Genomic DNA, 57,671 nt, shown 5'->3' on the forward strand with positions numbered 1-57,671 from the left:
GGAAGCGGAGCCGTTCCAGCAGCGGGGTGCGGGCGTCCAGGGCTTCGTTGAGCACCCGCCAGTTGAAATCCAGCCAGGAAAGCTCCCGGTTGTACACCATCTCCGAGGTGCATAGCTCGTCCAGGGAGAGGGTGGCGATGTCGATTTCCGGTGTGTAGGCCCGGACGGCTGGCTGGATGATGGCCGGTGGGCTCTCCATGGGCAGGGCGATGGTCTCTGGTGTTCCTGTTTCTCCCCTGGCTCCATCGGCGTGGGCCGCGGTCGATGAAGTCATAGTCGGGTCCCTTTCGGTGCGTTCAGTCCTCTTATGTCGATTGGTTCTTGTGTCGAGTCTTCCACGTGGTGCGCCGTGGGCAGGTCATGCATTGCTGCGTACATCTCCGCGTCCATCTCCACGTAACGAAGATGCATGGAACCCTGGCTCCCCAGTGGACCTGCCGGGTGGGGTAGGTGGCGGAGGTGCCCGGCGTTCTGGTCCTCGATTATGCGGTCTTATTGTAAAGAGAATCGCAACCTTTGTCGAATCCCTTTTGGTAGGCCCTTTGGGGCACCCTCCCGGGATGGATTCTTGCGAGGCCGGGCAAGTGACAGTACACTGGTATAAAAAAGCACACTGACCCTCCTGGTGCCAAACACCCGCCCAGGGAGGTCGACACCAGGGTGGTCGACAAAGGAGACCTTCATGTCCGAACTATTTGGCCTCGTGGTGACTTTTGGGCCCCTGATCTTGATCCTGCTCCTGGCCAACGCCGCTGAAGCGAGGCGACAGCGGGGCGAGGAATCCGAGGGGTTAAGCATCCTCACCTATCTGCTGCTGATCTTCTTCCTGGGCTTCGGCGTTCTGGCCGGCCTGCTCATCCAGGTCACCAGTCTCTTGATCGCCAGCCAGCCCGGGCTGCTCCAGGAGTTGGGCCTGGCCGGCTCGGGAGGGACTCCTCCCATCCAGTTTGATTCCCTGGGCCTGCTGGGTCTGGGGATCTGGCTGCCCTGTCTGGTGGGCATCGTGTTGCTGCTGGCGCCCGTCCGCCGCCTGCTGGCCCGCATCCTCCCGCTGGATGCGGAAAGTCCAGTCCATGCGGTGGCCCTTTCCTACACCATGCTGGTGGTCATCAACCTGATGTTCACCCTGGGCGTGGGCCTGGGCAACCTGGCGGACCTGGTGGCCTCCCAGCAGGTCTCTGGCGTGCAGACCAACACCATCCTGACCCTCTGGGTCCAGCAGGGGTTGATGGCTGCCATGGCCCTGGTGGGCGTGGGCTGGCTGACCCGGCTGGGCTTCCAGGAGGCATTGAGGCGGCTGGGGGTGGTCCTGCCCAGCCGCCGCCAGGTGGCCATCGGCGTGGGCATTGGGCTGCTCATGGTGCCGGTGGTCATGGCCCTGGAGTACCTTTCCAGCCTGGTCGGCATGGGCGCAGATCCCGACGTGGAAGCCCTGACGGAGCAGCTCCTGGGCCCCCTGTTTCGTTCGCCTCTGGGCATCCTCACCCTGGGCCTGTCGGCGGCCCTGGGTGAAGAAACCATCTTCCGGGGGGCGCTCTTGCCCCGCTTTGGCCTGGTGCTCACCTCCATCATCTTTGCCCTCCTCCACAGCAACTACGGGATCACCGTCTCCACCCTGATCGTCTTTCTGCTGGGCCTGGTGTTGGGATGGGTGCGCCTGCGCCACAACACCACGACAGCCATGGTCGTCCACGCCGTCTACAACATGACCCTGGGCCTGTTGGCCTATCTGAGCAGCTCCCTGCTGAATTTTTGACGACCCGCCAGGGCGCCACAGCGGTCTTGCCAGGAGCTGCTCCTGAAAGGATGCTCCCCAATGATCTCCTGGCGACGTAACCTCTATGTTCTGTTCGCCGTGCAGCTGTTATCCACGGCCGGCTTCAGCCTGGTTTTCCCTTTCCTCCCCCTCTACGTGAAGGAACTGGGGGTGGCCACCCGGGGCTCGGTGGAGTTCTGGTCCGGCCTGGTCTTCTCTTCCCAGGCGGCCACCATGATGCTCTCTTCGCCCATCTGGGGGACCATCGCCGACCGCTACGGGCGCAAGCTGATGCTGATCCGGGCCACCCTGGGCGGTGCGGTGTTGATCGCCCTGATGGGCTTCTGCCAGAATGTGGAGCAGCTGGTCATCCTGCGCACCATCCAGGGCTGCGTCACCGGCGTCATTTCGGCGGCCAACGCACTGGTGGCCGCCACCACCCCCCGAGATCGGACGGGCGGCGCGCTGGGGCTGCTGATGCTGGCCCGCTATGGGGGAATCGCGCTGGGGCCGGTCATCGGCGGCATCATCGGGGACATGTTCGGTTTCCGGGAAAGTTTCTGGATCACCGGCGCCCTGCTGGGGATTGCAGGCCTGGCGGTAATCTTCTGGGTGCACGAGGACTTCCAGCCCGTGGCCCGTTCTGAGCGACCGGGCATCCTGGAGAGCTACCGCCGGCTGATCACCGCACCGGGCATGGGGGGGCTCTACACCCTGGGCTTTTTGCGCAGCCTGGGCCAGATGATCACCTATCCGGTCCTCTCCCTTTTCATCATCGAGCTCATGGGGCAGCAGGCAGGCGCGGCGTCCATCACCGGCTTGATGATCGGTAGCGCCGCCTTTACCAGCGCCATCAGCTCGGTCTATCTGGGGCGGCTGGGGGACCGGATCGGCCACAACCGTATCCTGCTCGCCTCGGCCGTGGCGGCCGTCCTGCTCACCCTGCCCCAGCCCTTCGTGACCGCTGCCTGGCAGCTGGCGATCCTCCAGGGGCTGAGCGGCTTTGCCGTGGGTGGGCTGTTGCCCACCACCGCGGCGCTGATGAACCTGTGGGCGCCCACGGGCAACCAGGGCGCGACCTATGCCCTGGATAACAGCGTGGCGGCGGCCGGCCGCTCCCTGGCGCCCATGGTGGGGGCCGCCGCGGCCATCTGGTTTGGCATCCGAGGGGCTTTTGGCATGGCCGCCCTGGCCTACCTGCTCATCCTGGCCCTGGCCTTCCACGTGGTGCGGTCTGCCTCCGCCGAGGGGCGGGTCACCCGGGGGCAGGCCCTGAAGACGGCAGGCGACTGAGCGGGGCGCAATTTTTGCCGGGGGAAACGTGCTTCAGCAGAGGCAACGGGAGAGGAGCGGGATGGCCAGCGCCACCCGGGGCTCGCTGCCATCTTCTTCCCGGATTTGCACCAGTTTCAGGTCCTTCAGCTCCTGCCACAGGGCTTCCCTTTGCCTCTCGGCCAGCCCTGGAAACTGGCGCTGGATGGCCTGCTGAAACGCCTGTTGCGCGATGCCCTCTTCCTGCCCTTCTGCCAACACCTGGAGCATGGTTTGTTGCTCCTTTTTGAGCCGCTGCAGGTAGGCGCCATAGGCCTCACAAAAAATATCCAGGCCCGTCCGGTACTCGGGCAACTTGGTGGCAGATTCCAACAGATCGGGGGTGATGAAGGGGCTGCGCTCCGGGGCGTCCTGGGCGCGGTTTGGATCCCGATGGGCCTGATTGTACTGACTCACCACCACATGCCCGTACAACTGGAGCAGATAGGGGTGCCCGCCGGTGCGCCTGTGGATGGTTTCCAGTGTTTCTTCGGCGTAGATGAGGGGAAACTGGGGTTTGGGCTGCTGCAACAGGCGCCGGCTGTCCCTCTCCTCCAGGTAGCCCACTTCGACGGCAACGGTCTCCTGTCGGCTGAAGGGCGAGGTCCAGGTAGCCAGGAAGTGGTCCCGGGGGAAGGTGGTGATCGCGGCCACGCCAAAGGCCGGCTGGTGGCGGCGAATGTACTCCAGGGCTTCCAGAAAAGGACGCAACCGGAAGCGATGGCTGAGGCTGAAACCCAGCACGTCGAAATCGTCCAGCACCAACACGAGGTATCCCCGTACCAGCGAGTTGCAAGCTTCGTTCACCATCTGCTGCAGGTTTTCCCAGGGTGCCCGGGCGATCCGACGCGGATCCGGAGGGGGCGACTCGGCCACCAGGGCCATTTGTTCACAGACGGCCATGATCAGCCGTTGCTCTGTGGGATTGGGCAGCAGGGTTTTCAGCTTCAGGGAGACCAGTTGGATGGGCAGTTCCAGGGCAATGGGCGCGTGGTCCAGTAGGGAGGTTTTCCCCACCAGGGGTGGGCCCCAGAGGAGCAGCGGGTAGAGCTGGCCATCGCCCCAGGCCTGGCGAATGCGGTCCAGTTCCCGCCTCCGGCCCACAAGCGATTCTCGCCCGGGCAGGGGACCCCGGAGGTGGTGGGGGTTGGGGAACGGCCGGGGCGGGGAAGAGTGGGGCGGTCGCTCGAACCAGCGGGCCAGCTCCCTGCGCAGTTCGTCCAGCGCAATCTGGAAGGCCCGGCGCTCCAGGAAGCGGTCGTCTGTAGCGGCGGCAGCCAGCGCTGCCTGGATTTTCTCCTCCTCATTCACCACCCGCTGACGGATTTCTGCCCGGACCGTCTCCCCACAGCGAGGATAGAGCCAGGCCAGGCGCAACACTTGCTCAAACTGCCGCACCAGCCCCCAGGCCTCTTTTCGGCGCGGCCGGGCCGGCGTAGCCGGCAGGGCAATGGGCTCCTGGCTTCGGATGTCGTTGCCGTCCAGGATCTGGTCCAGCGCCCGGCAGAGGTCCGCCATTTCCCGGGCGAAGTCGGAGTCGGGAGCATCCTGGAATGCCCGGTGGGCTTCATGGGGATAGCCCGCCATCAGATACCAGAAGCCGCCGATGACCTTCTCGTATGCCTCTGCCATGGGCAGCCGCTGCCACCGGGGCATCTCTGGATGGCGCCGCCGGCGTAACTGGATGCGTCGAAGGCGTTGTCGTTCCGCCTGGGAAGGGGATCCCTGGCCTGCTCCCGCGCTGTTGGCCGGCCGCAGGAGCCCGGCCATCGCCTGCCCCAGGCTCCACCGGGGCCAAAACGGCCAGTGCAGAAAGTCCCGCAGGTCCCAGGCGCGTCTCTGGGCCAACGCCAGGGCGTTGCCCATCAGCTGGTTGGCTTCCTGCCTGCGGAGTGCATGGCGGACGGCCTGCACCACGGCAGCATGCTGGCTCGTGTACCGCCACAGTTGCTCCGCATTGTGGATCGCCGGCTTCCAGTCGGTGTTCAGCCACCTGCGCAGACATCTTTCCACCAGGGGCAGGGGCGTGATATGGGGAATCTGCTGGGTCTGGATGGCCTGGCCGGCGTCTTCTGGTTCCGCTGCGTCCGGACGACAGGGAAGCCGTCCGTAGGCCAGGATGTACTGGAGCGGGCGCAGGCTGAAGACCAGGAGGCTGACCGGGGCGATGGCAAAGGCAAAGGCCATCCATGTCTGATCCACGGGGCGGCGCGGCGGCAGGAACTGGTAAAAGTCCGGCAGGAAGGTGAGCAGGGGGAGGGCCGTGGAAGCCAGGGCCAGCCCCACGTCCAGGGGCCTCAGGAGTTGTCCCAGCCGGGTCCAGGCGGGCGACAGGGATCTGTGCCCATATCTGTATAACGGGACGCGCAGGATGCTGTAGCAGAAGCCAAAGATGCTGCCCATCACCAGCCCGTGGAGCCCCAACAGGCTCCAGCCAGCCTGGGCCAGCACTTCCGGTGTGGTGAGGTTGAACGCCAGGGTGAAGGTGGCAAACATGGTGACGGCTGGGAGTATTACCGTGCAGAGCCGGTCGAACCTGTCCGCCGCCACCGTGGGTACGGCCAGCCCCACAGACAAGATGAGGGAGACCACGAACACGATCAACCCGATGACCACGGCGATGGGGGGCAGGCCAAAGAGCACGTGATACAGGGCCAACATACCCAGGACAAGGGCCAGTAGCCAGGCGATGGCCAACCCAAACCAGAGCCAGAGGAAGTTCGCCTGGTGTGGATTCTTCCGGTACCACGCGATCCATGCCCCCCAGTTCAGCAGGTCGTGGTTCGGGGGGTTTTCTCCCTGCGCGCCGCGGAGATAGTCGTGGATGTACGGTTCGATACATTGGGGGAAAGATACCACCCATCGATGCAGAGTGACGTAGTCACGCCAGCGGTCGGCCGAAAGCGGCTGCGTGAACCGGGGCGTCAGATCGATGGGGGGAACCACGCCAAATCGACTCATGGACTTACAAGCTCCGTGGGGCACCAAAGCAGAGTTTCCATTCAGCCCATCTTCGCGTACAATGGACGTACAGGTTTCAGGCCGTGATCAGGATGGATTGGGGAACGATGACAACAGAAAATCAGATCGGTCAAGTGGCAAAAGTCGGTCAAGTGGCAAAAGCAGGTAACCGGCGTCTTCTCTGGATCCTCGGCGGGATGGCCGCCCTGGTGCTGGGAGGCTGTACCCTGGCCTTCCTGGCCGCAGTGGCCCTCTTTACCCTCCGGGACAGCGGCGGCGTGACCGCGGCACCACCCCCCCAGGCAATCCCGGTGGTAGTGACACCCCGCCCCTTGCCCACCCCCGTACCGCCGCCGGTGGTCCAGCCGCCGCTCCAGGGTATGGACTATGAGACCGCGGCCCTGGTCAGCATCTACGAGCAGGTCAACCCCTCGGTGGTCAACGTGACGGTCTTGGGCCACAGCGGCCTCACCTTCCCCGATGGTTCCACGCCAGAGGGGCTGGGGCCGGAGGATTTCCTGCCCATCAGCAGCGGCTCTGGTTTTGTGTGGGATACCCAGGGCCATATTGTGACCAACAACCATGTGGTGGAAGGCGCCGAGGAGGTCCAGGTGACCTTTAGCGACGGCACCGTGGCCATTGCTGAGGTGATCGGCACCGACGTGGACAGCGACCTGGCGGTGCTGCGCATTGATCCGGAAGGGTACAACCTGGTGCCGGTACGACTGGGCCGCCTGGAGGACGTCCGGGTCGGCATGCGGGTGGCGGCCATCGGCAATCCCTTCGGCCTGGCCGGTACCCTGACCAGCGGCATCGTCAGCGCCCTGGGCCGTTCCATCCCGGCCCGAGATCGCTTCAGCATTCCGGATTCCATCCAGACCGACGCCGCCATCAACCCGGGCAACTCGGGCGGGCCGCTGCTCAACGAGCGGGGCGAGGTGATCGGCGTCAACGCCCAGATTCGCTCCGAGGTCCGTTCCAACAGCGGCGTGGGCTTTGCCATTCCCGTGACCATCGTGGAACGGGTGGTGCCTGCCCTGATCGAGCAGGGCTACTACGAGCACAGCTACATCGGGGTGAGCGGCGGTACGCTGAGCCCCATCTGTGCGGACGATCTGGGCGTGCCCAAGGAGTTACGGGGCGCAGTCATTGCCGAGGTGTTGCCCAACACGCCCGCCAGCCGGGCCGGACTGCGGGGCGGCTCTGAGCCCTCCGGCACCCACTATCCCAGCATCTGTCCGGACATGCGGGGTGGCGACGTGATCGTGGCCATCAACGATTACCCGGTGACCAAGTTCGACGATCTGCTGGTCTATCTCCAGCGCTACACCTCGCCGGGGGACACGGTCACCCTGACGGTCTGGCGGGATGGGGAGCAAGTCCTGATCGACGTGGTCCTGGCGGCCCGGCCTACGAGCATCGAACGCTGAGCCGGGCCACCCGCGCTTATTCTTCTATCTCAATGGTGTGCTCGGCGCTACCCTGGCGCCACACGCCCTGCGCGTCACCCACCGCCCATGTTGAGCGGATGTGGATGACCCGACGTCGGCGGGGTTCTGCCGGCTGGGGGGGCATGGGCCGCGCCCGGGCAGGTACCTGGGTTGAGGAGGCCTCTGCCCCTTGCGGCGACAGAGGCGCCGAGACGCGCTGGTTCAACTTGCGCAGGAGCAACCGCCAGCCGGCCCGTAAGGCCAGGCTAGTGACGCCGGCCAACACCGGCAGGGCTGCCCGCCCGACCACCGCAGGCAGGCTGTTGCCCCGGGCCGGCAGCGCTGCCTCGTGGTCATATCCACAGCGGACACAGAAACGGGCGTCCAGGGAACTGTCCTGGCCACATTGGGGACAGATACGTCGTACGTTGCTCATGGGCTCCTGTCACTTTCCAGACGTGACGCTACCGGGGACAACCACAGATTTTCACCCACCCATCGTTTGAAAACCGTTCTTGAAAACCGTTCTTGAAAATCGTCCAGGGCCAGGGTGGCTGACGGGGCCAGTGTACCACCGGGGTCCAGTTCGGTCAACCCTGCAGCGCACGGGCCATGCGGGCCAGGGCTTCCTCCAGGGTGGCGCGGGGACAGCCGTAGTTCAGGCGCACAAACCCTTCTCCCGCGGGGCCGAATGCCGCGCCATCGTTCAACGCCACCTTCGCCTCTTCCAGGAAAAACTGCTGGGGCTTAGCAGGCAGATGAGCTTCCCGGCAGTCGATCCAGAGCAGATAGGTGGCCTCGGGCACGGTGGTCTTGAGCTGGGGCATGTGGCGCGCCAGGTAGTCCACGGCAAAGTCCCGGTTGGCGGTCAGGTACGCCAGCAGCGCCGAGAGCCATGCGTCACCCTCCCGGTAGGCCGCCAGGGCTGCCACAAAGCCCATCACGTTGATGTGGGGCACGATGCCGGCCTTGGCCCGCTCCAGCCGGCGGCGCAGGTCGGCGTTGGGGACAATGGCCATGCTGCAGCCCAGGCCGGGAATGTTGTAGGTCTTGCTGGGGGCCACCAGGGTGATGGTGCGGGCTGCGATCTCCGGGTCCAGGCTCGCGATGGGCACGTGTCGGGTCTCGCCCATGAGCAGGTCGCAGTGGATTTCGTCGGAGCAGATGACCAGATCATGTCGGGCGCAGAGCTCGGCCATGGTGCTCAGCTCGGCCGGCGTGAAGGCTCGCCCCACCGGGTTGTGGGGATTGCACAGGATGAAGAGGCGGGTGCGTTCATCCAGGGCCGCCTGGAATGCGTCCGGGTCAAACTCGTAGCGGGGATGGAGGCGATCCTGGTGGCGCACCTGGGAGACGGCCAGGTCTGCGGTCTGTAGCCGGCGATCCTGGTTGCCTGGCGCGGTGAGGAAGGGCGGGTAGACCGGCGTGCTGACCACCACCGCGTCCCCTGGCTCGCCGATGGCCCGGGTCACCACGTTGAGGCCGCAGACCAGGCCCGGCAGAAAGAGGATGTCGTCGGGGCTGATCTGCCAGCGGTGGAGCCTGGCCATCCGTTCGCAGATGAGTTCCTTGAGGGCCAGCGGCTCCATGCCGTAGCCGAAGATGCCGTGGTCCACCCGCTGGTGGAGGGCCTCCAGCACGGCTGGCGGTGAGGGGAAGTCCATGTCGGCTACCCAGAGGGGCAGCACATCGTCGCCGTAGACGCCCCATTTGGCGCTGTCGCTCCCGCGGCGCTCCACGTACTGGTCGAAGTTGTAGGAATCGGCGTGCAAGGTATCGAAATTACCAGAAGAAGACATGATGGATCCGTAACGGTTGTGTGATGGCGTTATGATAGATGGCCGGGGAGGAGAGGCAGCTACCGCTGGCCCACCTCCCCGGCTGTTTTCTGTCGGGCTTGTGAGCCCAGAGCCTGTTGATCCCGGGCCAGATCGTCGTAGTGCAGGATGAACCGGCGGCGGGGGTCGTTGCGGTAGGTGGCCCGGGCCATGGTGGTGGTGGCGATGGGCGACGTGATGAAGAAGAGGACGATCAAGATCAACATCCGCAGCAATTCGCCCTGGCCATAGTAGAGGCCGGCGCTGAGGAGCAGGCAGCTTACCCCCAGGGTGGCCGCCTTGCCGGCTGCGTGCATGCGGGCGTAGACGTCCGGCAGCCGCAGGATGCCGATGGCGCTGATCAGGTTAAAGAGCACCCCCACTGCGGCCAGGGCCAGGATGAGCCCTTCCCAAAGCGTCATGATCGTTACCCTCGCTTCTCTGAAATGTGCCGCTCGGTCCGTTCTGGCTCCCACTCGGTGACGTTGGCCTGCTCCAGGTAGCGGGCCAGCATGACCGTACCCAGGAAGCCCAGGGCCGCGGTCACAATGGCCACGTCCAGCAGGACGGCCGCCTCGCCCCGCAGGGCAATCAGGGCCAGGATCCCCACCGCGTGGATGGCGATGATGTCGAAAGCCACCGTGCGGTTGGGCAGGTTCGGGCCTAAGTACAGGCGGATGAAACAGAGGACCAGGGAGATGCTCAGGATGGCGGTGAGGATGGTCAGCCCGGTTTCAAAGATGTTCATATTGCTTCCTCTCCCCTCGAAATTTGCCAGATCAGGCGCTCAAACCCCTGTTTGATGGAACGCCGGAACTTTTCTGGATCTTCTACCACCAGGTTGTGGACGTACAGGACCTTGCGCCCCGTGGTGTCCTGACCCAGCTCCACGCTCAGGGTGCCGGGCGTGAGGGTGATCACCGAGGCCAGCACGGTGATCTCCAGGTCGGTGGTGATATCCAGTGGAATGGCCACAATGCCCGGATCCAGCCGGGGGCGGGGTTGCAGCACCAGCCAGGCCAGCTCGATGTTGCTGACCAGGATTTCCCAGATGACGTGGGCCAGAAAGATGGTGACTCGCACGTTGTGGTGCAGGTAGTCCCGCCGATAGATCATCAAGATCAGGTGACCCACCACAAAGCCAATCCCATACTCCCAAAAGTTGCCGAAGATGGGAAAAAAGGCCGGCCAGAGCAGGGCGATGAGCACGTTGATGGTCAGCAGCAGGGCCATCCCCCGGGGGGTCGGGCCTTCGGCTTCCGTTGGGCGTTGCGGACGGTTATTCGCCATGATCCTTCATCCCCAAAAATTCGATCTGATCCGTGGGCGCCACTGCCTGGATGTAGCCTTCCCGGTCCAGAACCTGGCGGGCGGCGATATCCGACCAGCGGAAGACCGGCCCGCTGAAGAGGCCGATGGCCAGGCTCAGGGCCACCAACAGGGCGATGGGGAACAGGGTCAGCCAGCGCCGTTGGGGTTGGGCCAGGGGCGCGATGGGGTAGATGGGCTGTACCGCCTGGCCGAAAAAGGCCTTCTGCCACAGGCGAACCATGCTCATCAGGGTCAACAGCCCTACGCCCAGGCTGACGGCCGCGATCAACCAGTGGCCGGTGTCCAGGGCCGCCTGGAGCAGGCTCAATTTGCTGACAAAGCCGCTGGAAGGTGGAACGCCGGCCAGGGACATGGCAGCAAAGAAGAAGAGAAAAGCCAGCATGGGCCGACGGGTGAGCAGACCCGACAACTGATCCCGCAGCAGGCTGCCGCTGCCCACTTCGATCTCGGCTGCCCCTCCGGCCATGAGCAGCGCCGTCTTCACGATCATGTGGTGGACCAGGTACAGGATGCCCGCGGCCAGACCGAAGCTGGGGCCAAGCTGGCCCACGCTCATGGCCAGGCCCAGGCCCATGACCATGTAGCCCACCTGGCTGATGATGTGGAAGCTCAGCACCCGGCGTATGGTATTGACTGCCATGGCCCCGAACACGCCCGTCAACATGGTGAAGCCGGCGATGGCCAGGATCAGGGCCTGCCAGCGGCTGAGATACTCTGGAAAAAGGAGGGGATAGATACGGAACAGGGTATAGATGCCCACCTTGGTCAACAGGCCGCCGAAAAAGGCCGTCACCGAAGGGTGAGGCGTGTGGTAGCTGCCCGGCAGCCAGAAGAAGAGGGGAAAGAGCCCCGCCTTGCTGCTGAAGGCAATCAGCAGCAGCCCGGCCACCAGCGTCTGGACCGACTGGGGCGCCTGGGGCAGCCGCTGGGCCAGATGGGCCATGTTGAGGGTGCCCACCGTGCCGTAGATGACCCCCACCGCAGCCAGGAAAAGGGTCGAGGCCAGCAGGTTGAGCACCACATAGCGGATGCCGCCGTTGATCTGGTTGCGCTGGCCGCCCAGGGTGAGCAGGGCAAAGCTGGCCATGAGCAGGACTTCAAAAAAGACGTAGAGGTTGAAAATATCCCCGGCCAGAAACGCGCCGTTCACCCCCATGAGCAGGAAAAGCAGCAACGGGAAATAGTTCATCCGGGCCCGTTGGTCCAGGGTGCCCATGGCGTAAAAGACCGTGGCAAAGGCCAGGATGCCCGTCAGGGTGAGCATGATGGCGCTCAGCCCGTCGGCGAAGACGGTAATGCCGAAGGGCGCCGGCCACAGGCCCATCTGCAGGACCAGGCGATGGCCCTGCAAGGTGTAGACCAGGAGCACCAGCGCAATGGCCAGGTTGGCCGTGACGGCCACCGCGGCAATCCGCCGCTGCCAGCGGCCGGCGTTGCGATATCCCCAGCGGGTAAAGGGCAGCCCCAGCGCGGCAGCCAGCAACGGCAGCACGATGGGGGCGGCCAGCCAGTTCGGATTGAGGGTCATCTCCCATCCACCTCTTTACGCTGTTGGGCTTCACGTTCCGGGGCTGGGGGCTCTCCCTCAGCCGATTCTTCCGAGCCCGTCCGGCGGCGATATTCTTCCACCAGGGAGTATTCCAGCCACTCGTAGTCGTCGGCCTCGGTTTCCAGGTCGCTCAGGTAGTGGCCGTCACTGGCGAAGGGGTCGCCCATGGTGCTGGCCGCCAGCCGCTCTTCCCCCTCAACGCCACCCTCTTCAGCAGTTTCGGCATCGGCCAGGCTGTTGCGCCGATTCACCAGGACCACCACGAAGGCGGTGACGCCGAAGCTGATGACGATGGCCGTCAGGATCAGGGCCTGGGGAAGGGGATCCACGAAACGGCTGATGTCTCCGGTGAAGGACTCCTTGTCGGCCACAATGGGCGGGATGCCCCGGGCCATTCCGCTGGTGCCGAAGAGCAGCAGGTTGACCGCATAGCTCAACAGGCTCAGTCCCAGGATGAGCTTGATGGGATCCCGCCGCAGCAGGAGATAGGTGCCGGTGGCAAAGAGCAGGCCAACCAGCAGGGCTACCAAGAGGCCGATCACGCTTCTTCTCCCCCTTCGCTGGCCTCGCTCTTGCTCAAACCGAGGAGGAATGAGGTCACCACCGCCACCACCACCAGGAAGACGCCCAGGTCGAAGAGCTGGGGCGTGCCGAAATCCAGCTCCAACTGGCCCAGATGAATGGACGCCCACACGCCTTTGAAAAAGCCGCCCTGGCGGAAGCCAATGAGCGCGGCGGCGCCGGCTACCAACAGCCCGATGCCGGCCATGGGGTGCAGGTAGGGGCCGATGAGGCGCCGGACATATTCATCCCCCCGGCTGAGGATCTGAAGCTGAAAGGCCGCGGCCGCGGCCAGCCCGGCGATGAAGCCGCCCCCAGGCTCGTTGTGTCCCCGCAGGAAGAGGAAAACGGCCAGGATCAGCAAAATGGGCGTCAAAATACGATCCAGCAGGCGCAGGTAAAGTTCTGGCATGCCACTTACCCTTCCTCAGAATCATGGTTCAGGGCGATCCGGTCGGCCGGCCGGGGGCGCAGGCGAGCCGAGCGCAGGAGAGCGTAGCCGCCCACCGCGGCAATGGCCAGCACCGTGATCTCGCCCATGGTGTCAAAACCGCGGAAGTCCACCAGGATCACGTTGACCACGTTGGCTCCGTGGCCGCCTGGCACCGCATTCAGCGAAAAATAGTCGCTGATGGTGGGGAGAAAGCGAGGCCCCACACTGAACAGAGTCAGTCCAAAGCCCAACAAGCCCACCAGCACCGAGACCACCAGGTTGCGGATCCGCACCACCCGGCTGAGGGGGGGCAGGGATTGGGGCGGGATCTTGTAGAAGACCAGGACCAGAAGCACCACGGTCAGGATGTCCACCAGGAGCTGGGTCAGGGCCAGGTCTGGCGCGTCGAAGATGACGAAGAAGAGGGTCACGGTGATGCCCACCACGCCGATGCTGACGATGGCGTTGAGGCGGGTCTGGGCGCGCACGGTGGTGATGGCCGCCACAATGGCCAGCGCCACCAGTACCACCTCCTCGAAGTAGACGCCGGCGCTCCAGTCGATGGGCAGGTCCTCGGGCCAGCGGACCTGGGTGAGCGCCCCAACCAGGGCCACCACCGCGGCCAGCAACACCACGCTGGCCTGGGAGGCCAGGGTGCCACCCTGAACTGTGCGGGTGCTCCAGGCCGCCAGGTCATAGAGACCGTAGATCAGCCGGTCAAAGAGGTAGGTGCCGTTGAGCCAGGACGGGGTGGTGGCCAGGAGTCGGCGCAGGGCCGAGCGGATGGCGAAGAAGCCCACGCCCACGGCAATGGCCGCCAGACTGACCAGCAGGGTGGGGGTGACGCCATGCCACAAGGCCAGGTGCACTTCCACCGGGTGGCCGGCAATGGCGCTGGCCGTGGGGGTGAGCAGGGGTTTCTCCACCGCCGTCAGGACAAAGGGAATGGCGGTGCCCACCAGGGTCAGGGCCAGGGGGGCGAAGACAAAGCCAAACCCCGGTGCGTGATGGACGTGGGCCGCTTCTTCGGGCGCTTCCCGTCGGAAGAAGGCCTCCCAGAGCAGGGTGAGGCTGTAGCCCACAAAGAGGGCCCCACCCAGCGCCGCCACCCCCAGCCCGATCCAGCCCACCCAGGGGACGTCGTGTTCCGCATGGTGGAAGAAGGTTTCCAGCAGGGTTTCCTTAGCCAGGAAGCCAAAGAAGGGCGGAAGGCCCGCCATGGAGAGGCCGGCCAGCACCGCCGTGGCTGCCACCCAGGGCAGCTCCCGGCCCAGGCGGGCAAAACGGCGCAGATCCCGGGTGCCGGTGGCGTGGTCCACAATGCCGGCCACCAGGAAGAGGGGGCCCTTGTACAGGGCATGGGCCAGGATGCCCACCACCGCGGCCACGTAGGCCGCTTCGCTGTGGAAGGCCAGGAGCATCACCAGGAAGCCCAGCTGGCTCACCGTGGCGTTGGCCAACACGGCCTTCAGGTCATAGTAACGGAAGGCGCTGACCGCGCCCAGGAGCATGGTGGCCGCGCCCACCGTCAGCAGGCTCCAGAACCAGAGGTCGGTCCCGCTGAGCGCGGGGTGGAGGCGGGCCAGCAGGAAGATGCCGGCCTTGACCATGGTGGCCGAGTGCAGGTAGGCGCTGGCCGGGGTCGGGGCGGCCATGGCGCCCGGCAGCCAGAAGTGGAAGGGGAATTGGGCCGATTTGGTAAAGGCCCCCAGCAGGATCAGGAACAGAGCCACCCCGTAGTAGGGGCTGGCGTCCAGGTTGGGCGTGAACAGGATGTCGCTGATGGTGTAGGTGCCCACGCTCTGCCCCAGGAGGACCATGCCGGCCAACATGGCCAACCCGCCAAAGCCGGTGACGATGAGGGCCCGCCGACCGCCATCCCGGGCTTCCTTCTTCTCGTGCTCAAACGAGATGAGCAGGTAGCTGGTGATGCTGGTCCCTTCCCAAAAGACGAAAAGGGTCAGCAGATTGTCCGACCAGACGATGCCCAGCATGCTCACCATGAACAGGAAGAGCAGGCTGTAAAAATAGCCCTGCCGGGGATGATCTTCCAGATAGTATCCCGTGTACAGAGCCACCGCCGCGCCGATCCCGGCCACAATCAGGCCGAAGAAGAGGGCCAGCCCATCCAGGCGCAGGATGATCTCCAGCCCCAGCGCCGCGGACCAGGGGTAGCGCTCGTGCAGGAAGATGCCCTGGCTAACCGGCTGGAGTTGGGTCAGGAGCATGGCCGTCACCAGGGCCGGCGGGATCGCAGCCACCCATCCCACATGGCGGAAGCGATGGGGGCGCAGAAGCCAGAGGAGGGGGCTGGATACAGCCAGGAGGAGAAGGCTCAAGAGCAACAGCGGCTGAGGTTGCATCGTCGGTCACTCGGTGATATGGTGTAAGGGCCAGGTCCATTCCGATGGGACTGGACAGCCACAAGATAAAATTTTCACAAACACGCGGGATAGCATACACTAGCTCGCAAAAATCCGCAACCAACAGGGCCCCATCCGCCGACCCCATCCGGCAGATGGGGCCAAACCATGGAGCGTCACGCCAGCCATGCGTCACTATCAGGCCATTCCCTACGTCCTCCTCTTGGGCTTTCTCTTCGGCTCCTCGTTGGTGGTCTCTCGTTTTAGCGTCGGGCAATATGCCCCGCTCACCTACATCAGCCTGCGGCTCCTCCTGGCCGCGCTGGGCCACCTGGCCATCTATGGCCTGATGCGCCCCAGGCGGTGGCCCACGGAGCCCCGTCTCTGGCTCCTGGCTGGGGGGCTGGGTGTGTTGGGCTCTGCCATCCCCATGACCGCCATCGTCAGTTCTCTCCAGTACCAGTCCAGCGGGGTAACCTCCTTGCTCTTGACCCTGAATCCGGTGGCCACGGTGTTGATGGCCCAGCTCTTCCTGCAGGATGAACCGCTAACGGTGCGCAAGCTGGCCGGCGCGGTGATCGCCTTTGGCGGCGCAGGCGTGCTCTTGCTGCGGGGGGAAAGTGGCCTGGCCCAGTTCGCCCAGGCTGACTGGCGGGGGTATGCCTGGGTGGGCGTGGGGGTGCTGGCCAGCGCCTCGGGCTCGGTGTATGCCCGGCGCTTCCTGCGCCATGCCAACGCCTGGGACGTGGCCAGCATCCGCATGATGGCCGCTGCGCTGGTCATGTTGCCCATCACCGGCTGGACTGTGGGCTACGATCTGAGCCGGGTGAACTGGCAGGGATACGCGGCCCTGGGCTATGCGGCCCTGGTGGGCACCTTTTTGGCCATGTGGCTGAGCTTTACCATCGTCAAGCGCTTCGGCGCTACGCCCGCTTCCCAGACCTCCTACGTCATGCCCGTGGTGAGTACCCTGTTGGGTGCGGCCCTGCTGGGTGAACAGATCACCCACGGCATGATCCTGGGCATGGGAGTCATCTTCGCCGGCCTCTCTCTCCTGAACTCTCGGGGGCCCACCGGGCGCGGCCGAAGGGCGCCGTCCGAGGCCCGGCGCCTGAGCTCCTGCTGAGCCGACGTGGGGAAAGCTCTATGTATCCTATCCCTAACAGCCACCCTGGGCTCCTGCTTCAGCTACTACAGTCCGGCGTAAATACCACGGCAGAAATCCCGGGTGCCCTCTGGGCACACTCCCTCTGGTGGATCCTGTCGGCGAATTTCGGCCGGGATTGACTACCGCAGATCCCGGCCGAAGGGCATCAGGGAGAGGGGAATCAGCTTGATGTGCTGCTTGGCGAACGGGATGCCGATGATGGTGATGGCCAGGATGGCAGCATGAAACAGGTGCGAGAGCGCGAGCTCCCATCCAAACAGCACCAGCCAGATGAGGTTGAAGATGATGCGCAGGGTGCTGTTGGCATGGGGACTCTCCACCACCTCCTTGCCGAAGGGCGCCAGGCTGGCCAGCCCCAGTTTGATGGACTGGAGGCCAAAAGGGATGCCCACAATGGTCAGGCAGAGGACGATCCCGCCGATGATGTATCCCAGGGCGGTGACAAATCCGCCAAAAATGAGCCAGATGATGTTGCCTAACAAAGACATGCTCGTTCCCTCCTGAACATAGATGTTATCGGGGCGGAAGCCGTCCCGAACTTTTCCAACTCGAAACCAATACGTGGCATCCTTGCTGCAGGTTTCAACTTCTACAGCAGGAGACCCGCCCAAAGCCTATCCAAATATTTTAAGGTTGGGGGGCGGAATTTTGGTTGTGTCCGTGGGGCGGGCTGTGCTATACTGGGGGGCGTAGACGTTCAGTCCCCGTTTTTATCCGTTGGCGTTCACAAGAGGACAATTTCATATCCCTGCAGAGTCGAGCGCGAAATCGCGCCCGAAGGGTGGGTATTTGTCCGAAATTGTTTGGCATCGTTTCGCCATCATTTTTCTACATCCTGGATACCGATTGGGCCATCCGTTCAGGGCATTCATGGCAGAGGGAGGGGTCTCGTGCACAAGGTGAGCGAACGTGACTACGAAATCAGCTTTCCGCGCGAGGACACATCGCGGCGGCGTCGCCTGCCCCGTCAACGCACCCAGTACAGCCCCGTTTTCTTCGTAGCCCTGCTGGCCACCATCGTCAGCGCAGCGGCTTTCCTCATCATCGTGGCCACGTTGATCACGGGCGGCATGTAACCGCCAGCGACGTGGCCTCCAGGGTCCCGGAACAGGGCATAGACCCAGACACATCCGGCGCCGACTGGGCACCATGGCAGATTGGCTGAAAATTCGGAGGGGCTGACCTGTGAGATTTTCGAGACCTGGCCGTTCAGGCCAGGTTTTTTTGTGCTTCAATCGCTGTGGTATAACCCTGGATGTCCGGCCCGTCCACCCAGTTTGCAGGGAAGTCGCCCTGCGCGCGATAATGGCGCCATGGAGATCATGGAACGTACCCTGCCGGACCATTCGGTTCGCCCACCCAGCCAGGCCCTGACCCGAACCGGCGGCTTCCTGGCCGGCTTTACCCATACCCTGCAGCCCTACATCGGCTGTCGCTTTGGATGTACCTACTGCTACGTCCAGGGCCTGGGTGTACACCGGTTCCATCAGCCGCCCCTGCCCTGGGGCCACTACGCCCATCCCCGGGCAGGCATTGCGGAACGGCTGGGACAGGAGTTGGCCCGTCACCAGGCCCGGGGTAGGCTGGAGCGCCTGGCCATTTTCATGTCCAGCGCCACGGACCCCTACCAGGGCCTGGAGCGACGTTGGCGCCTGAGCCGTGCCTGTCTGGATCAATTCCTGGCTTTCCCGCCCGGTCGCTTGCTGGTCCAGACCCGTTCCCCGCTGGTGGAAGAGGACTTCCCCCGGTTGCGGGCGTTGGGGGAGCGGGCCTGGCTCAGCTTCACCCTGGAGACCGACCAGGACGAGGTCCGGCGGGTGGTGACACCGTGGTGCCCTTCCATCGAGCGGCGCCTGGAGACCCTGGCCGCTGCCCGGGAGGCTGGCCTGAATGTCCAGATCGCGGTGAGCCCCTGCCTGCCCTTCTCGTCGGTCGCCTCTTTCGGTCGCCTGCTGCTGGAGCTGGCCGATCGGGTGGTGGTAGACAGCTTCGTCTGCGGGGATGGCCAGGGCGGCCGCCGAACCCGGGCTACCGGCATTCCAGAACTGTACGAAGCGCAGGGCTGGGGGGACTGGCAGGATGAGGGCCCGGCCCAGGAGCTCTACCGCTGGCTGGCCGCCCGCATGGGGGATCGGGCTGGCTGGTCCCAGGCAGGCTTCCGGGCATTGGCCCACCCGGAACAGGGCCGCGCGGACTGATGGCCCACCGCCCGGGGAGGGAGGAAGCCATGGCGTGGACGCTGCACCATGCCCACCGGTGGGATGTGTCCGTGCCGGAGGCGATCCGCATCCAGGAACAGCTGGCTCCCCTGGTTCGGGAGGAGCCCCTGCCGGCGGCGCCCACGTTGGTGGCCGGCGTGGACATGAGCGTGCGGCAACAGCGGGTCCAGGCGGCGGTGGTGGTCCTGCGCCTGCCCGACCTGACGGTGGTGGACCAGGCCATCTGGCGGGGTCCGGTGGACTTTCCCTATGTGCCGGGGCTGCTCAGCTTCCGGGAAGTGCCGGCCGTCATCGCCGCGCTGGAGCGGTTGCAGGCGCGTCCGGACGTCATCCTGGCCGATGCCCAGGGGCGAGCCCACCCCCGGCGGCTGGGTCTGGCCTCCCACCTGGGCGTCCTCCTGGATCTGCCCACCGTGGGCGTGGCCAAATCCCGGCTGGTGGGCACCCATGAGCCGCCGGGGCCGGAGAAGGGCGCCACGGCTCCGCTCTTCCACGGCGAGGAGCTGGTGGGGATGGTGGTCCGCACCCGGGCGAGTGTGCGGCCGGTTTTCGTCAGCGTGGGGCACCGGATCACCCTGGACCAGGCCGTGGCCCTGACCCTGGCCTGCACCACCCGCTATCGCCTTCCCGAGCCCACCCGGCTGGCCCACTTGGCCAGCCGGCGCGCGGCCGGACCGAACCAGGAAGCGTAACAGCAGGGAGAAATCCCCCAGCAACCTGATAACCCACACAACATAAGGAGGAGTCCATGCACTTATTGGGTGGCGTGGAGGCCGGTGGCACCAAATTTGTCTGTGCGGTGGGGACCGGCCCAGACGATATACGCGCGGAGATACGTTTCAACACCACCACCCCCGAGGAGAACCTGGCCCAGGTCATTCGTTTTTTCCAGGAGCACCACGCCCAGACGCCGCTGGCCGCCGTCGGCGTTGCCGCCTTTGGCCCCCTGGACCCAGATCCCAGCTCGCCCACCTTTGGCTACATCACTACCACGCCCAAGCCCGGCTGGGCCCATACCGACGTGGTGGGTCCCCTGCGGGAGGCCCTGGGGGTGCCGGTGGGCTTTGATTCGGATGTGAACGGCGCGGCGCTGGGGGAACATCGCTGGGGCGCGGCCCAGGGGCTGGACACATTCGTCTACATCACCGTGGGCACGGGCCTGGGCGGCGGCGGCATGGTCAACGGCAAGCTGATGCACGGGCTCATGCACCCGGAAATGGGCCACATGCAGATCCCCCACGACTGGGACGCGGATCCCTACCCCGGCTTCTGCACCTACCACGGCGACTGTTGGGAAGGGCTGGCCTGTGGCCCGGCCATCCAGGACCGCTGGCAGTTCCCGGCTGAAGAGCTGCCCCCCGGCCATCCTTCCTGGCACCTGGAGGCCCACTACCTGGCCCTGGGGCTGGTCAACATCATCTGCCTGCTCTCACCCCAGCGCATCATCATGGGGGGCGGGGTCATGCAACAACGCCACCTTTTCCCCAAGATCCACGAGAAAGTGCGTACCTTGTTGAACAACTACATCCAAAAACCGGCCATCACCGAGCACATTGAGGAATACATTGTGCCCCCAGCCCTGGGCGGGCGGGCCGGCGTGTTGGGGGCCCTGGCCCTGGCCGAGGCCGCCCGGGCCGGCGCGCCGTCGGGCCATCAGCAGAGCGCGGAGAAGTCCTGACATGTCCACCGCGGAGATTCAATTCGATCCCGGTCAACATCCCCACCGTCGCCGCAATCCCCTGACGGGGGACTGGGTGCTGGTTTCCCCCCACCGCACCCGCCGGCCCTGGCAGGGGCAGGTGGAAAAGCTACCGGACGAGGAGCGACCGGCCTACGACCCCACTTGCTATCTGTGTCCCGGCAACATGCGGGCCGGCCAGCGGCGTAACCCGGCCTATACCGGGACCTTTGTCTTCGACAACGATTTTGCCGCCCTGCTGCCCGACGGCCCCCGGGGCGAAGTCCAGGACGGAGAGCTCTTCCAGGCCCAGGCGGAAACCGGCATCTGCCGGGTGATCTGCTTCAGCCCGCGCCATGATCTCACCCTGCCCGAAATGGCTGTGGCCGATATCCGGCGGGTGGTGGATGTCTGGGCGGAACAGGTGGTGGAGTTGGGCAGCCGGGAGGACATCCGCTACGTCCAGGTCTTCGAGAACAAGGGGGCCATGATGGGGTGTTCCAACCCCCATCCCCACGGCCAGATCTGGGCCAACTACCGGATTCCCCAGGAGCCTGCCCGGGAGGATGAGGGGCAGCAGCGCTATTTCAGGGCCCATGGCCGGCCCCTCCTGCTGGACTATCTGGAAGCAGAGCTGGAGCGGCGGGAGCGGCTGGTGGTGGAAAACGAGCACTGGGTAGCCCTGGTGCCCTACTGGGCGGTCTGGCCGTTTGAGATCCTCCTGCTGCCCCGTCGGCATGTCACCGCGCTGCCCCAACTGGCGGACGCAGAACGGGACAGCCTGGCCGATATTCTCAAACGGCTGTTAACCCGCTACGACAACCTCTTCGAAACCAGTTTCCCCTATTCCATGGGCTGGCATGGCGAACCCACCGACGGCCTCTCCCGCCCCTACTGGCAGCTCCACGCCCACTTCTACCCGCCCCTGCTCCGTTCGGCCACGGTGCGCAAGTTCATGGTGGGCTACGAGATGCTGGGCAACCCCCAGCGGGACATCACCGCCGAACAGGCGGCGGATCGGCTGCGCCAGCTGGACGAGGTCCACTACCGCCAGCGCAGCGGATCCTGATCGTTGTAGAGACGCACGGCCCCGTAGAGACGCACGGCCGTGCGTCTCTACGGTATTTATATTTATTCCACTTGCTGGAACTCCCCATCCACCACCTGGTAGATCCAGATCTGGGGATCGACCAGGTCGCCGTTTTCCTGATATTGCAGGGTATCCACCAGGGTTTCAAAGCGCCCCCGCCGCAGGGCTTCCGTGACCGCGTCCCGCTCCAGGGAATCGGCCTGTTGCACCGCCTGGCTGAGGACCTGCATGGCCACGTACCCGTTCACCGAATAGGTGTCTGGGTTGCGGTACTCCACCGCCTGGTAGGCTTCGATCCAGCGCTGGTCGGCCACGTTGGCGGGGCTGGGTGCGAAGGCGCTGACGTACATCCCCTCGGCTGTGCCGTTGGCCTCGTCGATGGTGGCAGCCAGGAAAGCGCCATCGCTGGCCAGCATGGGCACGGTGATGCCCGCCTCCACCAGGGCAGCCCGCAGGTAGGGGGCCTCGATCTCATAGCCGGCGTAGAAGATGGCATCCGGGTTCGCGCTCTGGATGCGGGGAATCTCCTCGTCGTAGCGGCTTTGTCCCTCGGCCACCTGGAGGGTCAGGACCACTTGGGCGCCCAGCTCCTGCAGGCGGGCCACCAGGGCATTGGCCAGCCCCTGGCCATACTCGGTGTCGTTGTGGAGCACAGCCACCCGACGGGCGCCCAGGGTTTCCACCAGGAACCGGGCATCTACCGCGGCCTGGACGCTGTCGTTGGCGTTGACCCGGAAAAAGTTGGTGTAGCCCCGGGCCGTCAGGCTCTCTTCCGAGGCGGTGGGGGTGATGACCACCAGGGGCATGTCCCGGTAGTACTCCATGGCGGCCAGGGTCTGGCCGCTGTTCAGATGGCCGATGACGCCCAGCACCCGCTCGCCCTGGTCGAGGGCCTCCTGAATCTGGGCCACCTGGGCCACGGCGACCTCGCTGTCGGATTCGTCGTCCAGGGGGCGTACCACCACCCGGTAGCCCAGCAGACCTCCGCTGCGGTTGAGCTCTGCGGCGGCCAGGCGCACGCCGCCCAGCACTGTCTGCCCGCCGTTGGCCTGGAAGCCGCTCAGGGGGACGGCCACGTAGACGATGACATCGCCCCGGCCGGGCTCGGCACTGCTGCCTCCACAGGCAGCCAACAGGAGCGTCAGGGCGGTCAACAGGAGCAGGAGCAGACGTCGGTTCATCGTCGCCATTCGATGGGTTCGCCTCTCAAGGGTTGTAATGTCCACGCTCTTTGCACGTCCGTTCCGTCACCAAGGGACTGTGGCTCATCTACCACAAATGTGCGCTACCCACCCCGGTTTCGCAGGCAACTAAACAGGTTCGCACACATTTGGGAGATGAGCCGGGACTATTCACCCCAGTCCCTTGGTGTTGTAGTTGTAGACCTCGTTGATGCTGCTCACCAGGTCGTTCAGGCGGGCCACCTGTTCCCGGATGTCGGCCTGGAGCCGTTCGGCCCGGCCGCTGCCCACGCTCTGGGCGTCAATGAGCTGCACCTGGCTGTAGACGGTGGCCAGCGCGGTCAGGCTCTGCTCCAGCTGGAGGGCGGCCTGTTTCATGCGCGCGTCCAGGGCCCGCAGGGCCTGCCAGTGTTTGCCCTTGCTCTCCAGCACCGCGTCCAGCTCCGCCTGGACCGCGGGGTTGCCCTCCAGCCGGCGTTGGGCGGTGAGCCGCTCGATCTCCTTGGGCAGGGCCTCCCGCTCCCGGGCCAGCAGGTCGTCCCGCCGATACGCGTCCAGGCGCAGGGCCAGCTGGTAGATGTTGCTGATCCAGTCGGTCATCTGGCTCGCAGTGTCCTCCAGCCGGTCCCGGATGACGCCGGGGCGATATTGGCGGATCTGGGTTTCGATGCGCCGCTGGTACTCCAGCGCAGATTCCACCGCGCGGCGCAGCTCCCGGTCCTGGATGGCCCTGGGGTTGAACTGCTCCTGGAAGAGCTGCAGGAGCACCCGGGCGTTGGTTTCTGCGTCCGTCAGGCTGGAGTAGACGATGGCCGCCAGGCCGATGAGCCCCAGCAGGGGCCAGCCGAAGCGGGGCCACCAGGGAAACGGCCGGGGCAGCAGAAAGGTGAGGACGATGCTCAGGGCCAGCACCAGGGCACTTTCCCAGCGAAAGATGGCGTACTGGATCAGGGCGCTTTGGGCCTTCTGTTGCAGTTGGGCGCGTAAGGTGGTCATGGCGTTCAGAAGTAGGTGGAGATGATCCGGTACAGCTCCTGGATGTCGGTCTCGTCTGCCCGGCGGAACTGTCCCTGGCCGATGCGGGCCAACTCCTGGAGCAGCCGTTCATCTGCGTCCTGGCCGAAGGCGATGGTGAAGATCACCGGTGGGCGGCTGCCGGAACGCCGCAGCAGCTCCTCGATGTCCGCCAGGCGGCGGTAGCTTTCGTTCTCCTGGCCGTCGGTCATGACCACGACCGCGTTGATGGCGCTCTCATCGCCCTGGGCCTGGAGGTCGGCCACCGCGTCGTAGACGGCGTCGATGAGGGCAGTGCCGCCGAAGGCCTCCATCTGCTCGATGACCTGGAGCAGGTCCCGGCGGTTACGCTCATCCATCACCCGCAGGGGGATGAAGTTCTTGGTGCTGGTGCCGAACTCGATGAGGCCCACCCGGTCCCGGTCCCCCTGGATCTGCTGGACGAAGGCGGCCAGGGCCTCCCGGGTGCGGGCGATCTTGGTGCCCTCCATGCTGCCGCTGGTGTCCACCACCAGGTAGACGTTGGTGGGACGCTTCGTATAGTACCAGACGTTGCGCACCACGTTGACCACCGAGGGCGGGGGCATCTGCAGGGTGGTCTGGGGTTGTCGCCAGTCCACCGCGTCGGTGTTGGCGAAGGGGCTACCCGGCCCGTCCAGGGGGATGCTCAGGTCGGCCGGGCGATAGCCCGCGGCCAGCAGGGCCAGCTGGCTTTCCTGGCTGCGCAGGAACTGGGCGAAGGCCTGGAAGGTGAGGCGCTGGTTCTCGGTGACAGAAAGCTCGTGGGGCTTGTTGCCCAGCTCCAGCAGGGCCAGGGGGTGGTCGGTCCACAGGGTGCCCTCGGCCGGGTAGATGGCCACCAGCCGCTCGCCCTGTTGCCGGCGGTTCCAGTCGATGACCACCTGTTCCTGGCCCACAAAGGCGTCCAGGAAGGAGCGGCCCTCCTGGGCCAGGCGCTGGACGATGACCTCCTCGCCCTCGCCGTAGAAGCGCACGGTGGCTTCCACCGCCTGGACATACGCCAGGGTCTCCTCCGCGGTGGCGGCCTCTTCCGTCAGGCCCCGGGTCAGGCCGGCGCCGGCGTAGAATTCGGCCAGGGTGGCCAGGAGGCCGCTGGCGTTGTTGGTGCTGGGGTGATTCCACTTAAAGTTGGGGTCTTCGGTGGCCTTGCGCTGGATGTCCTGCCAGCCGATGGGCCGTTCCGGCCAGCCCAGCTCCCGGGCCACGCTTTCCCACGCGGCGATGACCACCGGGCTGACGGCATAGCGCATCTGCTCGCTGATCCGCCGCTGGCCGATGGGGATGGTCGTATCTTCGTTCTGGTCGCCGTAGCGTCGGGCCCACTCCGCTTCCAGTTGCTCCAGCCACAGGCTGCTGTCCGGCGACATGGCCTGAAAGGGGGGGAAGTCCAGGGCTTGCTGGACCATCTTTTCCGGCACTTCGGTCACCAGGCGCACGGCCATCTTCTTGCCATCGGGGGTGCGGTAATCCAGGCTGTTGAAGCGGCCGGCCAGCTCCTGGAGGACGGGCGCCATCACCGGCGAGACGGCCACGGTCAGCTCGGCACTGTCCACGGCCCAGGCGGGCACTTGTTGGACGATGTCGTCGCCCCGGTCGGTGAAGGCGCGCACCACCCAGAGGATGCCGCTGATGGTGGCGGAGGTGCAGAGTACCAGGCTCAGGGCAATGGCCCCGATGGCCAGGCCCAGGTTGCGGCGTCGGATGGGCGCACCCCGGCGGCGTGGGGTATGGCGGTTTCCCAGGTTCATGGCAAGTCCCTTCACCGTGCCACGTTGAGCTCAAACCAGCGTAACAGCGCCAGCAGCACATCCCGATCCGGGTTGCGCATGGCTGCGGTTCGTTCCACCACAGGCAGCACGCCCCGATCCTGCCACTTTACGAAGAGGCTCTCCTCGGTGGCGTCCACCGGGACGTTGGGGTTGGCCGGGCGCAGGCCGTAGGCCAGGGCGGCCTTTTGCTGCTCCTCGGAGAGGAGGAAGCGCTGGAACGCCAGGGCTGCGTTCTTCTGCAGTGCGCTGGTCTCCGGCCCGACCCAGACGGTGAACGGGAAGTCAAACCAGGTCACGTAGGTGGGGTAGTAGATTTGTAGCGGGTCGTCCCAGCGGGTGAGGATACCCTGCATGTTCTGCAGGAGGTCGCTTTCCAGCAGCTGGCCGCCGTCGCCTACGCTGTAGCCGAAGAGGGCGAAGTCTTCCGCGGTGTAGGCGCTGGCGCTGCTGAAGTCGGTGACCGCGCCCATGAGCTCGGCCAGCCAGGCCTGGAAATCCGGGTTGGTGACGTCGGCCACGGAGATGTCGGTGCGGCCGTAGTATTCGCCGGCCATGGCGATCATGGCCGCCAGGCCACCCACATTTTTGCTGGGGTCCGGCACCACCAGTTTGAAGTAGCCCCATTCTGGTTTGCCGCCCAGCTCGGGCCAGCCTCCTTTGGCAATGGCCGCGTCGTGGATGGTCTGCCAGTTGATCTCGCCAAAGTGGTCGAGGAGCACCTGGGCCCGGGTTTCGTAGACGCCCCAGGCGAAGAGGCTGATGGCGATGGGACGGGCCCGGTATTCGCCGTCGGTCAGGAAGACATCCCGGCCCAGGCGCTCTTTGTAGGAGGCGTTGGCCAGCTCCACCAGATAGCGGCTATCTGGAATCCAGGCGGTGGGGAAGTCGGCCAGGGCCTGGCGTTCGGCTTCGGTCAGATCTTCCGGCCGTTGATCGGGGCCCAGTGCGCCGTACTCGTTGCGGTCCCAGCGCCCCAGCGCGGTGAGGCCGTCCACCGCCACGATCTCCACCCGGATGGTGGCACCTTCCAGGGTATGGTTGCCGTCGTTGAAGGCCGCGGCTGCACTGCGGACCCACGGCTCCACCGGTAGTGCGGTCAGGATGCGGATGGTCACCTGTTCCGGGCGATCCACGGTGAAGCCGGCGGTGGCCGTGTTCCCCGGGCTGCGCAGGGCCAGGGAGGCGCCGACGATGAGCAGGGCAATGGCGAGGATGGCGACAAAGATCCAGCGTGTACGGTTCATTCTGTGTCTCGCAGGTCCATGGGTTTGGACATCAGCCAGCCTGGCATGACAGGAGGGGCCAACCGGTCCGGCTGGCCCCAGGGTGAAACGAGATCAAGCCTGAAGGGCTCCTGTCACTCGGACGTTATTCCAGGCCCAGACGCTTTTTGCGCTCCGCGAGCTGGGCGTTGAGGGCGCTTCGCTCCAGCACCTGATCCATCTGTTCGTCCAGGCTGGCGGCCCGCATTTCGCTGGCGGTGCTGGCCTTGTCCAGGCGGGCGTAGATGCTTTCGGCAATGTGGCGGATGTCGCTGTCGCCGGAGCCCATCAGGTCGTCCAGGCTCTTCATGGCCTTGACGGTGGTTTCCTTGCTCTTGGCCAATTCCAGGAGGGCCTGGAGCTCTTCCCGCTCCTGCTTCATGGTGGCCAGGCGGGCTTCCAGCTTCACCTTGGCGTCCAGCAGCTTTTGGAATTCGGACTCCTGGCGCTTGAGCTGCTCCTTGTAGGTCTCCACCAGCCGCTGGGTGCTGTTGAAGCGGCTCTGCGCGGCCAGGGCGGCGCTCTCGTTACCCTCCCGCAGGAAGGCGTCGATGGCCCGGTCCAGCTCCTGGAGGCGATGCTCGTGGTCGTCCAGCCGGCGCTTGATGGACTTGACCTCGCCGCCCACGGTGGCGGCGGCGTCTTCCAGGTCGGCCAGGTGATCTTCCACCTGGCGGATGTACTGGTCGATGACGGCCAGGCTGTTGCTCTTGAGGGCCTGGTCGACCATGTAGTGCAGGTTTGCCGAGATCAAGGTCGAAACTTTTTCCAACAGGGATGCCATGGGATGTCCTCCTGATAGATAGTCGATCAATAATCAATATATGAGCTACTTGGACTTGTACACCTCACGCCGATGCCTGACAAAGTGAACCACGATCTTGTTTTGCGTCCGATCATAGGTGTACAGCACTCGATAATCACCAACACGCAGTTTAAACACACCTTGCCATTGTCCCGTCAATGGTTCCGGTTTGATCGCATCAATGTTCTCGGCCAGCCATTTCAATTTTCTCAGTACTTGTTGTGCCACAGGCGGATCCAGGCGGGACAAATCGCTTTCGGCATTGGATGTGAAATTTACCTGATACATCACCAGGTGAGGCCCAGTCTTTTCGCCACTTCTTGTGCAGGAATTGTCTCCTCGCCTGCCTCTACTTCGGCAAGAGAACGTTGAAGCTCTGCTGCGAAGTCTTCACGCAGCTCCAATCCCTCGTCGGGATCACCCATCACTTCCAGAAGGGTTTGCAGGACCACCTCTCGAACGAGCTGTTTGAGCTCTTGTACGGTCAATTCGGCCACTTTTGGTTCTGTCATGGTGGTGTACCTCTCGCTTATTGACCCCGAACCATTCGATTGCACCCGCATTATAGCCTGTTGCAGCGCTCCCGGCAATGACCTGGCGCTGACAGCATGCTCCCGGCTGGCTGACCGAGGCGCCAACCGGGAGCGGGATGGAAGGTCGGGACCGGGTGATTTACGGGGTTTTTGTGGAGGCTCCGTTGCGAATCTGGCTGATTACGGCCAGCACCAGGGGCGCGTAGGGGGCCAGGCCGCTCTCTTCAAAGCCTGCCACCTGGCGGAGCTCATCCAGGTTGGTGGGGGCCTGGTGGGCCAGGGCCTTCAGCAGGCTCGTCCCCGCCAGCCGGGATGGCGGACAACCTTCCTGCACCGAAAGCTTCTGGCGGAGTTCCTGGAGCTTGAGGTAGAGTTGCCGCTGTACTCGAGGCGGCAGCGGCCCCGGGGCGGCTAGCCTGGCCTCTTCGGCCCGCTGGGCGCGCAAAAGCTCATCATCTTTCTCCCCCTTGGGATAGAGGCGGACCAGGTCCAGGATGGTGGGGCCGAAGTGTTGGAGGCGCTGCTCTCCCATGCCGGGCAGCGCGGCCAGTTCCTCTTCGGTCTGGGGGCGGGTTTCCGCAATGCGCAACATCAGCTCGTTGCTCATGATCATGTAGGGGGGCTGGCCCAGCTCCTCGGCACAGCGGCGTCGCCAGAGCCAGAGGGCCTTCTGCAGGGCGGTGTAGCGGTCTCCTTCCCGTTCTGCCTCCTCGGGCTGTGGGGGGGGCTGCGGGGGGGCGTCCCCGGCTGCTGCCGGTGCGGCCGGGAGCTCTGCCAGCTCGGGGTGCTCGGCCAGCCAGCTCTCCGCCTCGGCCCGGCCTCGCCGGGTGGGCGCCAGGACGGGATAGCCGTGGCGTTCATACTGGCGCAGGCGGTGATCGGCCAGCAGATCGTCGATGTAGCCCATGATGGTGGCTTCGCCCAGGGCCTTGAGCCGCCCGTGGTGGCGGGCCTGATCCGGCGGCACCGGCGCGCGCAGGCTGCCGGCCAGGATGCGGGCCAACCCGCTGCGGCCCACGGGCTTGGGCAGGCTGAGGAGGCAGTCGATGATCATGGGCTCAATGTCGGCATCGTCGGGCAGGGCCGGGGCAGCTTCCGTGGGTACCAGGATGTCGGGGCGAACCCCGGTGCAGTTGTCGCACACGGTGCAGCGGTTGCGGGGAGGGCTGCCAAAGTGGGCGCTGATGTAGCCGTGGCGGCAGCCGTCGGTGGTGGCGTAGCCCACCACATCGTCGATACGCCGCTGGGCAATGGCGGCCGATTGGGCCAGCATCCGCTCCAGGCGGTCCCGCATGTCAGCCGGCCGTCGGGCCACCTCAATGTACATGGCCCGCTGGGAAGCCTTCACCCGGAGCCAGCCCTGACGTTGCCAGGCCAGCAGGCGGCCCTCTACCAGGTGGAGGGGCCAGCCCATGAAGGCGCCGATGTCCCGGGCCTTGAAGGAGGCCACTTCGCCCGGGCGGAGGGCCAGGCCCGCCATCAGGTAGCGGAAGTCCTCGTCATCCGGCGGCGTGGGCTGACGGCGGGGCATGGCAATGGTGAACTCCTGGGGCACGTCAAATCCCCGGGTCATCAGATCGCAGCGCTCCAGCATACTGATGGCCACCCGCAGGCTGGTCTCGTCGCTGTTGAGGACCTGCTGGAGGCGGCGCATGTCCACGATCCCGGCCTCGCCCGGCTCTTGATCCACTTCCTGGCCGGCCATGGAGAGATTCACCGCCAGTTGGGTGGACACCGCCTGGTAGACCTTCTCCAGGAAATCCACCGTGAACTCATCGGCTTTGGCCCACCGGCGCAGGTTGGCCCAGTCGTTGTTGCTGTAGAAGAGGATGCCCTGGCTGGGGCGCCCGTCCCGGCCGGCCCGGCCCACCTCCTGATAGTAGGCCGCCAGGCTTTGGGGCGGGTGGAAGTGGACGATGAAGCGGATGTCCGGCTTGTCGATGCCCATGCCGAAGGCCACCGTGGCCACCACCACCCGGGTGCGGTCGGACATGAAGCGGTCCTGGACGGCGCTGCGGTCGGCCAGGCCGGCGTGGTAGGCCTCCGCGGCCACGCCGGCCTGCCGGAGCTGGAAGGCCAGGGCCTCGCTCTTGTGGCGGCTGTTGACGTAGACGATGCCGCTGCCCTCGGTTTCGGCCACAAACTGGAGCAGGGCAGCGACCTTCTCCTCCTCGTGGTGGAAGTGGAGGGCGGAAAGGAAGAGGTTCTCCCGGAAGATGTCCAGGGCCATCACCCGGGGGCGCCTGCTCCGTTCCGGCTCGCCGTCGCCTTCCCCTTCCCCGGCCGTCTCCTCTATCTGCATGTAGTCGATGATCTCATCCCGCACCCGGGGGGGCGCGGTGGCGGTCATGGCCAGGGCGGGTGGGTTGCCCAGCTCCCGCCGGGCTTCCTGGATGAAGAGATAGTCCGGGCGGAAGTCATGACCCCACAGGCTGACGCAGTGGGCTTCATCCACCACGAAGAGATCCAGCCCCACGTCTCGCAGGGCGTGCAGGAAGGTGATCTGCCGGAGCCGTTCGGGCGCGGCGTAGATCAGCTTGTAGTCGCCCCGGGCGATCCCCTGCATGCGGGCCTCGTACTCTTCGTCGCTCAGGCTGCTGTTGATAAACGTGGCCCGGCGTCGGGCGCCGGCCGGCAGGCTCTCCACCTGATCTTTCATCAGGGCGATGAGGGGGCTGATGACCAGGGTGGCCCGGGGCTGAATCAGGGCGGGCAATTGGTAGCAGAGGGATTTGCCTGCGCCCGTGGGCATCACCGCCAGGATGGATTCTCCCCGCAGGACGGCGGCGATAACTTCAGCCTGACCTGTACGCAGCTCACTGAAACCAAAATGGCGAATGGCCTCCAGCTGGATGCGGCGTCGCTCTGCGCGGCTGACCTGGATGGATTCTGGCCCGCTCAGGTGACGGTAGAGGCGAGCCGGATCCTGGACCAGATCCGGATCCACGTTCACCAGGGGCCCCAACCGCTCCTGTAGCTCCTGAAAACGGCGCTGGCGCTGGCGCTCCAGCTCCAGCTGGACGGCCTGGGCACTCTGTTGATGGCCCAGGTCGGCCAGAAGCCCCGCCAACTCCTGCAGGGAGGCCGGCCCCAGGCCTGGGGGGACCCCGGAACCCAGCCGCTGGACGTAGGCTTCGGCCAGCTCCCGTTCGCCGGCCTGATGGGCCAGGCGGGCCAGGGTCAGGGTCGCCTGCAGGTTGGCCCGGCTGGACGGCTCCCGGATCTCCAGAAAATGCTCCAACAGGGCGCGCGCCCGGGGGAATTGTCCCAGGTGGGTGTAGATTTCGGCCGCGGCGCAGACGGCCAGGGTGTGGCGGGGGTAGGCGTCCTGCAGGTCGTCGGCCACGGCCTGGGCATGGGCGCCATGGCCCAGCCCCAGGAGGGCCTTTGCTTCCAACACCTGGGAGGCCAGGGTGGTACTTCGATGTTGTCGGCGCTCAATGGTGTCCAGGGCCTGGGCATAGTCACCCAGCCGAAGATAGGCCTGGGCCTGGTGATCCAGGAGAAGCAGGAGGGGGCCATGGAGCTCTCGCAGTCGCTCCACCAGGGCCAGGTGCTCCTCCGGGCTCCCCCAGAGCCGGAGGTAGTCCAGGAGCTGATCCCGGAGATCCGGCGGGAGGTTGGCGATATGGTCCTGGGTAAGCTGCAACGCGCCGAGCAGGGACAATGCTGAGGTCTGTTGATGGCCCATGATACTTCCGTAGGTGCATGCGCATCAAGGATCTGTGGGTCTCGACCCGCACCGGTGGGGAAAACCTTGCGCCTGCAACATAACATCGAGGGGCGCTGTTGTCAACATAAATTTCACCCCAGGGGCAATTTTACTTACCTCTTCACCCCCAGCGGGGGAAGGGGATGGGGACTGAACCATGACCAGGTGACGGGGTGGCCAACAGGGGCGGGCAGAGGCGCCTACCCCTGTTGGCATAGCGTTCGTCGCTTCGACACCTTCCCCGGGTCCCCGGCTCAGTGGCTGACCTGGCCGCTGACACAGGCGATGTGGGTACCCTGGAAGAGGTTCGCCGTCATCTCCGCGCAGTGGGTCCAGTTGCCCGGCATGTGGCCGGCCTGGGCCCCAAAGCGGATGGTGTGGCTGCCTCCCGGTGCCCCAGGCTGGCTGACGATGGCCACCTCGAAATCGCCGTGGGGATAGGACGGCCGGGGTGGGGTGCCGGTTCCGTTGAAGTAGACGGTCACGCCGGCGTTGCCAAAGGCATTCTCCGCCCCCACCGTCAGGTTGCCCCGGTTCCCCCGGGTGATGCTCGGCCCGTAGACGAAGCTGATGTCTTCCTCTGGGTGGGCGTCCTGCGCGGTGCCGATCCAGAGCTGGAAGGTGTTGCGTTCGTCCGCGGACTGGTAGTTGGGCACGTTTTCCCACTCGATGACGATCCAGTTGTCCGCGCCATCGGTGAGGACATTGATCAGGATGCGGCCGCCCTGTTCCGGGTTCAGGTCGGTCCAGAAGGGGGCCAGGACGTTGTTGGGCACGGCGGGATCGGGAAAGTCGCTGTTGATGTGCTGGACGTCGTCCGCGGTGCCGCCGCCCACCACCACGTAGCCGTTGGAGACGATGCCGACGCGGCTATAGGTTTCCCCGCCGTAGAAGAAGCCGGGCACATTGAAATTGGCGATACTCTCGTCGGTGGCATTCACCACCACGCTGCCCCGAAAGCCAGCCAGGGGGACGTAGCCCGCCGGCGAGGCCGTGGGGCTGATGACGGCGCCGATCTGGGGCGGCGTGGCCGGGGGCAGGATGCCGCCAAAGCTGATGCCGTTGCCGTCCACGTTGGCCCCTTCCACCGTCTCCGGCAGGAGGGTGAGCTGGCGGGGCAGCCGGTCGACCACGGCCACGTGCGCCTCCGCAAAGCTCCGGTTGGTCAGGGTGAGGGTGCAGTCCGTCCGCTCCAGGCGGCTCAGGACGTTGGGGGTGCAGGCGGCCGTAAGGGTGACGACCGGCTGTCCCCGGACCAGGGTGATGGGGAAGTCGTGGTGCTCCCGCCCGCGCTTGAAGTTGATGTTGGCGTGGCGCACCTCACCCAGGGGCACGGTGGACGCGTCCACCGTGATGGGGAGGAGCAGCTCGCTGTGGGGCTCGATCTGGATAACCTTGGGGATATCCACCTGGACATCGGGCGGCGCGTCCACCGTGAGCACCCAGACCCGTTTCTTGTCTGTCAGGTTGGCAATGCGTCGCTGGACGGTGATGCGCCCCGGCATGTCCGGCAGGAAGAGGCTGGGGTAGTTGGCATTCCACAGCTGATTCGCCAGGGTCCGAAACTCATCGGCCGGGGCGTCGATGGTCAGGGTGGCGTCCCCGGCCCGGCCCAGGTTGAGACGCCCGGCCCCCCGGTCGAAGGGCGTGGCAGGGGTGCCGTCGGGCAGGACCACATTGGCCGTACGCGCGGTGGTCATCAGGGCGGACTTGATCTGGCCGGGCGTCCACTCGGGGTGGATGGCCTTGAGCAGCGCGGCGGCGCCTGCCACGTGGGGGCTGGCCATGGAGGTCCCCTGCAGGACCTGGAAGAGCTGGCCGGGCAGGCCGCCCAGCAGGGTGGCCGGCAAGGGCGTGTGGCCGGCCAGGATCTGGACGCCCGGCGCCACCAGGTCCGGCTTGTTGATGCCCAGGATTTGCTGGGAGCCGCCCCGGCTGCTGAAGGGGGCCACCACATCCCCCTGGGCCGCCGCGCGCGTGCCCGGCGTGAAGGTGGCATGGACGCTGCTGTGGCTTTGCAGGAACTGGATCAGCTGCTCGCCCGCGTCCGCCTCCAGGTGCACGGTGGGGATGAAGTGGTTGTCCGGGTTGACTCCCTGGGGCGTGAGGTTGCGCAGGATCATGCCGGCGGCGCCCGCGTTGGCGGCGTGGTAGCTCTTGAGAACCCGGGCGCTGCTGCCCCGGTTACAGACCACGATGGCGCCGGCCGGGACCGGACCCATGGCGGCGCTGCAGCGGCCGCCCACCTCGCCCGGGGTGGCCGGATCGTCGGCCAGCACCACGGGGGCCGGCGCGAGGATGCCGGGCGTCACGCTGGCACCGGTGAGCTGGAGGGTGTCGCCGTTGTCGGCCACCAGCAGCAGGGTGCTGACGAAGGCCCGGTCGGTGCTGCTGGCCCCCACCGTGGTGACCCACGGTCCCCGGTGTTCCACCGTATCCGCCTGGGGGCCGTCGTTGCCGGCCGAGGCGGCCACGAAGATGCCCTGTTCGTAGGCGTTGAGCAGGGCCAGCTCCACCGGATCCCGGTACGGCGAGGCTCCGCCGCCGATGGACAGGTTGATCACGTCCACCTTATCCCGGATGGCCTGCTCGATGGCGGCGATGATATCGCTCTGATAGCAGCCCTGGTCCGCGCAGACCCGATAGGCGACGATGTGGGCCCGAGGGGCCACGCCGGAGACGGTGCCGAAGGGCAGGCCGAAGATGCTGGCGCTGACGCCGGCGTTGCCAGCCGCAATGGAGGCCGTGTGGGTGCCGTGGCCGTTGTCGTCCCGGGCAGAGTCGAACTCGTCGGGCAGGAGGCCGATGACCGTTTTGTAGGTCTCCAGGTAGGTGTAGGCGCCGATCAGCTTGTTGTTGCAGGCGAAGGGCGCGTCGTCCGGGTTGGCGCCCATATTGCCGAAATCGCAGGTATTGCGCGGGGGCGCGTCGCCGAAGCCGTTGGCGCCGGGCCGCACCGGGGGAGGCGGGTAGGGCTTGCCGGACGGGTCCGGATCGGCGAAGGATGGATGTTCAGGCCAGATGCCCAGATCCAGGACGCCGATGGTGACGTGTTCGCCGGCGTTGCCCTGCCCGCCCAGCATCTGCCAGGCCACCGGTGCGCCGATGAAGCGGGGGCTTGCGTCGGTGTCGGGCTCCACCAGCCTGTCCAGGTACAAGGCCTGGACGCCCTGGATCTCCTCCAGGATGGGCAGGCGTTCCTCCGGCACCACCAGGGAGGCGCCCCGGAAAGCCCGTTCGTAGCGGTGGATGACGGCCCCTCCCACCTGGGCTGCCAGTTGCTCGGCGTCGATGGATTCATCCAGCACCACAATGACGCTGGCCTGCTGCAACCCGCCTCCGCCGGACGCCACGGCCGCCGCGATGGGCTCCGGCTTGGGGCGAGTCTGGACATCCTCCGGCTGGAGGGGGGCGGACTCATCGGGCTCCAGCCGGGACGGGTCCACCGGGTGGGTGGGGGTGGGCTGGGGCGTCGGCTCGGGGGTGGTGGTGGGCGTCGGCGTCGGTTCAGGCGTTTCGGGGGTGGGCGAGGGTTCCTGGGTGGGGGTGGGTTCAGGCGTCTCTGGGGGGGGCTCTGCCAATTCCCCCTGGATAACCAGGGGCAAAAACAGGGCGCTGTTTGGATCTGCCTGGGCATAGAGGCCTGGTTGGCCGGCCATCAGGAGCAGGGCCAGCACCAGGAGCAAATGTGGGATGATGCGCATCCTCTTCTCCCTTCGGGTGTTAATAATTACGGATCGATCGGCGGTGCTCTGGATTCACCCCACACGGCCCATCCGGCTCCAAAACTGGATGGGGGACGGTGCTGCTGGTACAATAGTCCCTGACTTTGGCCGCCAGGCGTGGTGTGGTTGGTGCTGACGGACGGCCCGCTGCCGGCGTATGAAGGGCGCGGCAGTGCCAGGGCTGGGGGAATTTCACGAAATTATAGCGGTTTTGGGGTGGCCGTTCAAGCGGTTGATGGGCTAAAATTTAAACGATTTGGCTACGATTCTTGCACACGAACGAGTGCTTCGAAATCGAATGTGTCTGTTGGTCAGGTCAGGCCGGGCAGGCTGGGGGGCGTCTCCGGGAGGCCAGCGGGCGTGGGGCCAGCTTCTGCCCTGTTTTGACGCCTGCTGTTCTGTCCCATATAATCTCTTGCCATCCCTGTCTGTTTGCAAGATCTTCCGTCCGGCGCGCCCTGGGCAGCTATGGTGGCCGGTTAAGAAGGGGAAGCGTCCTGCGGGGAGGGTCAGGGAGGGGGATGGACATCTTCGGCAACGACAGCAACGGCGCCTGTCACGCTGTTCGCCTCCGGTAAATGCCAGGGGGCGAAGCGACATACCTTAAAATATCCTTTCTTTTCTTTCGACTGGAGCCTTGACGCTCAACTGGATCAGGAGAATCGATTTCATATGACTCGAGTTTTTGTGACCGGCCTGGGTGCCATATCACCCATCGGCAACGACGTGGAGACCTACTGGCAGAATCTGCTTGCCGGCAAATCGGGGGCAGGGCGGGTCATGCAGTTCGATCCGGGGGATATGCCCTACAACATCGCCTGCGAGGTGAAGGACTTTGATCCGGCCGACTACATGGACCGCAAGCTGATCCGCCGCACTTCCCGCTCGACCCAGTTTGCCATCGCGGCCAGCAAGCAGGCCCTGGCCGACGCCGGCCTGGTGATCGACGAAACCAACCGGGACAACGTGGGCGTCATGATGGCCACGGGCGGCGGCGGTTTCACCGAGATCGAGGCAGCCACCATCACCATGATGGAGAAAGGCTGGCGCTCGGTGGGTCCGTTCGTGGTCCCCAACGCCATGTCCAACGCGGTAAGCTGCCTGGTTTCTATTGAAACCGGCGCCCGGGGACCGGTGATGACCAGCACCGCGGCCTGCGCCAGCGGCCACTACTCCATCATCGAGGGCTATCACTTTCTGCAGCGGGGTGAGGCCGATGTGATCATCGCCGGGGGGACGGAGTCCGCCATCTCGCTGCTGACCATGTCGGCCTTTGGCCGCATGGGGCCCCTTTCCAGCCGGACCGATGACCCGGAACATGCCTGCCGGCCCTTTTCCATCGACCGGGATGGCTTCGTCAGCGGTGAAGGAGCCTGTGTGTTGATTTTAGAGACGGAGGAACACGCCCGGCGGCGGGGGGCCCGTATCTATGCCGAGGTGCTGGGGGGGCGACTCACCGGCGACGCCTACCACATCACCGCGCCCGATCCCGAGGGGGATGGCGCGGCCCGGGCCCTGGTGGGCGCGGTCAAGAATGCCCGTCTCCGGCCCGAGGACATCGACGTGGTCTACGCCCATGGCACCGGCACCGTGCTCAACGACATCGGCGAGGCCAAGGCCCTGAAGCGGGCCTTCGGCGAGCATGTCTACGACATGAAGATCACCAGCATCAAGAGCATGATCGGCCATGGCCTGGGCGCGGCCGGTGCCCAATCCGCCGTGGCCGCGGTGCTCACCCTGCGCCATGGCATCGTGCCCCCCACCATCAACTACACGCCGGATCCGGAGATCGACATCCCCATCGTGGGCAATGTGGCCCAGGAGGTGGATGCCCGCTACGCCATCGTGAACGCGTTCGGCTTCGGCGGCCAGAATGTGGTGGCGGTCTTCGGCCGGGTGGACGAATAGGCCCGGCGGCAGGGGACAGGCATTCCGGGGGGGTCATTCTTCCCGCAGTTGCCGCCCCGTGTAGGCCAGGAAAACATCGCCCAGGCTGGGGCGGGCTACGCTGACCTCCCGGATCTGGAGGCCGCTCTCCAACGCCTGGGCCACCAGGGTAGCCAGCCGCCGGCTGCCCTGGTCCACCCCCAACTGAAGTTGCCAGAGATCGTCGCCCTGGGCATGGTGATCGGCCCGGGTGACGAAGGGCAGGCCCTGGACCTGGGCCAGGAAGGCGGCGGGATCTCCCGCGGCCAGGATGTGGATCATGTCCGCCCCCATCTGGCCGATCAACTCGTCGGGGGTGCCCTCGGCAACCAGCCGCCCCTGGTCGATGATGCCCACCCGGTCGGCCAGGGCCTCCGCCTCCTCCATGTAGTGGGTGGTCAGCACCAGGGTCAGCCCCTGCTCGGCCCGCAGGCGGCGGACATAGTCCCAGATGTGGGCCCGGTTCTGGGGATCCAACCCCTGGGTGGGTTCATCCAGGAAGAGCACCTCGGGTGCCGTCATGAGGCCCCGGGCCAGCTCCAGGCGGCGCTTCATCCCGCCGGAATAGGTGCCGCTTCGGCGGTCGAGTACGTGGCTCAACTCCACCAGTTCGGCCAGCTCGACGATACGCCGGTGGCGTTCGGCCGTGGCCAGCCCGTAGAGCCGCCCGTGGAAGTCCAGGATCTGCCGGCCGGTCAGCTCCTGATCCAGCACCACCTCTTGAAAGGTGACGCCGATGCGGCGTCGAACCTGGGCCGGGTGGGTCACCACGTCGAAGCCGGCCACCTGGGCCCGGCCCTGGCTGGGCAGGAGCAGGGTCGTCAAGATGGAGAGGGTGGTCGTCTTGCCGGCGCCGTTGGGCCCCAGCAACGCATAAATTTCCCCGCGCGCCACCCGTAGATCGATGCCCCGCACCGCGTGGACTTCCTGGCCGTCGGCCATGGAGTAGCGCTTCTCCAATCCCTGGGTTTCAATGGCATATCCCGTTTGCATGGTCGTCATCCTGCCTGATGCCGCCTTTCACCGGGGTGAACTTCCTGGCGGCGTAGCACTTTGCTCCCCTCACGCTCCTGCCCCCCGGCGGGGAAGGGACTCGGGGCCGAACTGTCACCAAGGGGGTATCTTACGGCAAGACGGGCGTCCGGGCCAATTGGGCGGTGGATCAATCCGGATTCCAGGCCGGTGGGGTGGAACCCGGCGGAGGGCAGGTAGCCGAAAGCGGCACATTCCGGTATCATGGAGCCATGAACGCCGTGCCCGTAGAACCGGAGAATCGGGAACTGATCCAACGCTGCCTGGCCGGGGATGGCCAGGCCTGGCAGGCCCTGGTGGAGCGGTACGCCCGTCTGGTCCACTCCATCCCCGTGCGCTATGGTCTGACGCCCCAGGAGGTGGACGACGTGGGGCAGGAGGTCTTCCTGGCCCTGGCTCAAAGCCTGCACCAGCTGGACGATCCGGAACGGCTGCCCGCCTGGCTCATCACCACCACCCGCCGCGTCTGCTGGCGGCTCTTGCAGCGGCGGCGCCGGGAACAGCCGGGGGCCGCGGCCGACATCATGGAGGTGCCCCTGGAGGCCAGCCTGGACAGCCCTTCGTCCGCCCGGGTACCCTCCATGAGCGAACTGCTGGCCGGCTGGAGTCGCCAGGAGCTGCTCAGCCAGGGCCTGGAACGACTGCCGCCCCGCTGCCGGGAGCTCCTCACCCTGATCTTCCTGGACCCGGAGGAGCCCTCCTACGAGGAGATCGCGGCGCGCTTGGGCATGGCGGTGGGCAGCATTGGACCCACCCGCGGCCGTTGCCTGCGCCAGTTGCGGGCTGTGCTGGAGAGCCTGGGCTTCGATGGATCCTTCTGACGATCTCATGTATTTTGGAGCGGCCGGCTCGCCTCTTTTGGAGTGAATCCCGGCAGAAGTTCGCCGCCGGTTTGGGGGTACGCCTGTCACGCGCTCTTGCGTGACATGGCATGTAGTCATGCACCCTTGTTTTTTGTGTTACAGCCGGAGACCCATGGCCGATACCCACCTGGACCTGGAACGACTGCTCGTCCATATTTTCGATCATGACCCCTGGACGCCCCAGGAGGCGGAACACCTGGCCGCTTGCCCTTCCTGTCGGGCGCAGGTGGACGCCCTTCGGCGTCTGCACGAGGAGCTGGAGGTGGCCCGACGTAGCCAGCCCTCGCCCACGGCCCTCCGCCGTTATCAGCAACTGTTCCAGCAGGTGCAGACCGGCGGGCAGAGTGCCCCCTCGTGGTGGCAGTGGCTCCGCGCCCGGCTGGCCTGGGATAGCCGCCAGCAACCCGCCCTGGCCGGGGTACGAGGGGCGGCCGGGGGCAGCTACCGGCTGCTCTACACCACCCCCCGGGTCGAGGTGGAGCTTTTGGTCACCCCGACTGGCGCCCGTCGCCAGCTCGACGGCGACATCCTGGCCGAGCCCGGCCCGGATCCCATCACCCCGGCCCTGATTGAACTGGTGGATGCCTCGGATCTGCCGGCGCTGGCGGTGGAAAGCGACCAGGAGGGCCGTTTTCGCCTGGTGGAGGTGCCCACCGGCCGCTATCGCCTGACCATCACGCCCCCGGCTGGCGCCCCGATCCAGATCGATGAACTGGACATCACATGAACGCCACACCTTCTCCGGGTTCCCGCAACCTGGACACCGACCTGTTGCAGCGGCTGGCCGACCTGCCGGTGGCCCAGGCCCTGGAAGAGTTGGGCCTTCACTTCCTGCGCGGCTCCGAGGCCATCCAGCAGCTGGCCCAGGCCGCCCTGGAGCAGGCAGAAGCCCAGCCTGACCGGGCCGCGCGCTGGCTGGAGATCGCCACCGCCCTGGCGCGAGAGCATCCAGTGGATCCCGGCGTGCTGGCCCAGATCGACTACGCCCAGGCCCGTCTCCACGTGCTGGCCGGCCAGCTGGCCGAGGCCGAAGCACGCCTCCAAGAGGCCCAGAGCCGGTGGCAGGCGGTGGGGGACCGCCACTGGCTGACCCGCAGCTACCTGGGGCTGACCCAAATCCTGGCCATGCAGGGCCGCTATGCCGAGGCCGAGGCTGCCGTGCGCCAGGCCATCGCCGAGCTCATGGCGGGGCTGGACGGCAATCAGGACCCTGTGCCCCTGGCCCGCCTCACCACGGCCCACCGCAACCTGGCTACCCTGCTCCTCTACCAGGAGCGCCACGCGGCAGCCCTGGCCGAGTATGAGCTGGCCCAGACCTGGCTGGAACGCTTCCGCCGGGCTGCCGGCGCCGCCGGTCAACCCTTCGCCGCCAACGAGGCCGCCCACATTGCCCTCAACCAGGCCACGGCCCTCACCTTCCTGGACCGCCCCACCGAAGCCGAGGCCGCCCTCCAGGCTGCCATCCACCATTTTGACCAGGCCCGGGATGCCCTGAACCGGGGCCGGGCACGGACCAACCTGGGCCGGCTCTACCTGCGCACCGGCCGCTACGGGGACGCGCTGGCCACCTTCAACCTGGCAGCCCAGGATCTGATCGGCGACCTGCCCATCCACGCCGTCCCCGAGGTGGAGGCCCTGCGCCGTGCCGACGAGCTCCTGTTGGAACATGCCACCGCCTACCTGGCCCTCAACCTGCTGCCAGAAGCGGCCGACGCCCTGGAGCGCTGCCTGGCCCTCTTCCAGCAGGCGGGCCAGCCCTACGAGCTGGGCCAGACCTTCTACACCCTGGCCCTGGTTCAGCTGCGGGAGGGCCGGCTGGCCGAGGCCCAGGCATCCCTGGCGCGCGCCCTGGCCCAGTTCGCAGCCCTGGATAACCCCTTCTGGCTCAACCGGACCCAACTGGCCCAGGCCACGGTGGCCTTTGTCCAGGGCGACCTGGCCCAGGCCGCCGCCCACCTGGCGAGCCTCTCCATTCCCCAGGACCTTGCCCCCCGGGACCCGTCAACGCCCCTGGCCTGGGACGTGGCCGGCCTGGCCGAGGCCCACCTGCTCCAGGCCAGGCTCCTCCTGGCCCAGGGCAAGCTGGAGGCCGCCGGCCAGGTGGCTGCCCGGATCCCGGCCCTCCTGGGTGGCCGCGCCGCCGGCACCCCCACCATCCGCCCGCCCATGCCCCACCTGCACTTGCGGGTGGAGCACCTGTTGGGCCAGGTGGCCCGGGCGGCCGGCGATCTGGAGCAGGCTCGCCGCCATCTGACGGCCGCGGTCACCCTGTTGGAGATGGAACGGGCGGCCCTTCCCCTGGAGGAGATCCGCACCGCGTTCCTGGACGACAAATCGGCCATCTACCAGGAACTGGTCCTGACTCTGCTGGATGCGCCGGATCTGAGCGAAGAAGGGCTGGCCGCCGCCTTTGCCGTGGTGGAGCGAGCCCGCTCCCGGGCCCTGCTGGAACGCCTGTTGGCCAGCGTCCAGGGGGCGACGTCCGCCTCTCCCCACCAGAGCCGGCGGGAGGCGGTCCGCCAGCGCCTGCACTGGCTGTACAGCCGGCTTTTGGGCGAAGGCAGCAACGCCCAGCTGGATGCGGCCTTCAACGCCGAGCTCCAGGCCCAGGAAGCCCTGCTGCAGCAACTGGAATGGCAGGATTCGCCCATGCTCTCCCAGGCCGAGCCCACGGACCTGGCGTCCCTGCAAGCGTGCCTGGAGCCGGGGCAGCAGGCATTGGCCTACTTCATGGCCGGGGAGGAAGTGCTGGCCTTTGTCATCGGCCAGGACCAGGTACGCCTCTTCCGGCGCCTGACCACGGTGGAACGGCTGAACCAGGCCCTGGACGAGTTTCGCTTTCAATTGGGGCGGGTGGAGTTGGGGCCGGCCTACCTGGCCCGTCATCGGGATCGGCTGATGCGGCAGTTGACCGGGGCCCTGGCCCGCCTCCACGATCTGCTGATTGCGCCCCTGGCGTCTGCCCTCAGCGCCCGGCGGCTCCTGGTGATCCCCTATGGTTCCCTGCATCTGCTGCCCTTCCATGCCCTGTGGGACGGCCGGCGATACCTGCTGGAGCGCTACGAACTGAGCACGGCGCCCAGCGCCAGCGTGGCGGTCCATGTGCGCCATCGCCGGACGGGTGGCCGCTATCGTTCTCTGGCCGGCCTGGCCATTCAGGACGACACCATCCCGGCTGCCCAGGAGGAGGTCCGCCGCATCGTCGCCCTCTTCCCGGCTGTGCATCTTTACCTGGAGCAGGAGGCCACCCGCGCGGGCCTGTGGGCGGCAGCCCGGGCGGCCGACGTCCTGCACCTGGCCACCCATGGCCTCTTCCGGCCGGACAACTCCTTCTTCTCGGCCCTGAAGCTGGCCGATGGCTGGGTGGATGTGCGGGAGATCTACCGGCTGCCCCTGGCGGCGCGGTTGGTGGTGTTGAGCGCCTGTGAGAGCGGTGTGGGTCAGGTTCGAGGCGGCGACGAGGTCATCGGCCTGGCCCGGGGCTTTCTGGCCGCGGGCGCACGTCACCTGGTGGTGAGTCTGTGGAACGTCCACGATGCCAGCGCGGCCGGGCTGATGGAAAACTTCTACCGGGCCCTGATGGCCTCGCCCTGTCCTTCTCCGGCTGCAGCCCTGCGCATGGCCCAACGGGCCGCCGTGGCCGAGGGGCAGCACCCCTACTACTGGGCACCCTACCTGGTGATGGGCTGACATCCGATACGGTCTGGCGTGAAGAGCGCGGCGAAAATGGGACAGCCTGACCTCTGGAGGAAACCCTCAGCGAATGGCTGTCGCAATTTACCAGAGGACGGTTGTGGAAGTCCCCCAGGAGCGAGGCGAAAGGAAGAGAACCATGACGACAGCTGAACTCTGGCGTCAAAACCAAGGCAGAAATTCGGTGGCTGTAGAAGCGACCGGTGAACTTCCGTCGGGGTTTCCCGCCCATCTGCGCCGCCGGCGCTTTGCCGGCCTGGGGACCGTGGCGGGCCTGGCGCTGCTGTTGCTGGCCCTGCTGCTGATGGCCGTGCACGGTGTCGCCGCAGCCCATGATGACGACCCCGATGATTCGGAGGATGAGGTTCGCATCGTGGGCGTGGTGCTCTCTGCTCCTCCCGGCGCAGACGGCATCGGCATCTGGTCCGTGGCTGCGGATGGCATCACCTACACCGTCCAGGTCAACAGCGAGACCAAATTTCACGACGATGTGGTGCCAGGTGTGGGCCAACGGGTGCGGGTGGATGGCCAGCTCCTGGAGCCGGGGCTCCTGCTGGCCCACGAACTGCGCCTGGAATCCCAGGACGGCAGCGATGAGGACGACGAGTGGCACGGCCTGTTGCTCTCCACCCCAGCCGGGGGTACGGGTCAGGGGCTGTGGGTGATCCAGATTGGCCAGGGCGCCACCCTGACTGCCACCGCCGACGCCAACACCCGATTCGACCCCGCCGATCTGTCCCAATTCGTGCCGGGCATCTGGGTGGAGATCCGGGGTACGCTCCTGCCCGATAGCACGGTGCTGGCCAGCCGCATCCGCATGGACGAGTATGAGGCTGGGGAGGTGGTGGTGCGCCTGCAGCCGGACGCCATCTCCAGCACCGTGGCCAACCGTTATGGCCTGGTGGCCCGTTCCACCCTCCTGGCCGATGCCCACATCTACCTCCTGGCCAGCCCCGATGACGAGAACGAAGTCAGCCTGGTGGACCTGCTCCGGCAGGATCCCGATGTGGTGTGGGCCGAGCTGAACTACGTGAACAGCGTGCCGGAAAGTGAGGGGTACAAGACCTGGGGATGGGGTGACCGCTCCGACGAATACATCAACCAGTACGCCTTTGAGCAGGTGGGGCTGCCCGCGGTCTCGGCCTACTACACGGGAACTGGCATCCTGGTGGCCGTGCTGGACACCGGCGTCGACCTGCAGCACCCGGCCCTGGTGGACCGGCTCCAGTTGCCCGGCCTGGACGTGGTGTCGGGGGACACCGTGCCCCAGGACGAGGGCCCGCCGCCCGGGGGGGCTCCTGGCCTGGCCTGGGGCCATGGCACCCATGTGGCCGGCATCGTGGCCCGCCTGGCCCCAGGCAGCCGAATCCTGCCGGTGCGGGTGCTGGATGCCAACGGCCGGGGCAACACCTTCCTGCTGGCCTATGCCATCGAGTGGGCGGTCGATCAGGGCGCGGATGTGATCAACCTGAGCCTGGGCACGCCGTACAATTCTCAGGTTTTGCAGGAGGCGATCCAGGCGGCCATTGACCGGGGCGTGGTGGTGGTGGCGGCGGCGGGCAACAGCAACACCGACACTCCCCAATACCCCGCGGCCTACGCCGACGTGCTGGCGGTGACCGCGGTGGATGGGGCCAACCGCAAGGCCTCCTTCGCCAACTACGGTTGGGTGGACCTGGCCGCGCCGGGTGTGGGCATCACGTCCACCGTCATCGGGCCGGAAGGCCATGGCTACGGCAGTTGGAGCGGCACCTCCATGGCCGCGCCCTTTGTGAGCGGGGGGGCTGCCCTGGTGCGGACCAAACTGGCGCAGCCCTCCGCCGCGCCAGGCGGCCGGGCCGGGGTACTGGCGGTGGCCGGCCGCCTGCGGGAGAGCGCCCGGCCCCTGGATGCCTACGACGCCCAGTACGGGGATAAGCTGGGCGGGCTGCTGGATCTGGAGGCGGCCCTGCTGGAGCAGGAGCCTGTGCCCCTGGAGCTGCGCCTCTTTATCCCGTGGATTCAGCGGTAGGGGGTGAATTCATGTATTTTCTCTGTCGGCTGTTGCCTCCTCTGTAACAGAGCAGGGTGAACAGACGCCACCCTGCAGAAACGGTCCCTGCACCATCCCGCCTACGCTATTCCCGCGCCGGGCGGGCCATTCCATGACCACAACGGAGGTTTTCAAAGATGCAGAGGAACAACCTACAGGGAAACACCAGTACAGTCTGGCGTAAATACCACGGCAGAAATTCGGCGCCACTATCTCTGGCGGAAACTATCGGCGAATTTCTGCCGGGATTTACCAGACAGAGGAACGAGACACGGGCGCAACCGATGGGACGCCGATGGCCGCGCATTCCGCTGCTGATCGCGCTGGTCGGAATCGCCGCCCTGGCGTTCCTGACCGGCGTGGTCCAGGCCGCCCAGGCCGGCGACGACCAGGATTGGCGGGGCATCGTGGTCTCCATGCCCCAGGGCGGCTTTCAAGGCGAGTGGGTGATCGGCGGCCGCACCTTTGTGGCCGATGCCGGCACCGACTTCAGCCAGGAGGATGCGCCCCTGACCGTGGGCGGCTGTGCCCACGTGGACTTCGTCATGGAGGGCCAGGTGGCCCGGGCCCTGGAGATCAAGGGCAAGGCCCTCATCGAATGTAACGAGGACGGCAGTGCCACCCCCACGCCCGATGATACCCCGGGCACGCCAGAGCCTTCGGCGACTCCCTCCGAGACGCCAGAGCCCTCCGCTACCCCCTCTGGGACGCCGGGGCCCACCACCACGCCTTCGGCCACCCCAACCCGGGATGACGACGACCACGACGGCGAGCTGAAGCTCTACGGCTTCATCGAAGCCATGCCGGACAGCGGCCTCATCGGCCAGTGGACGGTGAACGGCGTGCTCCTGGAAACCACCGCCAGCACCGAATTCGAGCAAGACTACGGCGCCTTCGCCGTGGGCGTCTGTGTGGAGGTGGAATACCGGCAGGTGAACGGTATCAACCAGGTGGAAAAGCTGGAGACGGAGCACAGCTACAAATGTCAGGGCCAGGGCAACGATGACAACCCGGGCGATGATCGCCACCACGGCGAGCTCTACGGCCTTCTCCAGGTCTTCCCGCCCGGCCTGATCGGCGAGTGGGTGATCGGTGGCATCACCTTCGTGGCAGACCAGAACACCGAGTTCAAGCAGGAAGGTGGCCCCTTCGCCGTGGGCGTCACCGTCAAGGTGGAATTCGTCACCGACAGCAACAACGTTCACCACGCCACGGAAATCAAGGTGAAGTTCCGCAACGAGGATGACGGCGAGGACCGGGACGGGGACGGCGAGCGCGAAGGCGCGGAAGGACAGGCCTACGGCCTGATTGAGCTCTTCCCGCCAGGCCTCCAGGGCACCTGGGTCATCGGCGGCATCGAGTACACCGCCACCGGTTCCACCGAGTTCAAGCAGGAGCACGGCCTCTTCGGCCTGGGTGTGCGGGTCCGGGTGGAGTATTTCGTGGACAGCAGCGGCGGTCGGGTGGCCACCGAGATCAAGGTGACCGACGACAATGGCAATACCCAGGATCCCACCCACTTCAAGCTGGTGGGTTTCGTCCAGGAGATGCCGACTGCCTCCTTCATCGGCCAGTGGCGCATCGGCAACACCCTCTTCGTGGCCGACGGGGCGACCCAATTCAAGGAGGACCACGGCCTGCTGGCCATCGGTGCCTATGTGGAGGTGGAGTACACCGTCAGCGGCGGGGAGAACCGGATCCACGAGATCGAGACCCAGGTGCCGCCGGGCGCCGGAGACAACAACCGGCTGGGAGTGATCCAGGAGATGCGGGCGGCCGCCGCGGCTGCAGTGGATGCCCAGGCCAGCCAGATCTGGCGCATCGACGGCGTGGACTACGTCATCACCGCCTCTACCCGGCTCAGCGACAGCCAGGGCGAACTGGCGGTGGGCTCGTCCGCGGTGGTGAACAGCTACACGGCCGACGACGGCCAGGAGGTGGCGACCCGGGTGGCCAGCATCAACCTGGACCACCAGATCTTCCTGCCTGCTGTGGGGCGTTAAAGGGACGTTTGTACGGTTCGGCGCCAATAGGCCAGGAAGGCTGAGGGAGTGCGTAGCGGGTGGTCCGTAGGTCCGGCCTCCCGGCCGGATATGGGTGCCAGCGTTCCCTGCACCTCTGTCATGTCATGTAAGGATGCCACGCATCCTTGCGTGACCTACGGACCTCCTGCACCGACGAGAGAAGCAAAATATGAACACACGTTGCGGTCCCGGAGGAAACGACGCCTCCTCCGGGACCGCAAAAATTTTATCTGCTACAAATTTTATCTGCTACATCTGAAGCCGCACGACAGGGGGGGCAGTGGGGCCGGGGCTACCTCCGGCCGGTTCCGGCGTGATGCCGATGATGTCGTACTGGTCCAGCGGCTGTGGGGTATGGAAGACCAGCGCGCCGGCGCCCAGATCGTCCACGGTGAACAGGCCGGCGCTGATCCGTTCGCCGTCCTTGAGCAGCCAGAGCTGGTAGACCTGGTCGTCTGTCAGGCGGGGGAAGGATTCCGCCAGCAGGATGGCGGTGTCGTACTCGGGCGTCCAGATGACCGAGGCGTGGGCCGGGCTGCCTTCCTGGGCCGGCGGCAGGGTCAACTGCTGTCGGCTCTCCGAGGCCAGCACGAAGAGGGCGATGTTCTGTTGTTGCAGCTTTTCGTTCATCTGCTGCAGCTCGTGCTGGAGCCGCAAGGTGTGTTGAATCCAGTAGCCGTTGAGCACCAACAGCAACGCCAGAGAAGCCCCGGCCAGCCGGCCGGCCAGGGACCACCCTTGCCAGGCCTGGCGCAGGCGATCCAGCGGACCGGGCCGGGCTGGGGCGGGCGCGGGTTGGGCGATGGCCGCCTGGATACGCGTGGCCAGGTGGGGGGGGAGGCGCTGGGGCGGCGCGCTGTAGAGCAGGCTTTCGGCCAGGGCTTCGTATTCCGCCAGTTTTTGGGCCGCCTGGGGGCAGTCGGCCAGGGCGGCCCGGACCAGGGCCGCTTCCTCTGGATCCGTCGCGCCCAGGGCATAGGCGGGCAACAACGCCTCCAGCTCTGCGCAGCGTTGGCTTTGGGTTTGGGCGGCTGTTTCGTCCGTTTCCGTCGATTCAGACCGGCCGGTATGTTGTGGATCTTCCGGTGACAACTGTTCCTGTTCCATGTTTACAGCTTCATCAGGCGCTGTTGTTCGCCTGGGACTAGGGTCCTTCTACATCCCATTGGGTGATGGCCTTGGTTGTGGCCCTTGTTGTTGCACCGGCATTTGTCGGCGCAATTCAGCCCCTCTCTTTGAATAACGATTCCTCACCCCCGCTTAGATCTCCTCCGGCGGTTTTTTGTGAAATTCCACACTTTCCATCCAGAGTTGCCGGAGCTTCTGCAGACCGATACGCAGCCGGGTCTTGACTGTGCCCAGGGGCAGGCCCAGCTCCTGGGCCAGCTCGCTGTGGGTGAAGCCGCCAAAGTAGGCCAGCTCGATGACCTGGCGCTGGTCGTCGGGCAGGTAGCCCATCAGCCGCCGCAGGATCTGGCCGTCCACCCAGCGGGCGTTGCCCACGGGTTCCGCCGGATCGGCCAGGGTGTTGTGCTGGAGGGCCAGGGAGACCCGGCGTCCCGAGCGACGTTGTTCGGCCCGCAGGCGGTCGATGGCCGCGTTGCGGGTGATGGTCAACAGCCAGCTGCTGAACTGGCCCAGTTGGGGCTGCCAGCGCTCGGGTTGTTGCCAGATTTTCAGAAACACATCCTGGGTGACTTCTTCCGCCGCGCCCTGCTCCTGCAGCACCCGCATGGCCAGGCTGAACACCAGCTGCCCATAGCGCTGGTAGAGCGCCATGAGCGCATGCTGATCCCGTTGGCGAACAAGCTGGATGAGCTGCTGGTCGTCTGGTGAGGCGGCTTCCTGGCTGCTCTGTGCCATGGTTGTCTATCGGTGACCGTGAATCCGGGAGTGCCCGGACAGGGAGGCGAGGACCGTCGTCATCGGGTTGGAACCTGTGGCCGGCATGGATCCGGGGGACGGGCACGAGGGCCGTAGGAGCTATGTGTCGGTGCCCTGGAAAGTGTAGCATGGGCCGGGGGTTGCGTCAATCCGCTTCAGAAGCGTTTCAAAATAGATATTTCCGGCGCTGTCTGGTAAACTTGCGGCATGGCACGGAAGAAATTGCAGGGACAGGTGGCCATCATCACCGGCGGCGGGCGAGGCATCGGCGCCGCGGCGGCAACCCGGCTGGCCCAGGCCGGTGCCGCGGTCGTGGTGACGGCCCGCAGCCAGGAGGAAATTGAGGCGCTGGCAAGTCGGCTGCGCCAGGACGGTGCGCAGGCCATTGCCGTGCCCGCGGATGTGAGCGACCCGGAACAGGTGGAAGAGGTGGTGGAATCCGCCCTGGATCAGTTCGGCCGGGTGGACATCCTGGTCAACAACGCGGGCGTGATCTGGCCGGTGGAGGAGTTGGCCGAGACCGACGCAGACGAGTGGGTCTACAACATTTATGTCAATATGATCGGGCCGTTCCTCATGGCCCGCAACGTCCTGCCCCTGATGCTGGAGCAGGGCTACGGCCGCATCCTCAACATCAGTAGCGGCGCCGCCCAAACGCCCATCCCCGGGCTCAGCGCCTACTGCGCCGCCAAGGCCGGGTTGGACATGTGGACCCGGGTGCTGGCCCTGGAGCTCACGGGCACCGGCGTCACCGCCAACGTGCTCTACCCGGGCATGGTGGACACCGATATGCAGAGCGACATCCGCAGTGTAGACACCAGCGAGAGTCGCCTCAACTTTGACCTGTGGCATCGGGCCCACGCCGAAGGCCGCCTCCGTTCACCCCAGGAGGTCGCCGGGCTCATCTACTGGCTGGTCGGTCCCTGGAGCCGCCGCTTCAACGGCCAGGTGTTCCACGACGCTGATACCGAATGGCTGGCACAGGTCCGCCGGGATCTGGGGGAGTGATGGACCTCCCAAGTAAATCCCGGCAGAAATTCGCCGAGCGTTTCCACCCGAGGGAGTGCGCCCAGAGGGCACCCGGAATTTCTGCCGTGGTATTTACGCCAGACTGTACTGGCCGGTTTCTGTGACGCCATCTCGAAATGTTCCACTGGATTTTTTTACAGCTACAAACGCAGGAGGACTGACACAAAATGGGTTTTGAAAAAATTGTCGTGCCCATCGACGGCGAGAAGATCACCCTGCAGGATGGCAAGCTGCAGGTACCGGATCGCCCCATCGTGGCCTTCATCGAGGGGGATGGGACCGGCCCGGACATCTGGGCGGCCAGCCAGCCGGTGTTGGAGGCAGCCGTGGAGAAGGCCTATGGGGGCCAGCGCAAGATCGCCTGGATGGAGGTCTACGCCGGCGAAAAGGCCAATGAAGTCTACGGCGAGCCCATCTGGCTTCCCCAGGAGACGCTGGACGCCATCGACGAGTACCTGGTGGCCATCAAGGGGCCCCTGACCACGCCGGTGGGGGGCGGCATCCGCAGCATCAACGTGGCCCTGCGCCAGCGGCTGGACCTCTACGCGTGTGTGCGCCCGGTCCAGTATTTCCAGGGTGTCCCCAGCCCGGTCAAGCGGCCGGAGCTGGTCAACATGGTCATCTTCCGGGAGAACACCGAAGACATCTACGCGGGCATCGAGTGGGAGGCCTACAGCGACGGCGCCCGCAAGGTGATCCAGTTCCTGCGGGATGAGATGGGCGTCAACAAGATCCGCTTCCCGGAGAGCAGCGGCATTGGCATCAAGCCGGTGAGCGAGGAGGGGACCAGCCGGCTGGTGCGGGCGGCCATCCAGTACGCCATCGACAACAACCGCAAGAGCGTCACCCTGGTCCACAAGGGCAACATCATGAAGTTCACCGAGGGCGCCTTCATGCAGTGGGGGTACAAGGTGGCTGTGGAAGAGTTCGGGGCCAAGCCCCTGGATGGTGGCCCGTGGCATGTGCTGCCCAACGGCATCATCATCAAGGACGTCATCGCCGATGCCATGCTCCAGCAGGTGCTCACCCGCCCGGCGGAGTACGACGTCATCGCCACGCTGAACCTGAACGGCGACTACATCAGCGATGCCCTGGCTGCCCAGGTGGGTGGCATCGGCATTGCGCCGGGCGCCAACATCAACTACGTCACCGGGCGAGCCATCTTCGAAGCCACCCACGGCACGGCCCCCAAGTACGCCGGCCAGGACAAGGTCAACCCCTCGTCGGTGATCCTGAGCGGCGAGATGATGTTGCGCCACCTGGGCTGGCACGAAGCCGCGGATCTCATTCTCAAGGCCATGGAGCGCACCATTGGCCAGAAGATCGTCACCTACGATTTCGCCCGGCTGATGGAAGGCGCCACTGAAGTCAAGTGCAGTGAGTTCGGGCAGGCGTTGATCCGCAACATGTAGGCGGTCCCCGTTCCGCCGGCCTTGACGGGTGGGGCGGCCCAGAGGGGCTGCCCCTGCCCGGGGCTCGCAACCGCATCGCCCATCCATCGTCTGTGTCCATCGCGGGCCTGGGATCGACCCCCACCCTCCCAGGCCCACAGCTCGTGAGCCTCGACCCGCAGTGCAAACCGAGAAACTTGTCCAACCCCAGGTCCATGCGGCCACGTTGCCCGTCGACGTGCGGGGCGGCGTCCATTTTGACCTGCTGGCCCCGGGTACGGTCACCTTTGTGATGCACGCGCCCTTCAAGCCCTACGTGAGCCTGGTGGGCGACTTCAACCGCTGGAACACCCGGGCCCATCCCATGGTCACCAATGGCCGGGGCACCTGGTGGATCACCTTGCCCCACCCCGGTCAGACCCGCTACGGCTTCTACGTGGCCATCGACGAACAGGCCCACAGTTGGGTGGGCGATCCCTACGCTACCCAGGTAGCCTGGACCTCGGACGGGCCGTGGGCGGTCTTGCCCGAACGGCCCACCCCCTTCCCCTGGACCGACCAGGCGTGGCGCACGCCACGCCTGCAGGACCTGGTGATCTACGAGCTCTGCGTGCGGGACTTTGCTGGCCGCTGGCAGGGAAACCGGCCCCGGTATGGCAACTTCCAGGAACTGCTCAAATCGGTGCCGTATCTGGCCGAGCTGGGCGTCAATGCCGTGGAGCTGATGCCCATCCAGGCCTTCCCGGGGGAGTCCAGTTGGGGCTACAACCCGGTCTTCTACTTCGCGGTAGCCAATGTCTACGGCGGCCCCAACGACCTGAAGGCCTTCGTGGATGCCTGCCACCGCCATGGCCTGGCCGTGATCCTGGACGTGGCCTTCAACCACGCCTGGGGCCAGCATCCCTACTACCAGATCTACCCGCCCATGTACGGCCCCCACGGCGAGGAGCTGACCGACTGGAACCCCTTCTTCCACCATACCCCGCGTGCGGTCAACATGTGGGGCGGCGTGGACTGGGATCACTTCAACGAGCACACCACCCGCTACTTTCAGGATGTGGTGCGCTTTTGGCTGCAGGAATACCACGTGGACGGCTTTCGTTTCGACTGGGTCTGTGGCGTGGACTACGACAGCCGGGATCCCATGGCCCCGGGCTTCAACCCTTTCCACGGCATCAGCGCCATCTGCTGGGCGGCCCGGCAGGCCAAGCCGGACTGTATCCTGATCGGCGAGTACTGGCAGCTGGAGGGGACCCACCCGGAGAAGACGGCGGCCAAGCTGGTGGCCGAGACGCCCATGGACGCCTGCTGGCGGGGCGAGTTCCACCATGGGCTGGACGACGTGTTGAATCAGCGGTGGGCCTGGGAAAAGCGGGACATCTTCCGGGCCATTGGCGGTTTTCGGGAGGAGGGCTTCACCGCGGCCACCCAGGTGGTGAACTATTCGTGTAGCCACGACGAAGTGCGGCCGGAGCATGAGATCAAGTTCTACTCCTGGCCCCACATCCGTCGCCCGGCCGGGATGAGCCTGCAGGAGCTGGCCCTGCGCAAGGGGCTCCTGGGCCTGATCACCCTCCTGGCTGCGCCGGGCATCCCCATGATCTACGCGGGGCAGGAATATGGGGAGGACACGCCCCGCACCATCGACTTCTGTCCCCTGGAGTGGCACAAGCTGGAACGGCCCGCCCATGCGGCCCACCGGGCCGTGGTGCAGCGGCTGCTCTGGGCCCGCCGCTCCCTGGCTGCCCTGCGGAGCGACTTCATCCAATTCTGGCCGGATAACTTCGCCGAGACCGGGGTGGTGCGATTTGTCCGCTGGGATGACGAAGGCAATTTCGTGGTGGTGGCCCTGAACTTCGGCGAGGAACCCCGCACCGTCTCCTGTTCCATGCCCCACGACGGCCACTGGATGGACCTGGTGGCTGAACGCAGCTATGAGGCGGTCCAGGGGGAGTTGACCCTGTCCCTGGAGCCGTGGCAGGGGATGATGTTGATACCGACACCTGGCCCGTAACCCACTGTGGACGGCGATTGCCCCGGCCTGTTAAGTGCGTTACAATATTTATCCTTGGTAAGTGCATGACAATCACTACCCTGTGTTCATCTGTGAAATCTGTGGTTTCTGCGGTGGACTCTCACCATTCCGTCTGAAAACGCTGTGCTTCGCCTGTACATCACGAAGGAGGTTTTAGCCTATGCAAGCGGCGGCGCTGTACCGCACTTCGATCGGCAAAAAAGCGGTGATGGCGGTCACAGGGCTGATCTGGATCGGCTATGTCGTCATGCATATGTATGGCAACCTGAAGGCGTTCCAGGGACCTGTCTACTTTAATGAGTATGCAGAAGGATTGCGGGAGTTGGGCGCACCCGTCTTCGGCCACCTGCACCTGCTGACCATCGCCCGGATCGTCCTTCTGGTCTCCATCGTCCTCCACGTCTGGTCTGCCTGGTCCCTCTACCAGCAGGCTCGATACGCACGTCCTTTCGGTTATGCAGAGCGCAAGGTGGTCCAGGCCAATTACGCCTCCCTGACCATGCGCCTGGGGGGAGCGGTGATCCTGCTGTTCGTCATCTACCACCTGATGCACCTGACCTGGGGGATTCCTTTTGTCCACCCCGACTTTGTGCGGGGCGACCCCTACCACAATCTGGTGACCGGGTTCCAGTTTGTGCCGGCCGCCATTGTCTACATCATCGCGGTGATCGCCCTGGGCTTCCACCTCTACCATGGGACCTGGAGCATGTTCCAGACTCTGGGCCTTAGCCGGCGACGCTATGAACAGTTCGAGCAGCCTATTCGGGCGTTAAGCTGGCTGTTGGCCATCCTGGTCCCGGCGGGCTTCGCCTCGGTGCCCATCGCCGTCTTACTCGGCATCATCCGCTAGTAAATCCCGGCAGAAATTCGCCGACCGGGCCTCTGGCCCGCGGCTTAGCCCATCGTATCCACCAGAGGTAATGCCGCCGAATTTCTGCCGTGGTATTTGCGCCAGACTGTACTAGTTGCAGGAGGTTTTTGCCATGGCAAGTACCGTTGCCCCAGATGTCCAGAAGACCATGCCGGCTGAGGCCGAATCCATTCTGGACGGTCGGGTGCCAGCGGGGCCGATCCAGGAAAAGTGGGATCGGGCCCGGTTTGAGATGAAACTGGTGAGCCCGGCCAACAAGCGTAAGTTCAACATCATCGTGGTTGGCTCCGGCCTGGCAGGGGCCTCTGCCGCTGCCACCATGGCCGAGCTTGGCTATAACATCGACTGTTTCTGCTACCAGGATAGCGCCCGGCGGGCCCACAGCGTGGCGGCCCAGGGCGGGATCAACGCTGCCAAAAACTACCGCAATGACGGCGACAGCATCTTCCGCCTCTTCTACGACACGGTAAAAGGGGGCGACTTCCGATCCCGGGAAGCCAACGTCTATCGCCTGGCCCAGATCAGCAACAACATCATCGACCAGTGTGTGGCCCAGGGGGTCCCCTTCGCCCGGGAGTACGGCGGCCTGCTGGACAACCGCTCCTTCGGCGGCGCCCAGGTCTCCCGCACCTTCTACGCCCGGGGGCAGACGGGCCAGCAGCTGTTGCTGGGCGCCTACCAGGCCCTCTCCCGCCAGATCCATGCCGGCAAGGTGCGCATGCACACCCGCACCGAAATGCTGGACCTGATCGTGGTGAACGGCCAGGCCCGGGGCATTGTGACCCGGGACCTGCGCACGGGCGAGATCGAGGCACACCTGGCCCACGCGGTGGTCCTGGCCACCGGTGGTTACAGCAACGCCTACTACCTCTCCACCAACGCCAAAGGCTGCAACGCCACCGCCATCTGGCGGGCCTACAAGCGGGGCGCGCTCTTCGCCAACCCCTGCTTCACCCAGATTCACCCCACCTGCATCCCGCCGTCAGGGGAACACCAGTCCAAGCTCACCCTCATGAGCGAATCCCTGCGCAACGACGGACGCATCTGGGTGCCCCGGAACCCCAACGACAACCGCCCCCCCAACGAGATCCCCGAGTCGGATCGCTGGTACTACCTGGAAGAGCGCTACCCGGCCTTCGGCAACCTGGTGCCCCGGGACATCGCCTCCCGCGCCGCCAAGGCCGTGGTGGATGCCGGCCATGGGGTGGGCCCACTCAAGAACGGCGTCTACCTGGATTTCAAGGACGCCATCCAGCGCCTGGGCGAGGATGTGATCCGGGATCGCTACGGCAACCTCTTCGACATGTACGAGAATATCACCGGCGAAAACCCGTACAAGGTCCCCATGCGCATCTATCCGGCCCTCCACTACACCATGGGCGGCCTGTGGGTGGACTACTACCTGATGAGCAACATCCCCGGCCTCTTCGTCATCGGCGAGGCCAACTTCTCGGATCACGGCGCCAACCGGCTGGGCGCGAGCGCGCTGATGCAGGGCCTGGCCGACGGCTACTTCATCCTGCCCTACACCATCGGCAACTACCTGGCCCAGGCTTCCCTCCCGCCGGTGGACAGCGGCCACGACGCGGTGCGGGAGGCCCAGGATTCCGTGAACCAGCGGGTGAAGAAGCTGCTCGAGATCAACGGCCAGCGCACCGTGGACTCCATCCACCGGGAGCTGGGCCAGATCCTGTGGAACTACTGCGGCATGGCCCGCAACGCCGAGGGGCTTCAGAAGGCCCTCGGGTTGATCCGCGACCTGCGCCAGGAATTCTGGGAGAACGCCAAGGTGCCCGGCGACGCCCACGACCTCAACCAGAGCCTGGAGCAGGCAGGCCGGGTGGCCGATTTCCTGGAGCTGGCCGAGCTGCTCTGCATCGATGCCCTACACCGGGACGAGTCCTGCGGCGCCCACTTCCGGGAGGAGCACCAGACCCCCGACGGCGAAGCCCTGCGGGATGACGAGCACTTCGCCTATGTGGCGGCCTGGCAGTACAACGGCGACGAGGGCCAGCCCTTGCTCCACAAGGAGCCCCTCCACTTCGAGTATGTGGAGCCCACCCAGCGCAGTTACAAGTAGCCAGTCACGCCCATCGTCTTGTTGGCCGCCCCTGGGCCCGCGGACGATGGGCCGACCATCGCCTGAGAATGAGGGAGCAGAGCGGACATGAAATTTAAGTTGCGGATCTGGCGGCAGAAGAATGCCCAGTCCCAAGGCCGATTCGTGGACTATGAGCTGGACGGCGTCAGCCCCGACTCGTCCTTCCTGGAGATGTTGGACCTGTTGAACCAGAAGCTGATCCTGGAAGGCGAAGAGCCGGTGGCCTTCGACCACGACTGCCGGGAAGGCATCTGCGGCATGTGCGGCATGATGATCAACGGCGTGGCCCACGGGCCCAAGGCGGCCATCACCACTTGCCAGCTCCACATGCGCACCTTCAAGGACGGCGACACCATCGTGATCGAGCCCTGGCGGGCTCGGGCCTTCCCCGTGGTCAAAGACCTGGTGGTGGATCGCAGTGCCTTCGATCGCATCATCCAGGCCGGTGGCTACATCTCCGTCTCCACGGGCAGCGCACCCGAGGCCAACGCCATCCCCGTCCCCAAAAAGACGGCGGACATGGCCATGGATGCGGCGACCTGTATCGGCTGTGGCGCCTGCGTGGCGGCCTGCCCCAATTCCTCGGCCATGCTCTTCACCGCAGCCAAGGTGGCCCACCTGAACTCCCTGCCCCAGGGGCAGGCAGAGCGGTACGACCGGGCTGTGCTCATGGTGGAGGCCATGGATCGGGAGGGCTTCGGCGGCTGCACCAACATCGGCGAGTGTGAGGCCGTCTGCCCCAAGGAGATCAGCCTGGACTTCATCGCCATGCTGAACCGGGACCTGCTGATCGGCACCTTGAAGGGGGCGGGCCAGCGTTAGGGAATCCCGGCAGAAATTCAAGCCCCTGGGTAAACAGCCCCCTGGTAGACAGCGCGGAGGCGCAGGGGGTGCAGAGGTTTTCCTGGCGAATCCTCTGTGCCCTCTGCGCCTCTGTGGTGATGCCCCCTTATGGATTGACCGCATCCCGCAGCCAACCCAGGAGCCGCTGGGAGAGGTCGGAACGGGGCGGGGGGACCAGCTTCACCGCGGCCAGGGCTGCGCTCAGCTCCGCGCCCGTCTGGAAGCGGTCAGCCGGATCCTTGGCCAGGGCCTTGAGG

Annotated in this window: 46 protein-coding genes (2 of these 46 cut by a window edge); 21 read left to right on the forward strand and 25 right to left on the reverse strand. The window is 65.7% G+C overall.

Translation table 11 applies throughout. The features are described from left to right. Positions 1–274, reverse strand: partial view of a polyphosphate kinase 1 gene (ppk1, locus tag FKZ61_RS02770; protein ID WP_141608549.1) — the 5' end (the start) only. Its footprint begins 1,976 nt before the window's first position; 274 of the gene's 2,250 nt are visible here — the first part of the coding sequence; it begins with the start codon at positions 272–274; its stop codon lies beyond the left edge, outside the window. Positions 275–682: 408 nt separating this feature from the next. Here ppk1 and FKZ61_RS02775 point away from each other — a divergent pair, with 408 nt between their 5' ends. After that, the gene (locus FKZ61_RS02775; protein WP_141608550.1) at positions 683–1,756 is read left to right on the forward strand and encodes a CPBP family intramembrane glutamic endopeptidase; all 1,074 of its coding nucleotides are present in this window, start codon (positions 683–685) and stop codon (positions 1,754–1,756) included. A gap of 60 nt (positions 1,757–1,816) precedes the next feature. Then, positions 1,817–3,049: an MFS transporter gene (locus tag FKZ61_RS02780; RefSeq protein WP_141608551.1), complete on the forward strand. Its 1,233-nt coding sequence runs from the start codon at positions 1,817–1,819 to the stop codon at positions 3,047–3,049. A gap of 33 nt (positions 3,050–3,082) precedes the next feature. On the opposite strand, the gene FKZ61_RS02785 is transcribed toward FKZ61_RS02780, so the two are convergent. Further along, a complete protein-coding gene (locus tag FKZ61_RS02785) occupies positions 3,083–6,028 on the reverse strand; it encodes an ATP-binding protein (RefSeq protein WP_141608552.1) in 2,946 nt (981 codons plus the stop codon). 152 nt (positions 6,029–6,180) lie between these two features. Between FKZ61_RS02785 and FKZ61_RS02790 the strand changes: the two genes are divergently transcribed. Then, positions 6,181–7,458, forward strand: coding sequence for a S1C family serine protease (locus tag FKZ61_RS02790; RefSeq protein WP_141608553.1), 1,278 nt, complete (start codon positions 6,181–6,183; stop codon positions 7,456–7,458). A 16-nt stretch (positions 7,459–7,474) separates the two neighbouring features. On the opposite strand, the gene FKZ61_RS02795 is transcribed toward FKZ61_RS02790, so the two are convergent. The 9 genes from FKZ61_RS02795 to mbhE all read right to left on the reverse strand — a co-directional run bounded on the left by FKZ61_RS02795 (position 7,475) and on the right by mbhE (position 15,513). Further along, a complete protein-coding gene (locus tag FKZ61_RS02795) occupies positions 7,475–7,894 on the reverse strand; it encodes a zinc ribbon domain-containing protein (RefSeq protein ID WP_141608554.1) in 420 nt (139 codons plus the stop codon). 154 nt (positions 7,895–8,048) lie between these two features. Next, positions 8,049–9,257 (reverse strand): MalY/PatB family protein, encoded by a 1,209-nt coding sequence (locus FKZ61_RS02800; RefSeq protein WP_170199160.1) that lies wholly within the window; start codon positions 9,255–9,257, stop codon positions 8,049–8,051. 59 nt (positions 9,258–9,316) lie between these two features. After that, positions 9,317–9,697, reverse strand: a complete 381-nt coding sequence (mnhG, locus tag FKZ61_RS02805; RefSeq protein WP_141608555.1) for a monovalent cation/H(+) antiporter subunit G — start codon at positions 9,695–9,697, stop codon at positions 9,317–9,319. Between the two features lie 5 nt (positions 9,698–9,702). Continuing rightward, positions 9,703–10,023 carry a monovalent cation/H+ antiporter complex subunit F gene (locus tag FKZ61_RS02810; protein ID WP_141608556.1) on the reverse strand — a complete coding sequence of 107 codons (321 nt, stop codon included), beginning with the start codon at positions 10,021–10,023 and terminating at the stop codon, positions 9,703–9,705. Continuing rightward, positions 10,020–10,565, reverse strand: coding sequence for a Na+/H+ antiporter subunit E (locus FKZ61_RS02815; RefSeq protein WP_211358377.1), 546 nt, complete (start codon positions 10,563–10,565; stop codon positions 10,020–10,022). The genes FKZ61_RS02810 and FKZ61_RS02815 overlap by 4 nt, the downstream gene beginning before the upstream one ends. Then, the gene (locus tag FKZ61_RS02820) at positions 10,555–12,135 is read right to left on the reverse strand and encodes a proton-conducting transporter transmembrane domain-containing protein (protein ID WP_141608557.1); all 1,581 of its coding nucleotides are present in this window, start codon (positions 12,133–12,135) and stop codon (positions 10,555–10,557) included. The genes FKZ61_RS02815 and FKZ61_RS02820 overlap by 11 nt, the downstream gene beginning before the upstream one ends. Next, entirely contained in the window at positions 12,132–12,698 is a 567-nt protein-coding gene (locus FKZ61_RS02825; RefSeq protein WP_211358378.1) for a Na+/H+ antiporter subunit C, read from the reverse strand. Before FKZ61_RS02825 ends, FKZ61_RS02820 begins: the two co-directional genes overlap by 4 nt. Further along, positions 12,695–13,129, reverse strand: a complete 435-nt coding sequence (locus tag FKZ61_RS02830; RefSeq protein ID WP_141608558.1) for an MnhB domain-containing protein — start codon at positions 13,127–13,129, stop codon at positions 12,695–12,697. The genes FKZ61_RS02825 and FKZ61_RS02830 overlap by 4 nt, the downstream gene beginning before the upstream one ends. Positions 13,130–13,134: 5 nt before the next feature. Next, positions 13,135–15,513: a hydrogen gas-evolving membrane-bound hydrogenase subunit E gene (gene mbhE, locus FKZ61_RS02835; protein ID WP_141608559.1), complete on the reverse strand. Its 2,379-nt coding sequence runs from the start codon at positions 15,511–15,513 to the stop codon at positions 13,135–13,137. A 187-nt stretch (positions 15,514–15,700) separates the two neighbouring features. Between mbhE and FKZ61_RS02840 the strand changes: the two genes are divergently transcribed. After that, entirely contained in the window at positions 15,701–16,639 is a 939-nt protein-coding gene (locus tag FKZ61_RS02840; protein WP_141608560.1) for a DMT family transporter, read from the forward strand. Between the two features lie 161 nt (positions 16,640–16,800). On the opposite strand, the gene FKZ61_RS02845 is transcribed toward FKZ61_RS02840, so the two are convergent. Continuing rightward, positions 16,801–17,169, reverse strand: coding sequence for a YccF domain-containing protein (locus tag FKZ61_RS02845; protein ID WP_141608561.1), 369 nt, complete (start codon positions 17,167–17,169; stop codon positions 16,801–16,803). 402 nt (positions 17,170–17,571) lie between these two features. On the opposite strand from FKZ61_RS02845, the gene FKZ61_RS02850 reads away from it, so the two are divergent. The 5 genes from FKZ61_RS02850 to FKZ61_RS02870 all read left to right on the forward strand — a co-directional run bounded on the left by FKZ61_RS02850 (position 17,572) and on the right by FKZ61_RS02870 (position 21,647). Further along, the gene (locus tag FKZ61_RS02850) at positions 17,572–17,757 is read left to right on the forward strand and encodes a hypothetical protein (protein WP_141608562.1); all 186 of its coding nucleotides are present in this window, start codon (positions 17,572–17,574) and stop codon (positions 17,755–17,757) included. A gap of 246 nt (positions 17,758–18,003) precedes the next feature. Next, the gene (locus FKZ61_RS02855; protein ID WP_170199162.1) at positions 18,004–18,879 is read left to right on the forward strand and encodes an SPL family radical SAM protein; all 876 of its coding nucleotides are present in this window, start codon (positions 18,004–18,006) and stop codon (positions 18,877–18,879) included. Positions 18,880–18,908: 29 nt separating this feature from the next. Beyond that, a complete protein-coding gene (gene nfi, locus FKZ61_RS02860; RefSeq protein WP_141608564.1) occupies positions 18,909–19,592 on the forward strand; it encodes a deoxyribonuclease V in 684 nt (227 codons plus the stop codon). Between the two features lie 56 nt (positions 19,593–19,648). Continuing rightward, positions 19,649–20,578: an ROK family protein gene (locus FKZ61_RS02865; protein WP_141608565.1), complete on the forward strand. Its 930-nt coding sequence runs from the start codon at positions 19,649–19,651 to the stop codon at positions 20,576–20,578. Between the two features lies 1 nt (position 20,579). Then, entirely contained in the window at positions 20,580–21,647 is a 1,068-nt protein-coding gene (locus FKZ61_RS02870; protein ID WP_141608566.1) for a UDP-glucose--hexose-1-phosphate uridylyltransferase, read from the forward strand. Positions 21,648–21,709: 62 nt separating this feature from the next. On the opposite strand, the gene FKZ61_RS02875 is transcribed toward FKZ61_RS02870, so the two are convergent. From FKZ61_RS02875 to FKZ61_RS02915, 9 genes are all read right to left on the reverse strand, one after another. Then, positions 21,710–22,858, reverse strand: a complete 1,149-nt coding sequence (locus tag FKZ61_RS02875) for a branched-chain amino acid ABC transporter substrate-binding protein (RefSeq protein ID WP_141608567.1) — start codon at positions 22,856–22,858, stop codon at positions 21,710–21,712. Positions 22,859–23,020: 162 nt separating this feature from the next. Next, positions 23,021–23,845, reverse strand: a complete 825-nt coding sequence (locus tag FKZ61_RS02880; RefSeq protein WP_141608568.1) for a hypothetical protein — start codon at positions 23,843–23,845, stop codon at positions 23,021–23,023. Positions 23,846–23,850: 5 nt separating this feature from the next. Further along, positions 23,851–25,632 (reverse strand): vWA domain-containing protein, encoded by a 1,782-nt coding sequence (locus FKZ61_RS02885; RefSeq protein WP_141608569.1) that lies wholly within the window; start codon positions 25,630–25,632, stop codon positions 23,851–23,853. A gap of 11 nt (positions 25,633–25,643) precedes the next feature. After that, positions 25,644–26,897: a type 2 periplasmic-binding domain-containing protein gene (locus FKZ61_RS02890; protein WP_141608570.1), complete on the reverse strand. Its 1,254-nt coding sequence runs from the start codon at positions 26,895–26,897 to the stop codon at positions 25,644–25,646. A gap of 124 nt (positions 26,898–27,021) precedes the next feature. Next, the gene (locus tag FKZ61_RS02895) at positions 27,022–27,699 is read right to left on the reverse strand and encodes a PspA/IM30 family protein (protein ID WP_141608571.1); all 678 of its coding nucleotides are present in this window, start codon (positions 27,697–27,699) and stop codon (positions 27,022–27,024) included. A gap of 45 nt (positions 27,700–27,744) precedes the next feature. Then, positions 27,745–28,008 (reverse strand): type II toxin-antitoxin system RelE family toxin, encoded by a 264-nt coding sequence (locus FKZ61_RS02900; RefSeq protein ID WP_141608697.1) that lies wholly within the window; start codon positions 28,006–28,008, stop codon positions 27,745–27,747. After that, a complete protein-coding gene (locus FKZ61_RS02905) occupies positions 28,008–28,232 on the reverse strand; it encodes a hypothetical protein (RefSeq protein ID WP_141608572.1) in 225 nt (74 codons plus the stop codon). Before FKZ61_RS02905 ends, FKZ61_RS02900 begins: the two co-directional genes overlap by 1 nt. A gap of 160 nt (positions 28,233–28,392) precedes the next feature. After that, entirely contained in the window at positions 28,393–31,944 is a 3,552-nt protein-coding gene (locus FKZ61_RS02910; protein WP_141608573.1) for a RecQ family ATP-dependent DNA helicase, read from the reverse strand. 275 nt (positions 31,945–32,219) lie between these two features. Beyond that, on the reverse strand, positions 32,220–35,669 hold the full coding sequence (locus tag FKZ61_RS02915) for a S8 family serine peptidase (protein WP_170199164.1): 3,450 nt from the start codon (positions 35,667–35,669) through the stop codon (positions 32,220–32,222). A 693-nt stretch (positions 35,670–36,362) separates the two neighbouring features. Here FKZ61_RS02915 and fabF point away from each other — a divergent pair. Next, a complete protein-coding gene (gene fabF, locus FKZ61_RS02920; RefSeq protein ID WP_141608576.1) occupies positions 36,363–37,598 on the forward strand; it encodes a beta-ketoacyl-ACP synthase II in 1,236 nt (411 codons plus the stop codon). A 33-nt stretch (positions 37,599–37,631) separates the two neighbouring features. On the opposite strand, the gene FKZ61_RS02925 is transcribed toward fabF, so the two are convergent. Then, positions 37,632–38,609: an ATP-binding cassette domain-containing protein gene (locus FKZ61_RS02925; protein WP_141608577.1), complete on the reverse strand. Its 978-nt coding sequence runs from the start codon at positions 38,607–38,609 to the stop codon at positions 37,632–37,634. Between the two features lie 251 nt (positions 38,610–38,860). On the opposite strand from FKZ61_RS02925, the gene FKZ61_RS02930 reads away from it, so the two are divergent. The 5 genes from FKZ61_RS02930 to FKZ61_RS02955 all read left to right on the forward strand — a co-directional run bounded on the left by FKZ61_RS02930 (position 38,861) and on the right by FKZ61_RS02955 (position 47,239). After that, complete coding sequence (locus FKZ61_RS02930; RefSeq protein ID WP_141608578.1) at positions 38,861–39,469, forward strand: RNA polymerase sigma factor; 609 nt, start codon at positions 38,861–38,863, stop codon at positions 39,467–39,469. Positions 39,470–39,623: 154 nt separating this feature from the next. Beyond that, positions 39,624–40,238 (forward strand): carboxypeptidase-like regulatory domain-containing protein, encoded by a 615-nt coding sequence (locus tag FKZ61_RS02935; protein WP_141608579.1) that lies wholly within the window; start codon positions 39,624–39,626, stop codon positions 40,236–40,238. Then, on the forward strand, positions 40,235–43,201 hold the full coding sequence (locus tag FKZ61_RS23825) for a CHAT domain-containing tetratricopeptide repeat protein (RefSeq protein WP_141608580.1): 2,967 nt from the start codon (positions 40,235–40,237) through the stop codon (positions 43,199–43,201). The genes FKZ61_RS02935 and FKZ61_RS23825 overlap by 4 nt, the downstream gene beginning before the upstream one ends. Positions 43,202–43,343: 142 nt before the next feature. Next, on the forward strand, positions 43,344–45,215 hold the full coding sequence (locus FKZ61_RS02950; RefSeq protein ID WP_141608581.1) for a S8 family serine peptidase: 1,872 nt from the start codon (positions 43,344–43,346) through the stop codon (positions 45,213–45,215). 305 nt (positions 45,216–45,520) lie between these two features. Further along, complete coding sequence (locus FKZ61_RS02955) at positions 45,521–47,239, forward strand: DUF5666 domain-containing protein (RefSeq protein ID WP_141608582.1); 1,719 nt, start codon at positions 45,521–45,523, stop codon at positions 47,237–47,239. A gap of 270 nt (positions 47,240–47,509) precedes the next feature. Here FKZ61_RS02955 and FKZ61_RS02960 read toward each other — a convergent pair whose 3' ends face one another. Both FKZ61_RS02960 and FKZ61_RS02970 read right to left on the reverse strand, forming a co-directional pair. Beyond that, positions 47,510–48,367: an anti-sigma factor gene (locus FKZ61_RS02960; RefSeq protein ID WP_141608583.1), complete on the reverse strand. Its 858-nt coding sequence runs from the start codon at positions 48,365–48,367 to the stop codon at positions 47,510–47,512. A gap of 153 nt (positions 48,368–48,520) precedes the next feature. Continuing rightward, positions 48,521–49,123 carry a sigma-70 family RNA polymerase sigma factor gene (locus tag FKZ61_RS02970; protein WP_141608584.1) on the reverse strand — a complete coding sequence of 201 codons (603 nt, stop codon included), beginning with the start codon at positions 49,121–49,123 and terminating at the stop codon, positions 48,521–48,523. Between the two features lie 228 nt (positions 49,124–49,351). Between FKZ61_RS02970 and FKZ61_RS02975 the strand changes: the two genes are divergently transcribed. The 6 genes from FKZ61_RS02975 (at position 49,352) to FKZ61_RS03000 (ending at position 57,393) form a co-directional block, all read left to right on the forward strand. Then, the gene (locus FKZ61_RS02975; RefSeq protein ID WP_141608585.1) at positions 49,352–50,152 is read left to right on the forward strand and encodes an SDR family NAD(P)-dependent oxidoreductase; all 801 of its coding nucleotides are present in this window, start codon (positions 49,352–49,354) and stop codon (positions 50,150–50,152) included. A 188-nt stretch (positions 50,153–50,340) separates the two neighbouring features. Next, positions 50,341–51,585, forward strand: a complete 1,245-nt coding sequence (gene icd / locus FKZ61_RS02980; protein WP_141608586.1) for an NADP-dependent isocitrate dehydrogenase — start codon at positions 50,341–50,343, stop codon at positions 51,583–51,585. Between the two features lie 160 nt (positions 51,586–51,745). Further along, on the forward strand, positions 51,746–53,578 hold the full coding sequence (locus tag FKZ61_RS02985) for an alpha-amylase family glycosyl hydrolase (protein ID WP_141608587.1): 1,833 nt from the start codon (positions 51,746–51,748) through the stop codon (positions 53,576–53,578). 181 nt (positions 53,579–53,759) lie between these two features. After that, the gene (locus tag FKZ61_RS02990) at positions 53,760–54,449 is read left to right on the forward strand and encodes a succinate dehydrogenase cytochrome b subunit (RefSeq protein ID WP_141608588.1); all 690 of its coding nucleotides are present in this window, start codon (positions 53,760–53,762) and stop codon (positions 54,447–54,449) included. Between the two features lie 169 nt (positions 54,450–54,618). Continuing rightward, positions 54,619–56,550 (forward strand): fumarate reductase/succinate dehydrogenase flavoprotein subunit, encoded by a 1,932-nt coding sequence (locus FKZ61_RS02995; RefSeq protein ID WP_211358385.1) that lies wholly within the window; start codon positions 54,619–54,621, stop codon positions 56,548–56,550. A gap of 87 nt (positions 56,551–56,637) precedes the next feature. Beyond that, entirely contained in the window at positions 56,638–57,393 is a 756-nt protein-coding gene (locus FKZ61_RS03000) for a succinate dehydrogenase/fumarate reductase iron-sulfur subunit (protein ID WP_141608590.1), read from the forward strand. A gap of 127 nt (positions 57,394–57,520) precedes the next feature. On the opposite strand, the gene FKZ61_RS03005 is transcribed toward FKZ61_RS03000, so the two are convergent. Continuing rightward, positions 57,521–57,671 carry the final stretch of a serine/threonine-protein kinase gene (locus FKZ61_RS03005; RefSeq protein WP_141608591.1) on the reverse strand. Its footprint extends 764 nt past the window's final position, so 151 of the gene's 915 nt are visible here — the last part of the coding sequence; the start codon falls outside the window, past its right edge — the gene reads right to left on this strand; it ends in the stop codon at positions 57,521–57,523.

This window comes from Litorilinea aerophila (assembly GCF_006569185.2).
GTDB classification, from domain to species: Bacteria; Chloroflexota; Anaerolineae; order Caldilineales; family Caldilineaceae; genus Litorilinea; species Litorilinea aerophila.

What these genes read in the sequence shown, in the direction of transcription:
- FKZ61_RS02775 (WP_141608550.1), top strand. Translation starts at nt 683, where the DNA reads ATGTCCGAACTATTTGGCCTCGTGGTGACTTTTGGGCCCCTGATCTTG.
- FKZ61_RS02780 (WP_141608551.1), top strand. Translation starts at nt 1,817, where the DNA reads ATGATCTCCTGGCGACGTAACCTCTATGTTCTGTTCGCCGTGCAGCTG.
- FKZ61_RS02785 (WP_141608552.1), bottom strand. Translation starts at nt 6,028, where the DNA reads ATGAGTCGATTTGGCGTGGTTCCCCCCATCGATCTGACGCCCCGGTTC.
- FKZ61_RS02795 (WP_141608554.1), bottom strand. Translation starts at nt 7,894, where the DNA reads ATGAGCAACGTACGACGTATCTGTCCCCAATGTGGCCAGGACAGTTCC.
- FKZ61_RS02800 (WP_170199160.1), bottom strand. Translation starts at nt 9,257, where the DNA reads ATGTCTTCTTCTGGTAATTTCGATACCTTGCACGCCGATTCCTACAAC.
- mnhG (WP_141608555.1), bottom strand. Translation starts at nt 9,697, where the DNA reads ATGACGCTTTGGGAAGGGCTCATCCTGGCCCTGGCCGCAGTGGGGGTG.
- FKZ61_RS02810 (WP_141608556.1), bottom strand. Translation starts at nt 10,023, where the DNA reads ATGAACATCTTTGAAACCGGGCTGACCATCCTCACCGCCATCCTGAGC.
- FKZ61_RS02815 (WP_211358377.1), bottom strand. Translation starts at nt 10,565, where the DNA reads ATGGCGAATAACCGTCCGCAACGCCCAACGGAAGCCGAAGGCCCGACC.
- FKZ61_RS02820 (WP_141608557.1), bottom strand. Translation starts at nt 12,135, where the DNA reads ATGACCCTCAATCCGAACTGGCTGGCCGCCCCCATCGTGCTGCCGTTG.
- FKZ61_RS02830 (WP_141608558.1), bottom strand. Translation starts at nt 13,129, where the DNA reads ATGCCAGAACTTTACCTGCGCCTGCTGGATCGTATTTTGACGCCCATT.
- mbhE (WP_141608559.1), bottom strand. Translation starts at nt 15,513, where the DNA reads ATGCAACCTCAGCCGCTGTTGCTCTTGAGCCTTCTCCTCCTGGCTGTA.
- FKZ61_RS02840 (WP_141608560.1), top strand. Translation starts at nt 15,701, where the DNA reads ATGCGTCACTATCAGGCCATTCCCTACGTCCTCCTCTTGGGCTTTCTC.
- FKZ61_RS02845 (WP_141608561.1), bottom strand. Translation starts at nt 17,169, where the DNA reads ATGTCTTTGTTAGGCAACATCATCTGGCTCATTTTTGGCGGATTTGTC.
- FKZ61_RS02855 (WP_170199162.1), top strand. Translation starts at nt 18,004, where the DNA reads ATGGAACGTACCCTGCCGGACCATTCGGTTCGCCCACCCAGCCAGGCC.
- nfi (WP_141608564.1), top strand. Translation starts at nt 18,909, where the DNA reads ATGGCGTGGACGCTGCACCATGCCCACCGGTGGGATGTGTCCGTGCCG.
- FKZ61_RS02865 (WP_141608565.1), top strand. Translation starts at nt 19,649, where the DNA reads ATGCACTTATTGGGTGGCGTGGAGGCCGGTGGCACCAAATTTGTCTGT.
- FKZ61_RS02870 (WP_141608566.1), top strand. Translation starts at nt 20,580, where the DNA reads ATGTCCACCGCGGAGATTCAATTCGATCCCGGTCAACATCCCCACCGT.
- FKZ61_RS02875 (WP_141608567.1), bottom strand. Translation starts at nt 22,858, where the DNA reads ATGGCGACGATGAACCGACGTCTGCTCCTGCTCCTGTTGACCGCCCTG.
- FKZ61_RS02880 (WP_141608568.1), bottom strand. Translation starts at nt 23,845, where the DNA reads ATGACCACCTTACGCGCCCAACTGCAACAGAAGGCCCAAAGCGCCCTG.
- FKZ61_RS02885 (WP_141608569.1), bottom strand. Translation starts at nt 25,632, where the DNA reads ATGAACCTGGGAAACCGCCATACCCCACGCCGCCGGGGTGCGCCCATC.
- FKZ61_RS02890 (WP_141608570.1), bottom strand. Translation starts at nt 26,897, where the DNA reads ATGAACCGTACACGCTGGATCTTTGTCGCCATCCTCGCCATTGCCCTG.
- FKZ61_RS02895 (WP_141608571.1), bottom strand. Translation starts at nt 27,699, where the DNA reads ATGGCATCCCTGTTGGAAAAAGTTTCGACCTTGATCTCGGCAAACCTG.
- FKZ61_RS02900 (WP_141608697.1), bottom strand. Translation starts at nt 28,008, where the DNA reads ATGTATCAGGTAAATTTCACATCCAATGCCGAAAGCGATTTGTCCCGC.
- FKZ61_RS02905 (WP_141608572.1), bottom strand. Translation starts at nt 28,232, where the DNA reads ATGACAGAACCAAAAGTGGCCGAATTGACCGTACAAGAGCTCAAACAG.
- FKZ61_RS02910 (WP_141608573.1), bottom strand. Translation starts at nt 31,944, where the DNA reads ATGGGCCATCAACAGACCTCAGCATTGTCCCTGCTCGGCGCGTTGCAG.
- FKZ61_RS02915 (WP_170199164.1), bottom strand. Translation starts at nt 35,669, where the DNA reads ATGCGCATCATCCCACATTTGCTCCTGGTGCTGGCCCTGCTCCTGATG.
- fabF (WP_141608576.1), top strand. Translation starts at nt 36,363, where the DNA reads ATGACTCGAGTTTTTGTGACCGGCCTGGGTGCCATATCACCCATCGGC.
- FKZ61_RS02925 (WP_141608577.1), bottom strand. Translation starts at nt 38,609, where the DNA reads ATGCAAACGGGATATGCCATTGAAACCCAGGGATTGGAGAAGCGCTAC.
- FKZ61_RS02930 (WP_141608578.1), top strand. Translation starts at nt 38,861, where the DNA reads ATGAACGCCGTGCCCGTAGAACCGGAGAATCGGGAACTGATCCAACGC.
- FKZ61_RS02935 (WP_141608579.1), top strand. Translation starts at nt 39,624, where the DNA reads ATGGCCGATACCCACCTGGACCTGGAACGACTGCTCGTCCATATTTTC.
- FKZ61_RS23825 (WP_141608580.1), top strand. Translation starts at nt 40,235, where the DNA reads ATGAACGCCACACCTTCTCCGGGTTCCCGCAACCTGGACACCGACCTG.
- FKZ61_RS02950 (WP_141608581.1), top strand. Translation starts at nt 43,344, where the DNA reads ATGACGACAGCTGAACTCTGGCGTCAAAACCAAGGCAGAAATTCGGTG.
- FKZ61_RS02955 (WP_141608582.1), top strand. Translation starts at nt 45,521, where the DNA reads ATGGGACGCCGATGGCCGCGCATTCCGCTGCTGATCGCGCTGGTCGGA.
- FKZ61_RS02960 (WP_141608583.1), bottom strand. Translation starts at nt 48,367, where the DNA reads ATGGAACAGGAACAGTTGTCACCGGAAGATCCACAACATACCGGCCGG.
- FKZ61_RS02970 (WP_141608584.1), bottom strand. Translation starts at nt 49,123, where the DNA reads ATGGCACAGAGCAGCCAGGAAGCCGCCTCACCAGACGACCAGCAGCTC.
- FKZ61_RS02975 (WP_141608585.1), top strand. Translation starts at nt 49,352, where the DNA reads ATGGCACGGAAGAAATTGCAGGGACAGGTGGCCATCATCACCGGCGGC.
- icd (WP_141608586.1), top strand. Translation starts at nt 50,341, where the DNA reads ATGGGTTTTGAAAAAATTGTCGTGCCCATCGACGGCGAGAAGATCACC.
- FKZ61_RS02990 (WP_141608588.1), top strand. Translation starts at nt 53,760, where the DNA reads ATGCAAGCGGCGGCGCTGTACCGCACTTCGATCGGCAAAAAAGCGGTG.
- FKZ61_RS02995 (WP_211358385.1), top strand. Translation starts at nt 54,619, where the DNA reads ATGCCGGCTGAGGCCGAATCCATTCTGGACGGTCGGGTGCCAGCGGGG.
- FKZ61_RS03000 (WP_141608590.1), top strand. Translation starts at nt 56,638, where the DNA reads ATGAAATTTAAGTTGCGGATCTGGCGGCAGAAGAATGCCCAGTCCCAA.